Below are 42,748 nucleotides of genomic sequence, written 5' to 3' on the forward strand. Positions count from 1 at the left end.
CGTCTGGAGCCTGCGCCAGCTCAAGCTCGACGGGCTCTATGTCAGCGGCGAAACGCCCTACCGCTACCAATTGGCGATGGCGGTGCCACCGAAAAACAAAATGCTCGTGGGCATCATCGATAAAGTCCTGGCGGACATGAGCCCCAGCGAAATCAGCGCGATTCAGGAGCATTGGGTCGGTAACGTCCTCGATCATCGGACTTTCTGGTCCGACTTGCTGGTCTACGGCCTGCCGGGCCTGGTGCTGCTGATCATCATCCTGGCGGTGGTGATCCGGATCAATCGCCGGCTGAGCTCGGAAATCGCCCGGCGAATCGATCTGGAACAGGAACTGCGCAGCAGCGAATACCACTATCGCGGGCTGGTAGAAAGTCTGTCGGCCATTGCCTGGGAAGCGCGAATCAGCGATTTCACCTACAGCTACGTGTCGCCCCATGCCGAAGACTTGCTCGGTTATCCCCTGTCCCATTGGCTGATCCCGGGGTTCTGGCGCAACATCATCCACCCGGCGGACCTGATACGAGCACAGACCTTCTGTGACCACGAAGTGCTGGCCGGGCGCGATCACAGCGTCGATTACCGGGTCATCACCGCCGATGGTCGCTGCCTGTGGGTGCGCGATATCGTCAGCCTGATCGAACACGGCCATGAACCGGTGCTGCGGGGCCTGATGATCGATATCAGCGACGCCAAGCGCACAGAAGAGGCGTTGCGTCTGTCGGAACAGAAATTCGCCTCGGTATTCCAGCAATGCCCGGACATCCTGGTGATTGCGCGGCTTTCCGACGGCTGCCTGCTGGAGGTCAACGAAGCGTTCGAAGAACAGATCGGCCTCAAGGCCAGAGATGTCATCGGCCAGACCGCTACCGATCTTAATATCTGGGGCATTCCCGGCGTCGGGCCGGGTTTGCTGCAACGGTTACAGGCCGGCAGCATCCGCAATCTGGAAATGCCTTTTCGCCGCAACAATGGCCAAGTGTTCACCGGCCTGATTTCCGCAGAGCCGTTCGATCTCGATACCACCCCCGCGCTGGTGGTCGTGGTGCGGGACATTAGCCAGCTCAAGGAAACCCAGCAACAGTTGCAAACCTCCGAAGAGAAATTCGCCAAGGCCTTCCACGCCTCCCCTGACGGCTTGCTGCTGTCGCGACAGAGCGATGGCTTGCTGCTGGAGGTCAACGAGGGCTTCAGCCGTATCACGGGCTTCAACAGCGCGATGTCGGTGGATCGTTCGGCGCTGGACCTGGGCATCTGGGTCAATCTCAACGAACGCAAACAGATGCTCGACTTGCTGCACCGGGATGGCTTCGTCAGGGATTTCACCTGCCACATCCGCCGCAACGACGGGCAGATCCGCCTCTGCGAAGTGTCCAGCCGACCGCTGCCGATCGGCGATGAAGACTGCATGCTGACCATCGCCCGGGACATCACCGAGCGGCACCTGATGCAGGAAAAACTGCAACAGGCCGCCACCGTGTTCGAGAGTACCGCCGAAGGCGTGTTGATCACCGACACCCAACAGCACATCAGCGCGGTCAACCGCGCCTTTACCGAAATCACCGGTTACAGCGAGAGCGAAGCCTTGGGCCACACCCCTCGCCTGCTTGCCTCGGGCCTGCATGACAGCGCCTTTTACGCGGCCATGTGGCATCAGTTGACCGATGAGGGACACTGGCAAGGCGAGATCTCCAACCGGCGCAAAAACGGTGAGTTGTACCCGAGTTGGCTGACCATCAGCGCCGTGCGCAACCGCGATAAGTTCATCACCCACTTTGTCGCCGTGTTCGCTGACATTTCCAGCCTCAAGCACGCCCAGGCCAAGCTCGATTATCAGGCCCACCACGACCCGCTCACCGGCCTGCCGAACCGTACGTTGTTCGAAAGCCGGCTGCTGATGGCGCTCACCAACCAACAAGAAAACGGCGGCCAAGGCGCGGTGCTATTCCTCGACCTCGACCGCTTCAAGCACATCAATGACAGCCTCGGCCACCCGGTCGGCGACCTGCTGCTCAAAGGCATCGCCGTGCGCCTCAAGGAGCAACTGCGCGACATCGACACCGTCGCACGCCTGGGCGGCGACGAATTCATCATTCTGCTGCCCGGCCTGCAGCAAGCGAGCGACGCCGACCACATTGCGACCAAACTGCTGAATTGCTTCGCCGCGCCGTTCCAGGCCGGTGAACACGAGTTCTTCATCAGCGCCAGCATCGGCACCAGCCTATACCCCAAGGATGGCTGCGACGTCGCCACCCTGGTCAAAAACGCCGACGCGGCGATGTACCGCTCCAAGGCCAAGGGGCGCAACCGGGTCGAAAGCTACACCCGTGACCTCACGGCCCAGGCCAGCGAACGGGTGGCCCTGGAACACGAACTGCGGCGCGCCATCGAACGCAACGAGTTGCACCTCTACTACCAACCGAAAATCAGCCTCGACGACCATCGCCTGGTCGGCGCCGAAGCGCTGATACGCTGGCGCCACCCGACCTTCGGCGACGTACCACCGGAACACTTCATTCCCCTGGCCGAAGAAAACGGCATGATCCTGCAAATCGGCGACTGGGTGCTCGAGACCGCGTGCCGGCAAATGTTCGAGTGGAACCAGGTCTACGAAGGCCTCGGCCCGCTGTCGGTCAACCTCGCCGGCGCGCAACTGCGCCAGCCCAACTTGCTCGGACGCATCGAGCAACTGCTCAAGGACAACCGTCTCAAGCCCGGTTTTCTGCAACTGGAAATTACCGAAAACTTCATCATGAGCCAGGCCGAAGAAGCGCTGGCGGTGCTGCACCAACTCAAACGCCTGGGCGTGCAACTGGCGATCGACGACTTCGGCACCGGCTATTCATCCCTGAGCTACCTCAAGCGCCTGCCGCTGGACATCCTCAAGATCGACCAGTCCTTCGTCCGCGGCCTGCCGGATGATCCCCACGATGCCGCGATTGTCCGAGCCATCATCGCCCTGGGCCGCAGCATGCAATTCACCATCATCGCCGAGGGCGTCGAAACCCAGGCCCAACAGGAATTCCTCGCCGCCGAAGGCTGCGAACAGATCCAGGGCTACATCGTCAGCCTGCCCTTACCGCCCGAAGAATTCGCCGCGACGTTTCTTCGTATAGCCGTATCGGATTTTTCGGATAGCACAGCCGAGAAACCGTCGCTATAATCCGCGGCCTACTGAGGGCCTATAGCTCAGTTGGTTAGAGCAGAGGACTCATAATCCTTTGGTCCACGGTTCAAGTCCGTGTGGGCCCACCAAACAAAAAAGCCGCGTGAATACGCGGCTTTTTCGTGTCTGGCGTTCTGGTTTTTCAGATGTTTTTTCTTCAAAAAGCAGCGGAAATGTCCACAAAGTGTCCACATCGATTTCCAGCGAAACGACGTCATTCGTAGACACAAACTTGAAATTGACAAACCGACCTTGAACTTTAGGATGGCTCAACCTATAAATACTATAGAAAAACACATGAGCCCTCTTCTTCCTTTTCCACTGCCAAAAAAGAAAGCTCTTGAAATCATTCGTGAGCTTTCAGAGGTATCGGAACGCATCTTCTACTCCCCGCACGCCAAGGCGCGGATGATTGAACGAGGCGTGAGCATGCCGGACGTGATGGACTGTCTGGGTAAAGGGCAGATCACCGAGGGGCCGTTTCAGCAACCGGGAGGTGATTGGCGATTTACTATTTACTGGTTCAAAGCTGGGTCACCTCTCCAGGTCGTCGGGGCAATCGACATCGATGACGACGGGACATTTCTCGTCATAGTGACCACGATACAAAAGAAGGGATGAATTTTATGTACCACTACGTAGAAAGCGGCCTACCGAACGTATGGCTTAGCAATGGCTTCGTGGTGAAGGAGACCGCCTATGGCGAGTCTGTCGCCATCACGGATGTGAAGGGCCTCCATGATGTAATCGGCAAAGCCATCGCGGAGAAACCTTCAGTACTGACAGGTGCTGAGTTCAGATTTTTGAGAAAGGAGCTTGGCCTGTCCCAGGAAAGCCTCGCCGAGATTGTTGGTTTGACAAGTCAGGCTGTAGCGATCTGGGAAAAAACCGACAAGATCCCGATGGTAAACGACCGTTACTTGCGAGGCCTTTATCTTGAAGCCAAAACGGGTGAAGCGGATCTGATGGCGGCTATCAATACCATCAACAAATTGGACCACGAACTCTACAAACTGAATCTGGAGTTTGAAGGCCAATGGCACAATCAAGCATGCGCTTGAGTCTGAATGTTCTGTAAAGCCCGGCAAGAATGCCGGGCTTTTTTTCACCTTCGTTTCCCTTACTCAGGCAACGCATACGCAATCACATAATCCCCCCGATCCGAAGACTGTCGCGCCCCACCCACCGTCAGCAGGATGTATTGCTTGCCAGTTTTCGGCGAGACGTAAGTCATCGGCCCGGACTGACTGCCCACCGGCAATCGCGATTTCCAGATCTCATTGCCGTTAGCGGTATCAAACGCCCGCAGATAGAAATCCTGAGTCCCGGCAAAGAACAACAACCCCGACTGAGTCGCCAGCGAAGCGCCCAGCGTCGGCATGCCAATCGGGATCTGCAAGTGCATGCGAATTCCCAGAGGCCCGGTGTCTTGTACAGTGCCGACCGGAACCTGCCACATCAATTTATGGGTCTTGAGGTCGATGGCGGACATGGTGCCAAACGGTGGTTTCTGGCACGGAATACCGGCCGCCGAGAGGAAGCGTTCGCGCATGGCGCCGAATGGCGTGCCTTCCTGTGGCACGACGCCCATTTCGATGCCGCTGGCTCCGGCGGCGATTTTGTTGCGCGGGATCATGTAATTGGCCAGGCCCAGGCGCATGTCGTTGACGAACATGTAATTCGTGTTCGGGTCGACCGAGACGCTGCCCCAGTTCATGCCGCCCAGGGAGCCCGGGAATTGCAGTGCGCGATCAAGGCCCGGCGGGGTGTAGACGCCTTGGTGGCGCATGCCTTTGAACTGGATGCGGCACATCAACTGATCGAATGGCGTGGCGCCCCACATGTCGGATTCGGTCAGGGTCTGGTTGCCGATTGACGGCATGTCCACCGAGAACGGCTGGGTCGGCGAATAGCGTTCGCCGGGCACGTTGCCTTGTGGCACCGGGCGTTCTTCGACCCGCGCTATCGGCACGCCGGTTTCGCGGTTGAGCAGGAAGATTTCGCCCTGTTTGGTCACTTGCGCCAAGGCTGGCTGGGTGCCGCCCTTGTCGTCCGGCACATCGTAGAGCAGCGGTTGGGCGGGCAGGTCGAAGTCCCAGAGGTCGTGGTGGGTGGTCTGGAAGTGCCAGCGCACCTGACCGGTCTTCACGTCGATGGCGACGATGGATGAGTTCCACTTGTCATCGAAGGCCGTGCGTTGGCCACCGAAGAAGTCAGGTGTAGCGTTGCCGGTTGGCAGGTAGACCAGACCGAGTTTGGCGTCGTAGGACATGGCCGACCAGACGTTCGGCGTACCACGGGTATAGGTCTCGCCGGCCGGCGGGCGCTTGGTGGTGTTCGGGTTGCCCGGGTCCCACGCCCACGCCAGTTCACCGCTGCGCACGTCGTAGGCGCGGACTACGCCTGGCGGTTCGCCGGTGGAATAGTTGTCGGCCACGCGACCGCCGACGATCACCACATTACCGGCGACCAGCGGGGTCGAGGTTTGCTGGTAGTAACCGGGTTTGATTTCGCCCATGTCGGTTTTCAGGTCGACGGTGCCTTTGTCGCCGAAGTCTTCGCACGGCTTGCCGGTGTCGGCATTGATGGCGATCAGACGGGCATCGCCGGTCGGCAGAAACAGACGTTTCGCACAGGCGGTTAGCGTGTTATCCGACGACGCAGGGGTTTCGGAATAACCCAGGCCACGGCAGCGTTGCCAGTTCGGCGCGGTGCCTTGGGGATCGAATTTCCAGCGCTGGGTGCCGGTGTCGGCGTCCAGGGCGAAGACTTTGCCGTAGGCGGTGCAGGTGTAGACCGTGTCCCCGATTTGCAGCGGGGTGTTCTGGTCTTCGGCGCCGGCGCCGGTGCTTTGCGGGATGTCGCCGGTGTGGAAGGTCCAGGCCACCTGCAACTTGTCGATGTTGCCTTTGTTTATCTGGTCCAGCGCGGCGAAACGATTGCCAGCGGGGGTGTTGCCCCAGTGGGCCCAGTCTTTCTGTTCAGTGCCCGGCTTCACCGGGGTCACCGCCGGTTCAATGCTGGCCATGACCACGTGGGTCGGCACGAACATGTAGGCCAGCGTGGCGACGACGCCAACCCCCAGAATGCCTGCCAGACCGTAGGCGCCACGCCCTGCATGAGCGCCGGAAGCGCGCACCAGCGTGGGATAAATCAGCGCGACAACCAGGCCGATCACGGCAAACGTCAGCACCCGCGAAACCAGTGGCCAGTAATCGAAACCGCTGTCCCACACCGCCCAGATCGCCGTCAGGATCAGCGCCAGGCCATACAGCCACGCCCCCTGCGGTTTGCGCCGGGCAATCATCAGCCCGGACACCAGCATCGCCAGGCCCATCAGCAGGAAGTACCAACTCCCTCCCAAAGCAATCAGGTAACCACCGCCACCGGCCAGGCCGAGCCCGATCAACGCAATCAGGACACCCAGCCCCCACAGCAGCCATTTGCTGCCGGCGGCAGCCCCAGAATTATTCATGTCGGAAGTTTTCCCCATTTGTGACAAGCGCGAAATAATGTACTACCTGGTTACTTATGGCAATTTGTCGCAGGTAAAAAGTTCTGAACGGTCCTGGGGCCAGATCAAATCTCCGCCATGCAAGCCGTGCTGTAACATGCCACCCCACCGATTTGTGTTGCTGGAGACGACCTTTGCCTGACACCCGCCCACCCGTGCTCGACGAAATCGACCGCCAATTGATCGCGGCCTTACAGATCAATGCCCGTGAAAGCGTGGCCATGCTTGCTCGGCAGTTGGGCATTGCGCGCACCACGGTCACTTCGCGGTTGGCGCGGCTGGAGAAGGCCAAGGTCATCACCGGTTACGGCGTGCGTTTGGGTCAGCGGGTGGTGGATGGCGGGTTGCAGGCGTATGTCGGCATCACCGTGCAGCCGCGCTCTGGTAAGGAGGTATTGCGCCGGCTCAGTGCGATGGCGCAGGTGCAGCAGTTGTGTGCGGTGAGTGGCGAATTTGATTATGTGGCGTGGTTACGCACGGACTCGCCGGAGCAACTGGATCAGTTGCTGGACCAGATTGGCAGTGTGGATGGAGTGGAGAAGACGACCACTTCAATCATCTTGAGCAGCAAGATTGATCGGGGGCAGCCGGTTTAGATGCTATCCAATGTGGGAGCGGGCTTGCTCGCGAATGCGGTCTGTCAGTCGATATTTATAGTGGCTGATACATCGCATTCGCGAGCAAGCCCGCTCCCACACTGGGCAGTGTGTAGCGATGGATCGTCATATTGATCTTTAAACTGGCAAAACGACGACACATTGCGCCTTATTAACGTGTTCTACGCTCTCTAGAATGGCTGCCATCTTTTCCTATACTCAGACGCGCACCCCGCGTCGAGTCGCCAGCAAGGTCAGCCATGAACAAGAACAATCGCCATCCTGCAGACGGTAAAAAACCAGTCACCATTTTTGGCCCGGACTTTCCTTTCGCCTTCGACGACTGGATCGAGCACCCGGCCGGACTGGGCAGTATTCCCGAGCACAATCATGGCGCCGAAGTGGCGATCGTCGGTGGCGGAATTGCCGGTCTGGTGGCGGCCTACGAGTTGATGAAACTGGGCCTCAAACCAGTCGTTTATGAAGCCTCGAAAATGGGCGGCCGTTTGCGCTCCCAGGCGTTCAACGGTGCCGAAGGCGTCGTCGCCGAGCTCGGTGGCATGCGTTTTCCGGTGTCGTCCACCGCGTTTTATCACTACGTCGACAAGCTCGGCCTGGAAACCAAACCGTTCCCGAACCCGCTGACGCCGGCGTCGGGCAGTACGGTGATCGATCTGGAAGGCCAGACCCATTACGCACAGAGCCTGGCGGATCTTCCTGCACTGTTCCAGGAAGTGGCTGACGCCTGGGCGGACGCGCTGGAAGAAGGCTCGCGCTTCAAAGAGATCCAGCAAGCGATCCGTGACCGTGATGTGCCGCGCCTCAAAGAGTTGTGGAACACCCTGGTCCCGTTGTGGGACGACCGCACCTTCTACGATTTCGTCGCCACCTCCAAAGCCTTCGCCAAGCTGTCGTTCCACCACCGCGAAGTGTTCGGCCAAGTGGGTTTCGGTACGGGCGGCTGGGACTCGGACTTCCCCAACTCGATGCTGGAAATCTTCCGCGTGGTGATGACCAACTGCGACGACCACCAGCACCTGGTGGTCGGCGGCGTCGAACAAGTGCCGCTGGGCATCTGGCGCCATGTGCCGGAACGTTGCGTGCACTGGCCCGAAGGCACCAGCCTCAGTTCGTTGCACCGTGGCGCCCCGCGCTCCGGGGTGAAAAAAATCGCCCACGCCCCGAATGGTCGCTTTTCGGTCACCGACAACTATGGCGACGTCCGCGAATACGCTGCAGTGCTGACCACCTGCCAGAGCTGGCTGTTGACCACTCAGATCGAATGCGACGAAACCCTGTTCTCGCAAAAGATGTGGATGGCCCTCGACCGCACGCGCTACATGCAATCGTCGAAAACCTTCGTGATGGTCGACCGCCCGTTCTGGAAAGACAAGGATCCGGAAACCGGGCGCGACCTGATGAGCATGACCCTCACCGATCGCCTGACCCGCGGCACTTACCTGTTCGACAACGGCGACGACAAGCCGGGCGTGATTTGCCTGTCGTACTCGTGGATGAGCGACGCGCTGAAAATGCTGCCTCACCCGGTGGAAAAACGCGTGAAGCTGGCGCTGGACGCGTTGAAGAAGATCTACCCGAAAGTCGATATCGCCGCGCGCATCATTGGCGATCCGATCACTGTGTCCTGGGAAGCCGACCCGCATTTCCTCGGAGCCTTCAAAGGCGCCCTGCCCGGCCACTATCGCTACAACCAGCGCATGTACGCGCACTTCATGCAGGACGACATGCCAGCCGAGCAGCGCGGGATTTTCATCGCCGGCGACGACGTTTCGTGGACGCCAGCCTGGGTTGAAGGCGCGGTGCAGACTTCGCTGAATGCGGTGTGGGGCATCATGAAACACTTCGGCGGTGAAACTCACGCCGAGAACCCGGGTCCAGGAGATGTGTTCAACGAGATCGGTCCGATCGCCCTGCCCGAGTAAGAGGAATCCGAAATGCGCGTAGCCCTTTACCAATGTCCGCCGTTGCCCCTTGATGTCGCCGGCAATCTGCAACGCCTGCATCAATTGGCACTGGAGGCCAAAGGCGCCGATTTGCTGGTGCTGCCGGAAATGTTCCTGACCGGCTACAACATCGGCGTCGATGCGGTCAGCGTCCTCGCCGAGGTGCACAACGGTGAATCGGCGCAGCAGATTGCGCGCATTGCCAAGACGGCCGGGATTGCCATTCTGTATGGCTACCCCGAGCGCACCGAGGACGGCCGGATCTACAACTCGGTGCAGTTGATCGACGCCCATGGCGAGCGCTTGTGCAACTACCGCAAGACGCACCTGTTCGGCGACCTCGATCACTCGATGTTCAGCGCCGGCGGGGATGATTTCCCGCTGGTGGAGCTCAATGGCTGGAAGCTTGGTTTCCTGATCTGCTACGACATGGAATTCCCGGAAAACGCCCGACGCCTGGCCTTGGCCGGCGCCGAGCTGATTTTGGTGCCGACGGCAAACATGATTCCCTTTGATTTCGTCGCTGATGTCACCGTCCGCGCCCGAGCCTTCGAAAACCAGTGCTATGTGGCCTACGCCAACTATTGCGGCCACGAAGGCGATATCCAGTACTGCGGCCAAAGCAGCATCGCCGCGCCGGATGGCAGCCGTGTCGCCCAGGCCGGGCTGGATGAAGCGTTGATAGTCGGTGAGCTGGATCGGCAGTTGATGGTGGATTCCCGCGCCGCCAATCGCTACCTCATTGATCGCCGTCCCGAGCTTTACGGCGAGCTGAACAAGCGCTGAGTTACCGTTATCCGCTAGCATTAGCGCTTCTCTGCTCTGGAAGTGCTCATGCCTGCGTTGAATCCCCCCCGCCCTCACACTGAAACCCTGGCCAACGGCCTGCGGGTGACGCTGCGCCATGCCCCGGATTTGAAGCGCAGCGCTGCGGCGTTACGGGTCGCGGCCGGTAGTCATGACGTGCCTTTGGCCTGGCCCGGACTGGCGCACTTTCTTGAGCATTTGCTGTTTCTCGGCACCGAGCGTTTTCCTACTGGCCAAGGACTTATGGCCTACGTTCAGGGGCATGGCGGGCAGGTGAATGCGCGAACCAGTGAACGCACCACGGACTTCTTTTTTGAGTTGCCGCCTCAGGTATTTGCCGGTGGGCTGGAGCGTCTGTCAGACATGCTCGCTTACCCGCGTATGAACCTGGACGATCAGTTGCGGGAACGGGAGGTGTTGCAAGCCGAGTTTGTGGCTTGGTCCCAGGATGCGACGGCGCAACAGCAACTGGCCCTGTTTGACGGACTGTCGACGTCCCACCCGCTGCGGGCATTTCATGCGGGTAATCGGGATAGCCTGGCGGTGCCGCAACCCGAGTTTCAGCAGGCGCTGAAAGACTTCTATCAGCGGTTCTATCGGACCGGTCAGATGACGTTGAGTCTGGTGGGGCCGCAGGGTCTTGATGAGTTGAGGGCGATGGCCGAGGCATTCGGTGCCGTTATTGCTCAGGGCGAAAATGCCCTACAGCAATCGCCGACTCCTCTGATGGATTCCTCCGACAAAAGTTATCAACAGGCCAGTGAGAGTCAGTTGGACCTGCTGTTCACCTTCGAAGCGCTTCCCGACTCATCAGCCGAGGCGCTGGCGTTTCTGTGCCATTGGCTGAACGCCGCGAAACCCGGCGGTCTGCTGGCCAATCTGCAAGACAGCGGCATGGCCGACAGCTTGAAGGCCACGCCGCTGTACCAGTTCGCCGGGCAAGCCGTGCTGCATATCGAATTCAAACGGCCCACCCATGCAGCGGGAATTCAGGCACAACTGATGGATTGGCTGGGGTTCTTTGCCGCGCAGCAAGACTGGAGCGGACTGCGTAGCGAATATGCGGCCCTGCAACAGCGCCAACAGCACGTCAGCAGCGCCTTGCAATTGGCCCAGCGTGACAGTGAACAGCGCGAAGTCGGTTTATCTGAGCAAGGTATTGCTGCCCTCAAGGAAGTTCTGAAGCAAATCGGCGCTGTGGATAACTTCACCGGCCAATGGCAACTCCCAACGCCTAACCCGTTTTTGCGCGCCGACGAACCGCTCGCCAACGCCGGACTGATCCGTGGCCAAACCAGCGCCCACCGTGGTTTGCGCACCTTTGCCCAAGATCGCTCCCGCGGTCGTCGCGAACGCTCGTCGATGCAGTTCAGCCAGGCATTGCCGGGCAACACCGATGAGGGTGCAATTTATCTGCGCTGGCGTTTGGACTCAAAGCCGGATACCCGCTTGCAGTCAGCCCTGGAACACAACCTGCAACCGTTGCGCGAAGACGCCCGCCAGGCCGGTGTCGATTTTTCCTTCAGCGCCACGGGCAACGAATGGCTGCTGAAATTGACCGGCCTGCAAGCGCCGATGCCCACCGTCCTCGAACACGCGCTGACCGCTCTGACAAATCCTGATGCCGGTTTCCCACTCGTGGAGTCGACTAGTCCCACGTTGATCCCGATCCGGCAACTGCTCAAAGCCTTGCCTGAGTATGCCCTCGAACACACCGGGGTCTCAGCCGACCTGCAACAACTCCGGTCCGGCGCCCGTTGGGATGGTCTTGCCACGGGCCTGTCCGCCCAGACCCAAGCCGCCATGGGCGTTGCCTTGAGCCGTATCCCCGGCATTACGGACAATCAACTGACCCCAACGCCCGCGATCAACTCACAGCATCTGTGGCACACCGTCGACACTGGATCGAGCGAACACGCGCTACTGCTGTTCTGTCCGACAGCCACTCAGGAAATCTCTGACGAGGCCTGCTGGCGCTTGCTCGCACATTTGCTTCAGACCCCGTTCTACCAACGCCTGCGGGTCGAGTTGCAACTGGGTTACGCGGTGTTCAGCGGCCTGCGCCAGATAAACGGCCAGACCGGTCTGCTGTTGGGTGTGCAATCACCCAACGTCGCTGCCGCCGAATTGCTGAAGCACATCGAAGACTTCTTGAGCGGACTGGCCGACGGCATCGAGGAATCCACTTACCTCGCCCAACGCCAGGCCCTGGCCGATCAATTCGATAGCACCACGTTGCCCACCGCCCAAGCCGCCGAATTGCTTTGGCAGGCCAAGCTTGCTGGCCACTCGTCGGATTACCTGATGCAACTTCCTGAAGCAATTTTAAGGATCGACCGACACGCACTGCTCGCCGCCGTTCAACGCCTGATCAACGCCGAAGGCGGCTGGCGCTGTCTGGCCAGCGATGCCTGCCCGAGCGCGCCCTGGCAAGGGTCAAAATGATCATTACCGAGGCTGCAATTAGCTTTCTCAAAGTTTCACGGGCAACGGCTCTGTAATTTTGAGTAACATAGCCACCTAACTATCTGAACATCTCCGGCTGGAGGTGGACTATATGTATAGGTCTCAACTGTCCCATCCACCTGAAAGGAGCACTCCCATGTCCTGGTCCAAACCTGCTTACACCGACCTGCGTATCGGCTTTGAAGTCACCATGTACTTCGCAAGCCGCTAAGTTTGTCGCGTGGTTCAGCGCCTCGGTCTGCCGGGGCGTTTTTATTTTCAGTGTTGAAATGATGGAGCGCCCATGTTTGTCCAGATTCTAGGTTCCGCCGCCGGCGGTGGTTTCCCGCAGTGGAATTGCAACTGCGTGAACTGCGCAGGCTTTCGCGACGGCAGCCTGAATGCCAAGGCGCGGACCCAGTCGTCCATCGCGATTTCCGATGACGGCGTGAATTGGGTGCTGTGCAACGCCTCGCCGGACATCCGCGCCCAGCTCCAGGATTTCGCCCCAATGCAACCGGGCCGTGCCCTGCGGGATACAGGGATCAGCGCGATCATCCTGATGGACAGCCAGATTGACCACACCACCGGCCTGCTCAGCCTTCGCGAAGGTTGCCCGCATCAGGTCTGGTGCACGGACATGGTCCATGAAGACCTGAGCACCGGGTTTCCGCTGTTCACCATGCTGACCCACTGGAACGGCGGGCTGAACTGGAACCGCATCGAGCTTGACCAGAGCTTCAGCATCCCGGCTTGCCCGAACCTGCGCTTCACCCCGCTGCCGCTGCGCAGCGCCGCGCCGCCCTATTCGCCGCACCGCTTCGACCCGCATCCGGGCGACAACATTGGCCTGATCGTCGAAGACCTCAGCACCGGTGGCAAGCTGTTCTACGCACCGGGGCTGGGCAAGGTCGATGCGCCGCTGCTGGAAATCATGGCCGGCAGCGATTGCCTGTTGGTGGACGGCACGATGTGGGACGACGATGAAATGCAGCGCCGTGGCGTTGGCACCCGCACCGGTCGGGAAATGGGTCACCTGGCGCAGAACGGCCCCGGCGGCATGCTGGAAGTGCTGGAACAACTGCCCGAACAGCGCAAAGTGCTTATCCACATCAACAACACCAACCCGATTCTCGATGAAGATTCGCCGGAGCGGGCGGAGCTGAATCGGCGTGGGGTTGAAGTGGCGTATGACGGGATGGGTATTGTGTTGTAGCTAGCGGCCCCTTCGCGGGCAAGCCTCGCTCCTACAGGTTGATCGCTATCCCTTGTAGGAGCGAGGCTTGCCCGCGAAGGCGTCAGACCCGACACCAAAGAACCACCGGTCCTACCCGGAGAACCGAAATGACTGACACTGCAATGTCCCCCACCGAGTTCGAAGCCGCCCTGCGCGCCAAGGGCGCCTACTACCACATCTACCACCCCTATCACGTGGCGATGTACGAAGGCCGGGCGACCCGCGAGCAGATCCAGGGCTGGGTCGCCAACCGCTTCTACTATCAGGTGAACATTCCCCTGAAAGACGCCGCGATCCTCGCCAACTGCCCCGACCGCGAGATCCGTCGCGAGTGGATTCAGCGCCTGCTCGACCATGACGGCGCCCCCGGCGAAGACGGCGGCATTGAAGCCTGGTTGCGCCTGGGCCAAGCGGTGGGCCTCGACCCGGATCAGTTGCGCTCCCAGGAACTGGTGCTGCCCGGCGTGCGTTTCGCCGTGGACGCCTACGTCAACTTCGCCCGTCGCGCCAGTTGGCAGGAAGCCGCCAGCAGCTCATTGACCGAATTGTTCGCACCGCAGATCCACCAATCGCGCCTGGACAGTTGGCCGCAGCATTACCCGTGGATCGACCCGGCCGGCTATGAGTATTTCCGGACCCGTCTGGGCCAGGCCCGCCGCGATGTCGAGCATGGTCTGGCCATCACGTTGCAGCACTACACGACGCGGGAAGGCCAAGAGCGCATGCTGGAAATTCTCCAGTTCAAACTGGACATTCTTTGGAGCATGCTCGATGCCATGACCATGGCCTACGAGCTGAATCGCCCGCCGTATCACAGCGTGACCGAGCAACGGGTCTGGCATAAAGGAATCACCTTATGAGTTTTGATCGCAGCAAGACCCCGACCTGGCGTACGGGCTACCGTTTCCAGTACGAACCGGCGCAAAAAGGCCACGTGCTGCTGTACCCGGAAGGCATGATCAAACTCAATGAAAGCGCCGCGCTGATCGGCGGCTTGATCGACGGCGAGCGTGATGTGGCCGCGATCATTGCCGCACTGGACGCGCAGTTCCCTGGCGTGCCCGAGCTCGCTGAAGACATCGAGCAATTCATGGAGGTCGCCCGTGCTGAGCACTGGATCGAACTTGCCTGATTCCGTGTCGGACAAGTTACCGCCCAAACCGCAAATCGGCCTGCCGCTGTGGCTGCTGGCCGAACTGACCTACCGCTGCCCGCTGCAATGCCCGTATTGCTCCAATCCGCTGGATTTCGCCGAGCAGGGCAAGGAGCTGAGCACCGAGCAGTGGATCAAGGTGTTTCGCGAAGCGCGGGAGATGGGCGCGGCGCAGTTGGGTTTCTCCGGCGGCGAACCGCTGGTGCGCCAAGACCTCGCCGAGCTGATCGCCGAGGCGCGCAAGCTGGGTTTCTACACCAACCTGATCACCTCCGGCATCGGCCTCACCGAGCAGAAAATCAGCGACTTCAAGAAGGCTGGCCTGGACCATATCCAGATCAGTTTTCAGGCCAGCGACGAGCAGGTGAACAACCTGCTGGCGGGTTCGAAAAAAGCCTTCGCCCAGAAACTGGAAATGGCCCGCGCCGTGAAGGCCCACGGCTATCCGATGGTGCTGAACTTCGTAACCCATCGGCACAATATCGACAAGATCGACCGCATCATTGAGTTGTGCATCGCCCTTGAAGCGGACTTCGTCGAACTCGCGACTTGCCAGTTTTACGGTTGGGCACAGCTCAATCGTGTCGGCCTGCTGCCGACCAAGGAACAACTGGTCCGCGCCGAACGCATCACCAACGAATACCGCGCCAAGCTGGAAGCCGAAGGGCATCCGTGCAAGCTGATTTTCGTCACCCCGGACTACTACGAAGAACGCCCGAAAGCCTGCATGAACGGCTGGGGCAGTATTTTTCTGACAGTGACACCGGACGGAACGGCGCTGCCTTGTCACGGCGCCCGACAGATGCCGGTGCAATTTCCCAATGTGCGCGACCACAGCATGCAGCACATCTGGTACGACTCGTTCGGCTTTAACCGTTTTCGTGGTTACGACTGGATGCCCGAGCCATGCCGTTCGTGCGACGAGAAAGAAAAGGACTTCGGCGGCTGTCGCTGTCAGGCGTTCATGCTCACGGGCGATGCCAGCAATGCCGACCCGGTGTGCAGCAAGTCGCAACATCACGACGTGATTCTCAAGGCCCGCGAAGAAGCCGAGCACGCGAGCCAAACCATCGAACAACTGGCCTTTCGCAATGAACGAAACTCACGCCTCATCGCTAAAAGCAGCTGAACCCTTCAGCGCCATCAAGGCCGTTGCCGCCGGTATCGACTTTGCCGAGTTGCTGGTCGGCCGCCATGGTCTGTTCTGGAACGAGTACCGTCCCGAGGATGCCGCGTGCCGCATCTGGCACTGGCACGACGGCCAGGCCAAGTGCCTGACGCCGCCGGGGTTCAGTGCCCGCAGTCGCGTGTACGAATATGGCGGTGGAGCGTTTTGTCTGACAGACGACGGGATTGTTTTCGTCAACGAAGCGGACCAGCAACTGTACCGACAATCGCTGACGGGCGAGACGCCTGAAGTGCTGACGTCGACTGAGTGTCGTTATGGCGATCTACAGTTTGCGAATGGCCAGGTATTGGCAGTTGAAGAAAACCGTGATCAGCACCGTTTGGTGGCCATCGATCTGGCGGACGGCGCACGGCATTTGCTGGCCGAGGGCGCGGATTTTTACGCCGCCCCGACGTTGAGCCCTGACGCACAACGCCTGGCCTGGATCGAGTGGAGCCGGCCCGATCAGCCGTGGACAGCGACCCGCTTGATGGTTGCCGCACGCCTGAACGATGGCAGTTTTGCTCAACCCCGTTGCGTGGCGGGTGATCGGGCTCAGGAGTCCCTGCAACAGCCGCGCTTCGATGCCAGCGGCCGCTTGTATTGCCTGACGGATCGCGGCGGTTATTGGCAACCGTGGGTGGAATCGGCAGCAGGTTTGAACCCACTGACCAGCACCGCTGCCGATCACGGTCCGGCGCCGTGGCAACTCGGTGGCAGCACTTGGCTGCCCCTGGGAGAAGAACGTTATCTGGCGAGCTGGACCGAAGGTGGCTTCGGCCGACTGGGACTGTGCGGCGACGCGGCGCAGGATTTCACCGGGGACTACAGCCGCTTCCGAAGTCTCGCACTGGATGAACGGTTTATTTACTGCATCGCCGGCTCGCCGATCAGTTCTTCGGCGGTCATTGCCATCGACCGCAGTACGCGGCAGGTCAAGGTCCTGGCCGGCGGCATTGCGCCGCTGCCCGCCGAGCAGATCAGCCGCCCGCAAACCCTGCGCTACCCGAGTGGTTCGGGCGAGGCCCATGGTTTCTTTTACCCGGCGATGACCGGCGCAGCGAAACCGCCGCTGGTGGTGTTCATCCACGGCGGCCCGACCTCGGCCTGCTACCCGATGCTCGACCCACGTATCCAGTATTGGGCGCAACGGGGCTTTGCCGTGGCCGACCTCAACTACCGAGGCAGCAGCGGCTATGGCCGGGCTTATCGTCAGGCACTGCACTTGAGCTGGGGCAACGTGGATGTGGAAGATGCCTGCGCCGTGGTCGCCTACCTCGCCGAACGTGGGCTGATCGACGGCGACAAGGCCTTCATCCGTGGCGGCAGTGCCGGCGGCTACACCACCCTCTGCGCGCTGGCGTTTCACAAGGTCTTTCGCGCTGGGGCCAGCCTTTATGGCGTCAGCGATCCCGTTGCACTGGCCAGGGCAACCCATAAGTTCGAAGGCGACTATCTGGACTGGTTGATTGGCGATCCAGAGCAGGACGCCGAACGCTATGCGGCACGAACGCCATTGCTGTATGCGAGCAATATTTCGGTGCCGGTGATTTTCTTTCAAGGCGAGTTGGATGCCGTGGTGGTGCCGCAACAAACCCGCGATATGGTCACGGCGCTGGAGGACAACGGCATTCTGGTCGAGGCCCATTACTACGCTGACGAGCGTCATGGGTTTCGCAAGGCGGGGAACCAGGCGCATGCGCTGGAACAAGAGTGGTTGTTTTATCGGCGGGTGATGGAATTAGCCGATTGAAACCGCGGCGCGCCCTTCGCGGGCAAGCCTCGCTCCTACAGGATTGATGTCGTTAGCCCGATTTGTGGCACGACATAAAACCCGTAGGAGCGAGGCTTGCCCGCGAAAGCGATCTACCTGACGCCGCGAAACTCAGCGCTTGGCGATGATATACACCGCATGCACGATCCCCGGAATATACCCACACAACGTCAGCAGAATATTCAGCCAGAACGCCCCGCCGAAACCGACTTGCAGAAACACACCCAGGGGCGGCAACAGAATGGCGATGATGATTCGAATAAAGTCCATGGGTCAGCTCCTGATTTGAAGTTGGCTCGTACGAGCCACACAACCAATCGACCTGCGCCGTTCGTCAGGGTTCAGTGCGGTTCTTCAGGCCAACATTTCGCAGAGACAAAAAAAACGCCCCACACCAAAAGAATCAGGCATGGGGCGATGCGTTATTACCGCGAGACGGTTCGGGAGTTCGTGCAGGACGGGTCTGATCAGACGGCAATCCCTTTGCGGCACTGCAATTGCGCGGTGCGCACTCGGGAGAACGCTCGAGTCAGGCGCAACAGCATTTCATCGATGTTGGCTTTGCTGACGGTGAGGGCCGGGGTGAGGCGCAGGCAATCGGGCTGTGGCGCGTTGAGGAGCAAGCCTTCGTGGAGTGCGGCTTTGACTACGGCGTCTGCTGAATCGTCGGACAGGCTCAGTCCCCAAAGCAGGCCTTGCCCGCGCAATTCGCCGTGGCCGTAGCGATGGGACAGGCGCCGGAGGCCTTCGCGAAGGTGTTGACCGGTCTGGCGCACATGATCGAGAAATCCGTGGTCCTGCACGCTGCCCAACACGGCCAGACCAGCCGCGGTCATCAGTGCATTGCCGTGGTGGGTGCCGGTCATTTCGCCGAGGTCGAAACAGCAGGCTTTGCCCCGGGCCAGCAACGCGGCCAACGGCACGCCGCCGCCCAGGCCTTTGCCGAGCACGACGATATCGGCCCGTACACCGTAGGATTGTTCCGCGAGCAAGGTGCCGCAGCGGCCAATCCCGGTTTGCACTTCGTCGAGAATCAGCAGGATGCCCAGTTCGCGGCACAAACGCTCAACACCCTTGAGGTAATGATCGTCCGCAGGAATCACTCCGGCTTCACTCTGAATCGGCTCGAGCATGATCGCCACGGTCCGGGCATCCACCGCCGCGTGCAACGCCGGAAGGTCATTGAACGGAACGTGGCTGAAACCCGGCAACTGCGGCTCGAATCGGTTGCTCAGGTTCGCGCTGTCCGACGCCGATATCGTCCCGAGACTACGACCATGGCAACCGTTGCTGGCCACGATGATCCGCGAAGCACCGCCACGATGCAGTTGGCCCCACTTGCGGGCCAGTTTGATCGCTGCGTCACAGGCTTCGCTGCCACTGTTGAGCAGATACGCCTGGTCGCTGCCGGTGCTGGCGCAGAGGCGATCAGCGAGGTTGAGCATGCCACGGTTATGCAGGCCGAAACCGGGGTTGATCAGTGCCCGGGCCTGATCAGAAATTGCGTTAACCAGCACTGTAGGGCTGTGTCCTAGGCTGTTGGCCCCGCCACCCTGGGTGAAATCCAGATAAGCGCGGTCATCGCTGTCCCATAACCATGAGCCCTGGCCCCGCACAAAAATCTGTTGCGGCCGCTCGACACTGGGCATCAGGCACTCGCTGGAAAGGTTGTCACTACGGGTCGGCAGTGAAGCGTCCATGACCAAATCATCAAGACTGGGTGGATTGCGCCGCAAATTGAACAGATTCATCGCAAAAAACCTCGCTGGAGGTTTTTTGTCTTTCCTATGCAAACACCATCGCTGCAAACGGTATTCATCGTGCGTTCCGGCCCTGTAAGCCTTGTGAATGCGGTTAGACTAGGGCCGAGCACGGCGTTGAGCCATTTCGATTTCACAGTATTTTCGATAAGTATTACTTATGGATTTCAAGCAACTGCGTTATTTCGTCGCGGTCTACGAAGAAGGCCACGTGGGCCGGGCTGCCGAACGATTGTCCATCTCGCAACCGGCGCTGTCGCAGCAGATCCGCCACTTGGAACAGAACCTCGATGTGAGCCTGTTCGAGCGCAGCAGCAAACGCCTGTTGCCGACCCTGGCGGCGCACACGTTGTACAACCACGCGTTGCCCCTGCTCGATGGCCTGCAACGGGCGCGGGAAGCCTTGGGCAACTTCAAGGGTCAGGCATTGCGCACCCTGGCCATTGGCGTGTTGCAGACCGTGCACAGCAGCCTGGTGCCGCAGATGCTGGAACGGGTGCGCAAGGCCCAGCCGCATCTGGTGGTGCAGATTTATGAACTGACGGGCCTGGAGATCGAGCGGCGCTTGCTCAACGGTTCCCTGGACATCGGCATCAGCTACCTGCCAACGCGTCAGCCAGGGTTGCACGGCGTAATGCTGTACGAAGATGAACTGACCCTTGTCATCCCGGCGGATCATCCGCTGCGGGAATTCAAGAAAGTTTCCATGAGCCAGGCGGCAGAGTTGCCGATGCTGCTGTTGGGCGAAGAGTTTCAGCTGCGGCAGATCTGGCAGACACAATTAGCCAATCTGGGCCGGCGTCCTCAAGTGCAGGCCGAGCTGAACAACATGGCGGGGATTCTCGACAGTCTGCCCCATACCCGACTGGCCACGGTTCTCCCGGGGCGTTCGCAAAAAGCGCTTGGCAGTCATGAGTTGCTGTGGAAACCGCTGACCGAGCCGCGAGTGCCGTTAAAAGTCGGGTTGGTGTGTCGAGATGTGCAACGGCAACAGGCCTCGCTGGCCTTGTTGCAGACATTGCTGGAGGAAGTCCTGAATGGACCTGATGACCGCTTGAAAGGCTCGTCAACAATGGCCTGAGCACTTTTCTACGGACAAAGAAAACCCCGCCGAAGCGGGGCTTTGCAGACTGTTTCCCTGACATCCATTTCACTCCGCCGTCCTGGCAGAATCCTACGTGTCCGTGTTGTTGCTTTGCGCTTCCTGCGCGACGTCCATGTGAAGTAGATTAGCTCTGGATCCAATCCGCGCATATGGGAGAACAGCAGCACGTCATGTAAGAGAATGCTTACATTACGTTAAAGGGTCAGAACTGCGATGCGTCCAGCAGGAACAGCGATTCGCTACCGGCCTTCACCGACGCGCTCAGCGAGTGAATCCGTGGCAGCAGACGGGCGAAATAGAACCGCGCGGTGCCAAGTTTGCTCGCGTAGAAATCGTCCTGCGCTTCTTTGCCGAAAGCGGCCTTGGCCATCAATGCCCACATGTAGGCATAGGCAACGTATCCAAATACTTGCAGATACTCGACCGAGGCTGCGCCAATTTCATTCGGGTTGTTTTTCGCCCGGTCCAGCAACCACAAAGTCAGCTCATCAAGGGTTGTCACCGCGTCGTTCAGCGGTTTGGTGAACTCCGCCAGATCAGCACTGGCCGTGGCGGTGAAGTGACGAATCTCGTCGGCGAACAGGTTGTAGAACGCCCCGCCGCTGCCGACGATCTTGCGCCCGACCAGGTCCAGCGCCTGGATGCCGTTGGTGCCTTCGTAGATCTGGGTGATGCGCACGTCGCGCACCAGTTGTTCCTGGCCCCACTCACGGATGTAACCGTGGCCGCCGAACACTTGCTGGCCGTGAACCGTGGTTTCCAGGCCCAGGTCGGTCAGGAATGCCTTGGCCACCGGTGTCAGCAGCGCCACCAGGTCTTCCGCACGCTTGCGGGTGGTCGGGTCTTCGCTGAACTTGGCGGTGTCCAGTTGCATCGCCACGTAGGTGGAAAACGCACGGCCGCCTTCGTTCGAGGCTTTCATGGTCAACAGCATGCGCCGCACATCCGGGTGGACGATGATCGGGTCAGCGACCTTGTCTTTGTTCTGCGCGCCAGTCGGCGAACGGCTTTGCAGGCGATCCCGCGCATATTCGACAGCGTTCTGGTACGAGCGCTCGCCGGTAGCCAGGCCCTGAATACCCACGCCCAAACGCTCGTAGTTCATCATAGTGAACATCGCCGCCAGGCCTTTGTTCGGCTCGCCGACCAGGTAACCCACGGCTTCGTCGAAGTTCATCACGCAGGTCGCGGAGGCCTGGATGCCCATTTTGTGTTCGATCGAACCGCAGTTCGCCGGGTTGCGCGCGCCCAGGCTGCCATCAGCATTGACCATGAACTTCGGCACCAGGAACAGCGAGATGCCTTTCGGCCCGGCCGGTGCATCCGGCAGTTTGGCCAGAACCAGGTGAATAATGTTCTCGGTCAGGTCGTGTTCGCCGCCGGTGATGAAGATCTTGGTGCCGCTGACTTTGTAGGATCCGTCGGCCTGAGGTTCAGCCTTGGTGCGGATGATCCCCAGGTCCGTGCCGGCGTGGGGTTCGGTCAGGCACATGGAGCCGGCCCAGACGCCGGCGTACATGTTTGGCAGGTACGCGGCTTTCAGTTCGTCGCTGGCGTGGGCATTGATCGACAGGCAGGCGCCGGCGGTCAGCATCGGGTACAGACCGAACGACAGGCTGGCGGAGTTGACCATTTCTTCGACCTGGGCCGACACAGCCTTGGGCATGCCCATGCCGCCGTAGGAAGGATCACCACCGACCCCGACCCAACCGCCTTCGGCATAAGTCTGATAAGCCTGGGGGAAACCTGCCGGCGTGGTGACGGCACCGTCCGCCCAATGGCAACCTTCTTCGTCAGCCGCACGGCTCAGGGGCGCTATGCTTTTGCTGGTGACTTTGCCGGCTTCTTCGAGAATGGCTTCGACCGTTTCGGCATCGACGGTGTCCGCCAGCGCCGGCAGCTCGGCCCAGAGTTTGGCGACCTCGAAAACTTCATTGAGGACGAAGCGCATATCGCGCAGGGGCGCTTTGTAGTCAGCCATGGCAAACCTCGCAGGATCTTTACAGGTGATTCGTAGGAAGAGTGATTTCGTTGAGTTCGAGTGTAACCCAACAACTTTTACGACACATAGGGTCAGCTCATGACTGATTTGTAATGTTTAGTCATCAGAGTGCATCTGAGAAAATGCATTCGCGGGCAAGCCTCGCTCCTACAGGTCTTCGCCGTGCACCGATTACGCGAACGACACAGAACATGTAGGAGCGAGGCTTGCCCGCGAAGCTTTTAAACCGACGTCTCAGAGCGCAAACAACTCCGCCGGCAGCTTCATCAGGCAATCACTCCCCGCCTCGATCGCCGCCCGATGAGCGGCGGTGCGTGGCAGCAATCGCTTGAAATAGAACTCGCAGGTCGCCAGTTTGCCGCGCAAATAATCCGCATCACCGCTGCCCGCCTCCAACTGCGCCTGAGCCACCAGCGCCATACGCAACCACAGATAGCCGAGGATGATGTAACCGCTGTACATCAAGTAATCCACCGACGCCGCGCCGACTTCATCCGGATTTTTCATCGCGGCCATGCCGATTTTCGTCGTCACCTCGCCCCACTGCTGATTCAACTCGTTGAGCTGCGCCACGAAGCTACCCAACTGCGGATGCTCGGCGTTGGCCGCGCAGAGCTTGTGGACGATTTTGGTGAAGCCACGCAGCAGCTTGCCCTGGCTGCCGAGGACTTTGCGCCCCAGCAGATCCAGCGCCTGAATGCCATTGGTGCCCTCGTAGATCGGCGCAATCCGACAGTCGCGCACCAGCTGCTCCATGCCCCACTCGCGGATGAAGCCGTGACCGCCAAACACCTGCATGCCGTGGTTGGTCACTTCCAGGCCGGTGTCGGTCATGAAGGCTTTGCAGATCGGCGTGAGAAACGCCAACAAGTCCTCGGCCTCCTGGCGCGCCGTTGCATCCGCACTTAAATGCGCAACATCCAGCAACTGCGCGGTGAAATAGGTCAGCGCCCGGTTGCCTTCGTTGAAGGCCTTCATGGTCAGCAACATTCGCCGCACATCCGGATGCACGATGATCGGGTCAGCGACTTTTTCCGGGGCTTTAGGGCCGGTCAGCGAACGCATTTGCAAACGATCGTTGGCGTACTTGATCGCGCCTTGGAAGCTCGCTTCGCCCAGACATAACCCTTGCATGCCCGTGCCGAGGCGTGCGTGGTTCATCATGGTGAACATGCAGTTCAGGCCCTTGTTCGCTTCACCAATCAAATAGCCCTTGGCGTCGTCGAAATTGAGCACGCAGGTGGCCGAAGCCTTGATGCCCATTTTGTGTTCGATGGAGCCGCAGGAAACGCCGTTGCGCTCGCCCGCTTCGCCGTCAGCATCGGGTAGGAATTTGGGCACGATAAACAGCGAAATGCCCTTGGTCCCGGCCGGCGCGTCCGGCAGTTTTGCCAACACCAGATGAATGATGTTGTCACTCATGTCGTGTTCGCCGGCGGAGATGAAAATCTTGCTGCCGGAAATCGCGTAACTGCCATCGGCCTGGGGCACGGCGCGGGTCTTGATAATGCCCAGGTCGGTGCCGCAATGGGCTTCGGTCAGGCACATGGTGCCGGTCCATTGGCCTGCTGTGAGTTTGCTCAGGTAGGTCTGTTTTTGTTCTTCGGTGCCGTGGGCGTGGATCGCTGACATTGCGCCGTGGGTCAGGCCTGGGTACATGCCCCAGGACGTGTTGCTGGACGCGATCATCTCGCTGATGACCAGGCCCAGCGAGCTCGGTAAACCCTGGCCGCCGTATACCGGATCCGCCGCCAGACCATGCCAGCCTGCCTCAACGTATTGTGCGAAGGCTTGCTTGAAGCCTGTAGGCGTTGTCACCACGCCATTGTCGAAATGGCAGCCTTCTTCGTCACCGCTGCGATTGAGCGGTGCCAGGACGTTCTCACAGAATTTCGCGCCTTCTTCGAGGATCGCGTTGACCATGTCCGGGCTGGCATCAGTGGCGCCCAGTGCGGCGTAGTTGCTGTGAAAGTCGAAGACGTGGTCGATCAGGAAGCGCATGTCGCGCAGGGGAGCTTTGTACTCAGGCATGGTCGTTTCTCCGGCGGCAGATTCCTCAAACCTACTGCCGCGCACCACGCCTCACAATCACAGTCCAGACGCTGAATGCGCCGTCATCACTCAACCCGCAGCGGCGTCCATGCGTATCGCGCCACGACGACTTTGACCGTACGCCACCACGCAGTTGCGTCCGGCACCCTTGGCGCTGTAGAGCGCTTCGTCCGCGGACTTGAGCACTTGTTCCGGCGTGCGTTGCTCCAGACGTTCGGCGACGCCGATGCTGACCGTCACCGACACACTCGACGCGCCTGAACCGGCCCGGCGCTGGCGACCTTGCTGGTCGTCCTGAGGCCGGTCCGGATTACGCAATTGAATGTTGTAGGACGCAATCGATTCGCGGATGACTTCCAGGTGCGGCATGCACTCTTCCAGCGTCTTGCCCGCGAACACCAGGGCGAATTCCTCGCCACCGTAGCGATACGCCCTACCGCCACCGCTGATTTTCGACAGCTTGCTGGCGACCAGTCGCAACACCTGATCGCCGACATCGTGGCCGTGGGTGTCGTTGAATTTCTTGAAGTGATCGACGTCGCTCATGGCCAGCACGTAATTGCGCCCCAGGCGCTGCATGCGTTCGTTCAAGGCGCGGCGCCCGGGCAGGCCGGTGAGTTCGTCGCGGAAGGCCATTTGATAGGCTTCGTGGGCAACGGCTGCGGCAATCATCAACATCACCTGGCTGCACATGATGTTCAGGGTGAACGGCAGGATGAAGGTTTTCGGCAACATCCAGAACAACCCCAGCAAACCCACCAGTTGCGCGGCATGCAAAGGCCTCGGGTTGCGCCAGTATTGCCAGGTCAGCAGCACGAACGAAGCGATGAACACCGGATAGGACAACTGGATCAGGCTCATCCACGCGCCATGCAAGGCTGGCCAACGGATCTCCGACAGCCACATCAGCAGCGCCTGTGGGTAACTTTGCTCAATGCCCAGCGCCACGCTGCCGAACGCCAGCAACACGGCAAAGCGCGCCACCATGTCCTGGAACAGGTGGGTGCGCTCCTGCCACGCCGCGAACAGGCCGAACAGCAAGGGCAGCAGCAGGCAGCAGAGATGGAACACCACCGCCGCGTCTTCGCGGACCTTGCCGTTGTCGCGGTAATAGTCGGTCTGGGTGTCGAGCAAAAAGTAGGCGGTGTACACCGTGACCATCAGAAAAAGTTCGCGCTGGCGTCGGTAAACCGCGCAATACGCACCGCCGAGCAACAGCACCAAAGTCGGCAGCACGTTGAACAGCGAGGTGAAGAAGACGTTGAGATCCTTGATGTACGCAGCCGAAAGCCCAGCGAGCAACAGCAGCAGTGAGGGCAGGAAATGACTGAAACGTACAGCGGAAGAACGTGGCAAGGGTAAAGCTCCGACCCGGCATAGCAATTGATGGCATTGTGCCTGCAATGCACGCAATTAAGCACACGAAATGTGATGCAGGTCACGTGAACGTCTCTTTAACGGCAGAAATGCCGAGTATCTGAGTCAATTGCTGAGGTTTTTTAATGCGACACACAACCTGTGGCGAGGGAGCTTGCTCCCGTCCGGCTGCGAAGCAGTCGTTGAACCTGTCGACTGGGTTCTTCTGATGAAAGGGGGGCCGCTTCGCGACCCAGCGGGAGCAAGCTCCCTCGCCACAAAAGCTTCCTCGCCATAGATACTCGACGGTTCAGAGATCGTTATAGAACGGCTGCAATGGCCCCTCAGTCGCGGCGCGTCCTTCCGCACCAATCGGCTTGAGCGCAATCGGAGCATCGAGCGCCTGCCGGGTCGAGATCTTCGGACTGACGGGCCGTGCCGTTACGGCGTTTTCGTCACCAACATGGCCCTGGGGAATGACCAGCGACGGATGATCGAACGGCGCCTGCTCCCAGGCCACGCGCGGATCGGTCAACCCGACTTCCATGAACTTGACCAGCGCATCGACTTCCTCAGGGGTCAGGTTCAGCGAAGTCATGTCCGGATCAAGGTTCGAAGCGTTGTGCTGGTTCGCCGACGGATGTTCAAAGCCACTGGTATTACTCGCATCCTCGCCGCGCCGGTCGCCGCCACGGTTGTAAAACTCCATGACCTGCTTCAGCGTCGCCCGGCTGCCATTGTGGAAATACGGCCCGGTCAGCGCGATGTTGCGCAGCGTCGGTGTCTTGAACGCGCCATCCACGGCATCGCGGAAACCGACGTTGGGCTTGAGCGTCGCGTCGCAAGGCAATGCCGCACTCAAGGGCGCTTCGAAGGTGCAGACATCGACATCCAGCGGGTCAGGCACCTTCGCGCCTTGCAGTAGGGTGTTGTACTCCCGGGTGAAGGACAAAGGATTGCCCCACGCGTCCGAACCGCCCAAAGCCAAATCTTCCGACGTCGGCCGCACACCTGTGTTGTAGAAGCCGTTGTCATAAAGCGTGGTGAGGTTATCGGCCATCACCATGCGCTCGATGCGCTCGCGGGGATGGAACAGCAAGCGGCTGCCGGCGTTGGTCAGCTCCGCGCCGCCATGGCAACTGACGCATTTGCCCTTGCCCAGGAACAGGTTCATGCCTTCGACCTGCTGGGCATTCATGGCCGAATGATCGCCCTGCAAGTAGGCGTCCAGCGGAGCCTTATCCGAGATCAGGGTGGATTCGTACATTTGGATGGCAAGCCCGAAAAACAGCGGGAAGTTGGCCTCCATCTGGGTGTACGGCGCATCGCCCAGCAGCACCTGTTGCGTGGCATTCCACAAACGTGGCTGGAACGCAGCCTTGATCAGTTCGCGATAGGTTGGCCGGCGCGCTCCAGACACGGAGGCCAGCACCGAATCGGTCGAGGAAATCCGTTGTTGCTTGAGCATCAGCGTGTCGAGCATGCGCCGGCCAATGTCCGCAAACGTACGCCCGCCGCAGGACATTTCCACCGGACTGCCGGGAGGCCCCACGGCCTGCGAAGCTGCCGAGGCATCGTTGAGTGCAAGCCGCACCTTGGTCGCCACACCGCCGCGCTCGCCGGTGACGAAAATCCCCGCATCAGGATCACGATTGCCGAACGGCGAGAAGCCGTTGAACACGTTGTTCGCACGACCATCCCAGAAATTTCGCACGTTAAAAGCGGCGTTGATCACCGTCGGCGCGTTACGCCCGGTGCTGCGGCGGACGTTGATGCCGCCCACCTGGAAGATCCCGTCAGGCTGCTGGGTGCACTTGTCGAAGCGCGGTTGGTGCGGTTTGACGAAGTTGGCGTCGAACACGCCTTGGGAGCCGATCACGTCGTCGGTGGAATAGAGGATCGGCGAATTGCGATCCAGTGGATTGGCCAGCACATGAGTCGGGAAGTCGGTTTTCTTCAGCGTGTAGTTCGGGCCGCCCTTGCCGCCGGATTTGGTCAGGTAAGAGGCCACATCGCCCGGAATGTCGGACGCCACAAACGGCTTGTTGAAGATCGAGGCGACGTTGGCATTGGTGTGCGCCTGGCCAGGGTTGATCTGGTTGGTGATCCGGTGATCGACACCCGCGTGAAAGTGGCAGGACGCGCAAGCAGTCGAGCCATCGCTGCCGATCTCCATGTCCCAGAACAGCGCTTTGCCTAACAGGATGGCTGCTGAGCGGTTGAGCACGTAGTCGGTCATCAAATCGACCTTGCGCCCGCCTTCGGTTCCCGAGGGATCCGGTGGCGTCATGCCGCGCAGTGATTGCAGGGTGGGGACTTCCGGCAGGGGTGGATCGACTTCTGGCGCTGTAGCGGCAAGCGCACTCTGTACGGACAGCGCGAACAGGCAGGCCAAACGAACCCTTCGAACGATGTTCATGCGCTTCACCCTGACGACACTGTCGATTCAATTTGTGGTTGTCAGCGGTTTTGCAATTAATCTGCCAGTACGTTACAGGCCCATCTGCCGGGCGTTGACCCGGTCAATCCCCTTATTTCCGGGTATTAATACCGGGGAATGGGCCCCAACAATGGGGGCTCGAATTCAAGGCAAAAAAAAGCCGCCACTCCCGAAGGAGCGGCGGCTCTTTTATTGGACTGCGCTAAGGCTTAGTAACCCAGTGCGAAGTCTTCTTCTTTCATGTCCATCAGGTTGTTGGCGCCCGACAGCATGGTCACTACGTGAGTGCGTGTACGCGGCAGGATGCGCTGGAAGTAGAAGCGCGCAGTCTGCAGCTTGGCGGTGTAGAACGCCTCTTCGGTGGTGCCGGCAGCCAGTTTTTCGGCGGCCAGGCGTGCCATGTCAGCCCAGAAGTAGGCCAGGCAGGCGTAACCGGAGTACATCAGGTAGTCCACGGAGGCCGCGCCGACTTCTTCGCGATCTTTCATGGCGGCCATGCCGACCTTCATGGTCAGTTCGCCCCACTCTTTGTTCAACGCAGCCAATGGCTCGACGAACTCTTTGACGGCTTCGTTGCCTTCGTTGGTCTGGCAGAACTTGTGGACGATCTTGGTGAAGCTTTTCAGGGCCTCGCCTTGAGTCATCAGCACTTTGCGGCCCAGCAGGTCGAGAGCCTGGATACCGGTGGTGCCTTCGTACAGCATCGAAATGCGGCTGTCGCGAACGTTCTGCTCCATGCCCCACTCGGCGATGAAACCGTGACCACCGTAGATTTGCACGCCGTGGTTAGCGGATTCGAAACCGACTTCAGTCATAAAGGCTTTGGCGATTGGAGTCATGAAGGCCAGCAGTGCGTCGGCTTTCTTCTTCTCTTCTTCGTCCACGCCGTACTTGACGATGTCGACCTGTTTGGCGGTGAAGTAAACCATCGCACGGTTGCCTTCGGCGAACGCCTTCATGGTCAACAGCATGCGGCGTACGTCTGGGTGCACGATGATCGGGTCAGCGGCTTTTTCCGGCGCTTTCGGGCCAGTCAGGGAACGCATTTGCAGACGATCGCGAGCGTATTTCAGGCCGCCCTGGAAGCCGATCTCGGCGTGAGCCAGACCTTGCAGCGCGGTGCCCAGGCGAGCGGTGTTCATAAAGGTGAACATGCAGTTCAGGCCTTTGTTCGCCGGGCCGATCAGGAAACCGGTGGCCCCGTCGAAGTTCATCACGCAAGTGGCGTTACCGTGGATGCCCATTTTGTGTTCCAGGGAACCACAGGTCACGGCGTTGCGAGCGCCGATCGAACCGTCTGCGTTCGGCATGAACTTGGGAACGATAAACAGCGAGATGCCTTTGGTGCCAGCCGGTGCATCCGGCAGGCGGGCCAGTACGATGTGGACGATGTTATCGGCCATGTCGTGTTCACCGGCCGAGATGAAGATCTTGGTGCCGGAGACTTTGTAGGAACCGTCGGCCTGAGGTTCAGCCTTGGTGCGCAACATGCCCAGGTCGGTGCCGCAGTGCGGCTCGGTCAGGCACATGGTGCCGGTCCATTCGCCGGAAACCAGTTTGGTCAGGTAAGCCTCTTGCTGCTCAGGCGTACCGTGCTCGGAGATGGTGTTCATCGCGCCATGGGACAGGCCTGGGTACATGCCCCACGACCAGTTGGCTTCGCCAACCATTTCGCTGACCGCCAGACCCAGGGACTCTGGCAGGCCTTGGCCACCGTGTTCCACGTCGTGGGCCAGGCTTGGCCAGCCGCCTTCAACGAATTGCTTATAGGCTTCTTTGAAGCCAGTCGGGGTTTTAACGCCGGACTCGCTCCAGGTGCAGCCTTCGGTGTCACCCACGCGGTTCAGCGGTGCCAGCACCTGCTCACAAAACTTGGCGCCTTCTTCGAGAATGGCGTCAACCATGTCCGGAGTTGCGTCTGCGCAAGCCGGAAGGCTCTGATAGTGCGCTTCGTAGCCGAGCAGTTCGTCACGAACGAAGCGAATATCACGCAAGGGGGCCTTGTAGTCAGGCATAGCGATAAACCTCTGCTGATGTAACCGGGAATGAACGACCGTGTTGATTTGTTGTGACGGTCAAACAGTTGTTTGAAACATACGTTTACGCCTAAATCTTGTCAAGCGCCGATCTTTTGCCGTTCGTCATCATGCCCTGCGCATAACGGCCACACAGCCGCGCACCGCCGTCCAAAGAACAACAAGTGATGCAGGAAAGATTAGTTGAGGGAGAAGGACTTACGCAGAAAAACGCCGCGAAGATTCGCGGCGTTGGGGGAGCAGATTCAGCAATTGATCAAGCGTAGGTATCAATCAACGTACCGAGCATTTCATCGGAAGCCTTGGCGACTTTCGCCCCCAGCTCTACCTGAAACTTGCCCTGGGACATTTCGACCACACTGCTGGCCACGTCCGATTGCTGGCTGCGGTCCACGGAACGCAGGCGATCGACCTGAGCCTCGGAAGATTGGCTCTTCTGCGAATGATCAATGACGGTATTGGCGATCTGGCCGGCGGCCTGATCGACACGGTTCTGCCCGGTCTGAATAGTGCTCAGACCGGCATAAAAAGCGGTGCTTCCTGAGATTTCCATGGGAGAACTCGTCCTTACAAAGGATCAACAGCGGCCATTGAAGCAGACGCGCAAGCAAAACACCCGACAAAAACACTAATGGCACAGTGCCGCGTCATAGGCAAAAACATTAATCGAGCAGGTCCAGTTGCAGATGCTCGGCCACCGCCTCCGCCGTCAGCGACTTGAGTTTCGGCACCCGACCCAGGCACGGCGCGGGTATCCGCTCAGCCAGGGTGGCGAGGTTCTCCTCCAGCCGCGAGGTCTTCGGCTCGATGATGTTGGCGACCCATCCCGCCAATTGCAGGCCATCGTTGGCAATCGCTTCCGCCGTCAGCAGCGCATGGTTGATGCACCCCAGACGCACGCCCACCACCAGAATCACCGGCAGACCCAGTGCCATCGCCAAATCCGAAAGATTATCCTGATCCGCCAACGGCACGCGCCAGCCGCCAGCCCCCTCGATCAGGGTGAAATCCGCTTTCATATCCAGAATCTCGCGCATCGGCGTCAACAAGGATTGCACCGTCAGCGCAATACCCGCCTCCCGAGCGGCCAGATGCGGCGCAATCGCCGGTTCGAACGCCACTGGATTGACCTGTGCATACGTCAGCGGCAGCGAACACTCCGCCAACAACGCCAGTGCATCGGCGTTGCGCAGGCCTTTGGGCGTGACCTCGCAACCGGAGGCCACCGGTTTACCCGCCGCCGTGCTCAGGCCCGCCGACCGTGCGGCATGCAGCAAACCGGCGGCGACGGTGGTCTTGCCGACGTCAGTGTCGGTGCCGGTGATGAAATAGGCTGCGCTCATAAGGGTTTCTCCAACACGGCATAAACCACTTGATAAGTCGCCGGCAGTCCTTGTGCCTGACGAAACTGCTCATACGCCTCGATCAAGCCGAGGATCCTTGCCCGGCCAGTCAAACCACCCGGCCGACCGGGGTTCAAGTTATGCGCACCCAACGCCTTGAGTTCATGGGTCAGGCTGCGCACGTCCGGGTAATGCAACACATGGGGACGGTTCTCCAGGCTGACGACCTGCAAGCCACTGGCCGCGCACAGCTGTTGATAAGCCGCGAACTCGCGGAAGCGATTGACGTGCACCATGCCATCCACTTCACGCCAGCTATCGCGCAATTCGTACAGCGTGCCGACACACAGACTAGCAAACGCGAAAATTCCGCCGGGTTTCAATGCCCGATTCGCCTCGCTGAGCACCGAGGCAAAGTCCGAACACCACTGCACCGCCAGGCTGGAGAAGATCAGGTCACAGGTCGAATCCTGCAACGGCAAGCGTTCGGCATCGCCAGCAATGAAGTACGTGGCGCCGCCCAAGGGCCGGGCGTGATTGAGCATGCCCTCGGCGATGTCCAGTGCCACGCCGTGACTCACCGCAAAACGCTCGCCCAGCGCACGGCTGAAATGCCCGGTGCCACAGCCCAGGTCCAGCCATCGCCCCGGCACAAAACCATCGGGCAACCGGCGCAACAACTCGCGACCAACATCCCGTTGCAATTCAGCCACGCTGTCGTAGCTCGCCGCCGCACGGGAAAAAGAGGCGGCTACCTGGCGCTTGTCGGGCAAGCCACCGGGCAGTTTGGGAAGGGATAAATCAGTCATCACCGGACTCATGCAAAAAAGCCTGAATCGCCCCCGCCACACCGTGGGGGTCTTCCAGAAGGAACCCGTGGCTGGCCTGTTCGATCAGGCCGATTTCGACATCCGGCAGCAACGCCAACAAGTCCCCCGCCGCTTCGGCCGGGACCAGTCCGTCGAGGCCGGCGAACAGATGCAGTTGTGGGCCACGAAACGCCTGTAGCGCTTGCCGGGTATCCAGTTGCGCGAGCACTTCCAGGCCCGCCATCAAGACCGGCGTCGAGGTGTGCGGCGCGCCGCCGAGCATCAACCGCGACAGGCCTCGCGGGTCTTCGGCTCCCTGGGCGCAAAGCAGCGAAAAGCGTTTCAGGGTCATGCGCGGATCGGCGCTGCAACCTGCGAGGAAAGCATCGAAGGTCTCGCCGGGCATCGCGCTCGGCCATTGCTCATGGGCGACAAACGAAGGGTTGCTCGCCAGGGTCAGCAAACCGCAGCAGCGATCACCGCGCCGCGCCGCCAATTCCGAGGCGAGCATGCCACCCAGCGACCAGCCACCGAGCCAGGCATCCTGGGGCACGGTCGAATCCAGCTCATCGAGCCATTCTTCCAGGTCGCCCGATTCCAGTTCCGGCAACGGCTCGATTTCGACCCGCAGGTGCTCGTCCAGTCCTCGCAACGCCGCCGCCAACGGTTCCAGCGGCGAAATCCCGAGGCCCCAGCCGGGCAGCAGAATCAGACGATCACGCATGGCTTGGCTCCGGTCCCAGTTGTGCAAAACAGTCGGCCAGTCCATTTAACAATAGCTGCACCTGCGCCTCGCTGTGGGCAGCGGTCAGTGTCACCCGCAGGCGTGCGCTGCCGGCCGGCACGGTGGGCGGGCGGATCGCGGTCACCATCAGGCCGCGCTCGCGCAGCATTTGCGACAGCCGAACTGCGCGGCCGGCATCGCCAATCATGATCGGTTGGATCGGAGTGAAGCTGTCCATGAGTTGCAGGCCGATCTGCTCGGCGCCTCGACGAAATTGACGGATCAGCACGTTGAGGTGCTCGCGCCGCCAATGCTCGCTGCGCAACAATTCGAGACTTTTCAACGTGGCGCAGGCCAGGGCCGGCGGTTGGCTGGTGGTGTAGATGTAGGGACGGGCGAACTGGATCAGGCTCTCGATCAACTCTTCGCTGCCCGCTACAAACGCACCGGCGGTGCCGAACGCCTTGCCGAGGGTGCCGACCAATACCGGCACGTCCTCCTGGCTCAAGCCGAAGTGCTCGACAATCCCGCCACCGTTGGCACCCAGCGGACCAAAACCGTGGGCGTCGTCGACCATCAGCCACGCGCCTTTGGCCTTGGCTTCCCGGGCCAGCGCCGGCAGGTCGGCGATATCGCCGTCCATGCTGAACACGCCGTCGGTGACCACCAGCGTATTGCCGGTGGCTTTCTCCAGACGCTTGGCCAGACTCTCGGCGTCGTTATGCAGATAGCGATTGAAACGCGCCCCGGACAACAGACCCGCATCGAGCAACGACGCGTGATTGAGCCGGTCTTCCAGCACCGTATCGCCCTGCCCGACCAGCGCGGTGACGGCGCCAAGATTGGCCATGTAACCGGTGGTGAACAGCAGCGCACGGGGGCGACCAGTGAGATCGGCCAGCGCTTCTTCCAACTTGTGATGGGGTGTGCTGTGACCGATAACCAAATGCGAAGCCCCGCCGCCAACGCCCCAACGGGACGCACCGGCGCGCCAGGCTTCGATCACTTGCGGGTGATTGGCCAGGCCCAGGTAATCGTTGTTACAAAACGCCAGCAATGGCTGGCCATCGACCACCACTTCCGGGCCTTGAGGGCTTTCGAGCAGCGGGCGTTGGCGGTAGAGATTTTCGGCACGGCGGGCAGCAAGGCGTGCGGCGAGATCGAAAGACATGCAGGCCTCGAAGATCAATATGGGTATGCACCCAGTCCCAATGTGGGAGCGGGCTTGCTCGCGAAGGCGTCAGCACAGTCGACATCCATGTTGAATGTCATACCGCTTTCGCGAGCAAGCCCGCTCCCACATTGGATTTGTGTCGGGTCAAACAGCAGCGTTATAGAACTGCTCGCTGCTCTTCTGCTCAACCAACGCCTGTTCGATAGCGGCCTGATGCACTTCATCGGCATGCTCTTCCCGCGCTTCCGGCAGGATCCCCAGACGCCCGAACAGTTGCATATCCTTGTCAGCCTGCGGGTTAGCAGTGGTCAACAGCTTGTCGCCGTAGAAAATCGAGTTGGCACCGGCGAAGAACGCCAGGGCCTGCATCTGCTCGTTCATCGCTTCGCGGCCGGCGGACAGGCGCACGTGGGATTGCGGCATCAGGATGCGGGCGACGGCGAGCATGCGGATAAAGTCGAACGGGTCGATGTCGTCGGCGTTTTCCAGCGGCGTACCGGCGACTTTCACCAGCATGTTGATCGGCACCGACTCCGGATGCTCCGGCAGGTTGGCCAACTGGATCAGCAGGTTGGCGCGGTCGTCGAGGGACTCGCCCATGCCGAGGATGCCGCCGGAACAGATCTTCATCCCCGATTCCCGCACGTAGGCCAGGGTTTGCAGGCGCTCGCCGTAGGTGCGGGTGGTGATGATGCTGCCGTAGAACTCCGGCGAGGTGTCGAGGTTGTGGTTGTAGTAGTCGAGGCCGGCGTCGGCCAGCGCAACGGTCTGGTCCTGGTCGAGACGACCGAGGGTCATGCAGGTTTCCAGGCCCAGGGCTTTCACGCCTTTGACCATTTCCAGCACGTAGGGCATGTCTTTGGCTGACGGATGTTTCCACGCCGCGCCCATGCAGAAACGGGTCGAACCGATGGCCTTGGCGCGAGCGGCCTCTTCGAGGACCTTCTGCACTTCCATCAGTTTTTCTTTTTCCAGGCCGGTGTTGTAGTGACCGGACTGCGGACAATATTTGCAATCTTCCGGGCAGGCGCCGGTTTTGATCGACAGCAGCGTCGAGACCTGGACCCGGTTGGCGTCGAAATGCGCACGGTGCACGGTCTGCGCCTGGAACAACAGGTCGTTGAATGGCTGAACGAAGAGTGCTTTGACTTCAGCCAAAGACCAGTCATGACGCAGGGTTGCAGAGGTGCTGGCGCTCATGGGCGTTTCCTTGATTTATGCTTGGCAAGCGACCGGGGAATGGAATACCCACAGGCGCGACACGGATGTTCGGCATATTTAAGGAAGAGCGATGCGCTGTCAACCACGATACGAGAGACCGGTTTACATCTGGTTAAATAATGAACAAATCTGTTTGCTCTGCTCAGAGCCCGCCGACCACGCCACACCCATCTGCATGGCGTGCGAAACCGAGCTGCCCTGGCTCGGCGATCACTGCCAGACCTGCGCCCTGCCCCTGCCCGCATCGGGACTGACGTGCGGCCAATGCCTGCAACAACCGCCGGCCTTCGAGCGAGTGGCGGCGCCTTGGACCTACAGCTTTCCGCTGGACACGTTGATCACTCGCTTCAAGCACAATGCGAAGTGGCCATTTGGCCGCCTGCTCGGCGAACTTCTCGCGCAATTCCTGCAACATCGCTTCGATGAAGATCTGGAGCGACCCGACGCATTGATCCCGGTGCCACTGGCAACCAAACGCCTGCGCCAACGGGGTTTCAATCAGGCAGCGATGCTGGCGCGCTGGCTCAGCGAAAGCCTGGACATTCCTTGCGACGAAACGCTGCTGCTGAGGATTCAGGACACCAGCGCCCAACAGGAGTTGAAGGCCGAAGCGCGCAAACGAAATCTGCGTAATGCCTTCGCCCTCGCGCCCGGCGCGTCCGTCGCAGGCCGGCATCTGGCGCTGATCGATGACGTACTGACCACCGGCGCCACCGCGCAAGCCCTGGCGCGGTTGTTGATGGACGCCGGTGCGGCACGAGTTGATGTCTATTGCCTGGCCCGCACCCCCAAACCCGGCGACATGGCTTAACTGAAAAACACAAAAACCCTGTGGGAGCGGGCTTGCTCGCGAAAGCGTCGGCACATCCAACAATGATGGTGACTGAAACTCCGCCTTCGCGAGCAAGCCCGCTCCCACAGGGAATGAGTTCAACTGGATGGTTTGCGACCGACTTGACTCCCGCAGCCCAAGCCGCCAACGTCCCCCCATTGCCACAACCCAAAGCCCCCTGCCATGTCCCTGCCAACATTGTTGTCCCAGCACATTGTCCGTCGCCCGCAGCGCATCGCCCTGCTGCAACACATCGCCGAACAAGGCTCGATCACCCGCGCAGCGAAAGCGGCGGGCCTGAGTTACAAAGCGGCGTGGGACGCCATCGACGAGTTGAACAACCTGGCGCAAAAACCATTGGTGGAACGCAGTGTCGGCGGCAAGGGCGGTGGTGGCGCCAAGTTGTCCGAAGAGGGTCAACGGGTCCTGCGCCTGTATCAAAAGCTGCAAGTGTTGCAGGCCCAGGTGCTGGAAGCCGCCGAAGACGCCAGTGACCTCAATCTGCTCGGCCGGCTGATGCTGCGCACCAGTGCGCGCAATCAATTGCACGGCAAAGTCGTGGCGATCGAATCCCAGGGCCGCAACGACTGCATTCGCCTTGAATTGGCCGAAGGTTTGAACATCGACGCACAGATCACCCACGACAGCACCCTGCGCCTGGAACTGGAAACCGGCACCGAAGTCGTCGCGTTGATCAAGGCCGGATGGCTCGAATTGCTGGCCATCGAGCAGACTGCAACACCTGGCAACAATTGCCTGAAAGGCATTATCGAGCAGATTCTCGATGCCAAGGACGGCCCCAGCGAAGTGCGCATCGGCCTGCCCAACGGCCAGACACTCTGCGCCCTAGCGGAGCCGCTGCATTTAAGGACCTCGGGCCTGGGCATCGACCGACCGGTGCTGGTGCAGTTCGCGCCGTCCAACGTCCTGCTGGGTACGCCGCTCTGAAACAAAACCTTCATTAACGCTCCTTAAGGTGACTGCAAAAACCCGCAGGGAGCCTGATGTGAGCCTATTAGAAGAAAACCAACCCACCGACCTGGAAAAAATGGTCGGCCTCAGCCGTCGTGGTTTCATCAGCGCTGGCGCCCTTTGCGGTGCGGCGATGTTCCTCGGTGGCAACCTGCTGAGCCGCAGCGTGCTGGCCGCCAGTGTCAGCGCCGGCTCGAGCAAACTGCTGGGTTTTGACAGCATTGCCGCCGCCACCACCGACGCCATCACCCTGCCGCCGGGTTACAAGTCTTCGGTGTTGATCAGTTGGGGCCAGCCCTTGCAGAAAAACGGCCCGGCCTTCGACCCCAGCGGCAACGGCAGCGCCGAGCATCAGGAACTCCAGTTCGGCGACAACAACGACGGCATGAGCCTGTTCGAGTTTCCCGGTGAAAAAGACCGGGCGCTGATGGCGATCAACAACGAATACACCAACTACCGTTACCTCTACCCCCACGGCGGCATGCCGCAATCGGCGGAAGAGGTGCGCAAGGCCCTGGCCTGCGAAGGTGTGTCGGTGATCGAAGTGGAGCGCAAGAATGGCCAATGGCAATTCGTCCAGGGCTCGCGTTACAACCGACGCATCCACGGTAACTCGCCGTTGCGCTTGAGCGGCCCGGCGGCCGGTCACGCGCTGCTCCAAACCAGCGCCGACCCGCACGGCAAGAAAGTCCTCGGCACCTTCCAGAATTGCGCCAACGGCAAGACGCCGTGGGGCACTTATCTGACGTGCGAAGAGAACTTCACCGATTGCTTCGGCAGCAGCAACGCCGAGCAAAAATTCGATGCCGCACAGAAACGCTACGGCGCCGTGGCCGCCAGTAAAGAAATCAACTGGCATCAACACGACCCGCGATTCGATCTGGCGAAGAATCCCAACGAACTCAATCGTCACGGTTGGGTGGTGGAAATCGACCCGTTCGACCCGCAATCGACCCCGGTCAAACGCACGGCTTTGGGTCGCTTCAAACATGAAAACGCCGCCCTGGCCGAAACCCATGACGGCCACGCCGTGGTCTACATGGGCGACGATGAGCGCGGCGAGTTCATCTACAAATTCGTCAGCCGCGACAAGATCAACCACAAAAACCCGAAAGCCAATCGCGACCTGCTGGACCACGGCACCTTGTACGTGGCGCGCTTCGACGCCGGTGACGGCAACGCCGATCACCCGAAAGGCCAGGGCCAGTGGATTGAACTGACCCACGGCAAAAATGGCATCGACGCCAGCAGCGGTTTTGCCGACCAGGCCGAAGTGCTGATTCATGCGCGCCTGGCCGCCAGCGTGGTCAACGCCACGCGCATGGACCGCCCGGAATGGATCGTCGTCAGTCCCAAGGACGGCCAGGTTTATTGCACCCTGACCAACAACGCCAAACGCGGCGAAGACGGGCAACCGGTGGGCGGGCCGAACCCGCGGGAGAAAAACGTTTACGGACAGATCCTGCGCTGGCGCACCGACCGCGACGATCACGGCTCGAAAACTTTTGCCTGGGATTTGTTTGTGGTCGCTGGTAATCCGGGCGTGCATGCCGGCACGCCGAAGGGCGGCTCGTCGAACATCACCCCGCAGAACATGTTCAACAGCCCGGACGGGTTGGGCTTCGACAAGGCTGGGCGCTTGTGGATCCTCACCGATGGCGATTCGAGCAATGCCGGTGATTTTGCGGGCATGGGCAATAACCAGATGCTCTGCGCTGATCCGGTGACCGGGGAAATCCGCCGGTTCATGGTCGGGCCGATTGGCTGTGAGGTAACGGGGATCAGCTTCTCGCCGGATCAGAAGACGTTGTTTGTCGGGATTCAGCATCCGGGGGAGAACGGTGGTTCGACATTCCCTGAGCATTTGCCCAATGGCAAGCCGCGGTCTTCGGTGATGGCAATTTCTCGGGAAGATGGCGGGGTCGTCGGCGCCTGATAGGCCCCCTTCGCGAGCAAGCCCGCTCCCACAGTGGATCTTCAGTGTGAATGCAATCTGCGACACACCTGAGATCCAATGTGGGAGCGGGCTTGCTCGCGAAGGCGCCCGCCCGGACCACACTCATCTCAACCCCAACCACTATAGAAGCCCCGTCTGCGCTACCATGCTTGGCCGGACGCGGCAGCCTGCTGCGCGCAGGAGTCAGCATGGCCCACCCGTTTGCAACCCTCACCCCAGACCTCGTGCTCGATGCTGTCGAAAGCATCGGCTTTCTCAGCGATGCGCGCATCCTGGCGCTCAACAGCTACGAAAACCGCGTCTATCAAGTCGGCATCGAAGACTCCGAGCCGCTGATCGCCAAGTTCTACCGCCCGCAGCGCTGGACCAACGAAGCGATCCTCGAAGAACACCAGTTCACCTTCGAACTCGCCGAATGCGATGTGCCGGTGGTCGCGCCGATGATTCACAACGGCGCCAGCCTGCATGAACACGCCGGGTTCCGCTTCACCCTGTTCCCTCGCCGTGGCGGTCGCGCGCCGGAGCCGGGCAATCTGGATCAACTGTATCGCCTGGGCCAATTGCTCGGGCGCCTGCACGCCGTCGGCGCGACCAAGCCATTCGAGCACCGTGAAGCACTGGGCGTGAAGAACTTCGGCCACGATTCGCTGAACACGTTGCTCGAAGGCAATTTCGTCCCCAAGAGCCTGCTGCCGGCCTACGAGTCCGTCGCCCGCGACCTGCTCAAGCGTGTGGAAGAGGTCTACAAGGCCACGCCGCACCAGAACATCCGCATGCACGGCGATTGCCACCCCGGCAACATGATGTGCCGCGACGAAATGTTCCACATCGTTGACCTCGACGACTGCCGCATGGGCCCGGCGGTGCAAGACATCTGGATGATGCTCGCCGGAGACCGTCAGGAATGTCTCGGGCAGTTGTCGGAATTGATGGACGGCTACAACGAGTTTCACGACTTCGACCCACGGGAATTGGCGCTGATCGAACCTTTGCGGGCATTGCGCCTGATGCACTACAGCGCGTGGCTGGCCCGGCGCTGGGATGACCCGGCGTTCCCCCACAGTTTCCCGTGGTTCGGCAGCGAGCGGTATTGGGGCGATCAGGTGTTGGCGTTGCGTGAGCAACTGTCGGCACTCAACGAAGAACCCCTGAAACTCTTCTGACAAACACGAATCCCCTGTGGGAGCGGGCTTGCTCGCGAAAGCGGTTGTTCATTCAACATCGAAGTCGACTGATCCGACGACTTCGCGAGCAAGCCCGCTCCCACATTATTGGTCCGCGACCATTCTGATAAATCTCCTTACAATCCCCCTCTTCGTTAGCTGCCTAAGCAAGGATTCTGCATGCAAGCCGCCAACCCGCGTCGCGGGTACATCCTGGGCCTGAGTGCCTACATCATCTGGGGCCTGTTCCCGATCTACTTCAAGGCCATCGCATCGGTGCCGGCCGTAGAAATCATCATCCACCGGGTACTCTGGTCCGCGCTGTTCGGCGGTTTGCTGCTGATGGTCTGGAAGCATCCGGGCTGGTGGCAAGAGTTGCGGGACAACCCGAAACGCCTGGCGATCCTGGCCCTGAGCGGCACGCTGATCGCGGCCAACTGGCTGACTTACGTGTGGTCGGTGAACAACGGGCGCATGCTCGAAGCCAGCCTCGGTTACTACATCAACCCGCTGGTGAACGTGCTGCTGGGAATGTTGATCCTCGGCGAACGGCTGCGGCGCATGCAGTGGCTGGCGGTGGGCCTGGCAGCGGTGGGTGTGGCGCAACAGGTGTGGCAGGTCGGCAGTTTGCCGTGGGTGTCGCTGGTGCTGGCATTGACCTTCGGCTTCTACGGTTTGATCCGCAAGCAAGCGCCGGTCAAGGCCTTGCCGGGGCTGGTGGTGGAAACCTGGATGCTGGTGCCGATTGCCGTGGCCTGGTTGCTGTTCAATCCGTCGGCGGGTAGCGCACAACCGGAATTCTGGACCACCTCCCAAGCCTGGTGGCTGGTGGCGGCCGGCCCGGTGACCTTGATTCCGCTGGTGTGTTTCAACGCCGCCGCACGGCATTTGCCCTACACCACCCTCGGATTTCTCCAATATCTGGCGCCGACGCTGGTGTTGTTGCAAGCAGTCCTGCTGTATGACGAACATCTATCGCCCAGCACCTTGGTGGCGTTTATCTTTATCTGGGCCGGTTTGGCGGTTTACAGCGTCGATGCGGTGATCAGCATGCGTCGGCGCAGCTGATCAGAAAACGTACAATCCTCCACAGGCCACGTCATTCGTGGCCTGCATCAATCCTTCCCAAGGTTATCCACAGCGTGATCCCCGGCGTTTGTGCGCAACTTGTTGAAACTGCTGGTTTTTTGATCAGATCCTGAAGAGCCCCGGCCAGCGTGGCCTGGCGGGGTGTCTCTACAGGTTATCCACAGGCAGGTGCACGTATAACTTGGATAACCCTGTCTCAGGGTTCGCTGCGCAACACCAGTTCAACCATCAAGTCATCGGCCAGGGTTTCCAGGCGCGATTGCAGCACGTCCAGGGACAGGGTCAGCGGCACGGCGAGAATGGCTTCGGCGTGGAACAGTGGCTCACTGCTCATCGGCGCCGGGCGCACTTCGGTGACCAATCGTTCCAGGTTCACCCCCTGTTCACTCAACAAACGCGTGATGTCGCGCACAATTCCCGGCCGGTCATTGCCCACCAGTTCCATGGCGATCGGCTTCCAGGTGCAGGATTGTTCGATGCCGCTTTCAGCGATCAATACGCGAATGCCATGGGCGGACAACGCCTGTAGGGCATCGACCAATTCGTCGTAGGCTTCCGCCGGCACACCCACCCGAAGAATCCCGGCGAATTGCCCGGCCATCCGCGACATGCGGCTTTCCAGCCAGTTGCCGCCGTGCTCGGCGATGCATTGGGCAATGCGCTCGACCTGCCCTGCCTTGTCCGGTGCGAAAACGGTGAGTACGAGGTGGTCCATGGCGCAGTCCTCTTTTGTTATAGAAAAAGAAGTATAGGCAAGGGCAGGTTCTGCGCTGAATCGTCTGACGCCTTCGCGGGCAAGCCTCGCTCCTACAAGGATCGCGCAAAACCTGTAGGAGCGAGGCTGTTGTGGCTCAATGTTTTTGGACCATGATGTAGGAGCATCTACCTAAGG

The 42,748-nt window shown here is 60.3% G+C and carries 34 protein-coding genes and 1 tRNA gene (1 of these 35 running past the window's edge); 20 read left to right on the forward strand and 15 right to left on the reverse strand.

Going from position 1 to position 42,748, the window contains the following annotated elements:
- From BK665_RS32490 to BK665_RS32505, 4 genes are all read left to right on the forward strand, one after another.
- Positions 1-3,160 carry the 3' portion of a bifunctional diguanylate cyclase/phosphodiesterase gene (locus tag BK665_RS32490; RefSeq protein WP_123410551.1) on the forward strand. The gene continues 587 nt to the left of window position 1, outside the view, so only the last 3,160 of its 3,747 coding nucleotides appear in the window; its start codon lies off the left edge, out of view; its stop codon occupies positions 3,158-3,160.
- 15 nt (positions 3,161-3,175) lie between these two features.
- Positions 3,176-3,252 (forward strand) — tRNA-Ile (locus BK665_RS32495).
- A 208-nt stretch (positions 3,253-3,460) separates the two neighbouring features.
- Positions 3,461-3,784, forward strand: a complete 324-nt coding sequence (locus BK665_RS34570) for a DUF4258 domain-containing protein (RefSeq protein ID WP_185076719.1) — start codon at positions 3,461-3,463, stop codon at positions 3,782-3,784.
- 5 nt (positions 3,785-3,789) lie between these two features.
- Positions 3,790-4,224 carry a helix-turn-helix domain-containing protein gene (locus BK665_RS32505; protein ID WP_123410581.1) on the forward strand — a complete coding sequence of 145 codons (435 nt, stop codon included), beginning with the start codon at positions 3,790-3,792 and terminating at the stop codon, positions 4,222-4,224.
- A gap of 59 nt (positions 4,225-4,283) precedes the next feature.
- On the opposite strand, the gene BK665_RS32510 is transcribed toward BK665_RS32505, so the two are convergent.
- The gene (locus BK665_RS32510) at positions 4,284-6,638 is read right to left on the reverse strand and encodes a glucose/quinate/shikimate family membrane-bound PQQ-dependent dehydrogenase (RefSeq protein ID WP_123410553.1); all 2,355 of its coding nucleotides are present in this window, start codon (positions 6,636-6,638) and stop codon (positions 4,284-4,286) included.
- Between the two features lie 173 nt (positions 6,639-6,811).
- Here BK665_RS32510 and BK665_RS32515 point away from each other — a divergent pair, with 173 nt between their 5' ends.
- The 10 genes from BK665_RS32515 to BK665_RS32560 all read left to right on the forward strand — a co-directional run bounded on the left by BK665_RS32515 (position 6,812) and on the right by BK665_RS32560 (position 17,800).
- A complete protein-coding gene (locus BK665_RS32515) occupies positions 6,812-7,273 on the forward strand; it encodes an Lrp/AsnC family transcriptional regulator (RefSeq protein WP_007980298.1) in 462 nt (153 codons plus the stop codon).
- Between the two features lie 260 nt (positions 7,274-7,533).
- Positions 7,534-9,216 carry a flavin monoamine oxidase family protein gene (locus BK665_RS32520; RefSeq protein ID WP_123410554.1) on the forward strand — a complete coding sequence of 561 codons (1,683 nt, stop codon included), beginning with the start codon at positions 7,534-7,536 and terminating at the stop codon, positions 9,214-9,216.
- 12 nt (positions 9,217-9,228) lie between these two features.
- Positions 9,229-10,023: a carbon-nitrogen hydrolase family protein gene (locus BK665_RS32525; RefSeq protein WP_123410555.1), complete on the forward strand. Its 795-nt coding sequence runs from the start codon at positions 9,229-9,231 to the stop codon at positions 10,021-10,023.
- Between the two features lie 48 nt (positions 10,024-10,071).
- Entirely contained in the window at positions 10,072-12,489 is a 2,418-nt protein-coding gene (gene pqqF / locus BK665_RS32530; RefSeq protein WP_123410556.1) for a pyrroloquinoline quinone biosynthesis protein PqqF, read from the forward strand.
- A gap of 157 nt (positions 12,490-12,646) precedes the next feature.
- Positions 12,647-12,721, forward strand: a complete 75-nt coding sequence (gene pqqA / locus BK665_RS32535) for a pyrroloquinoline quinone precursor peptide PqqA (RefSeq protein ID WP_009045898.1) — start codon at positions 12,647-12,649, stop codon at positions 12,719-12,721.
- Positions 12,722-12,793: 72 nt separating this feature from the next.
- A complete protein-coding gene (pqqB, locus tag BK665_RS32540) occupies positions 12,794-13,705 on the forward strand; it encodes a pyrroloquinoline quinone biosynthesis protein PqqB (RefSeq protein WP_123410557.1) in 912 nt (303 codons plus the stop codon).
- A 128-nt stretch (positions 13,706-13,833) separates the two neighbouring features.
- A complete protein-coding gene (gene pqqC / locus BK665_RS32545) occupies positions 13,834-14,586 on the forward strand; it encodes a pyrroloquinoline-quinone synthase PqqC (RefSeq protein WP_123410558.1) in 753 nt (250 codons plus the stop codon).
- Entirely contained in the window at positions 14,583-14,858 is a 276-nt protein-coding gene (gene pqqD / locus BK665_RS32550; protein ID WP_123410559.1) for a pyrroloquinoline quinone biosynthesis peptide chaperone PqqD, read from the forward strand. Before pqqC ends, pqqD begins: the two co-directional genes overlap by 4 nt.
- 4 nt (positions 14,859-14,862) lie before the next feature.
- The gene (pqqE, locus tag BK665_RS32555; protein ID WP_185076721.1) at positions 14,863-16,008 is read left to right on the forward strand and encodes a pyrroloquinoline quinone biosynthesis protein PqqE; all 1,146 of its coding nucleotides are present in this window, start codon (positions 14,863-14,865) and stop codon (positions 16,006-16,008) included.
- Entirely contained in the window at positions 15,971-17,800 is a 1,830-nt protein-coding gene (locus BK665_RS32560; RefSeq protein ID WP_123410561.1) for a S9 family peptidase, read from the forward strand. The genes pqqE and BK665_RS32560 overlap by 38 nt, the downstream gene beginning before the upstream one ends.
- A gap of 132 nt (positions 17,801-17,932) precedes the next feature.
- Here BK665_RS32560 and BK665_RS32565 read toward each other — a convergent pair whose 3' ends face one another.
- Positions 17,933-18,091, reverse strand: a complete 159-nt coding sequence (locus BK665_RS32565) for a YqaE/Pmp3 family membrane protein (RefSeq protein ID WP_003228885.1) — start codon at positions 18,089-18,091, stop codon at positions 17,933-17,935.
- Positions 18,092-18,288: 197 nt separating this feature from the next.
- The gene (locus BK665_RS32570; protein ID WP_123410562.1) at positions 18,289-19,572 is read right to left on the reverse strand and encodes an aspartate aminotransferase family protein; all 1,284 of its coding nucleotides are present in this window, start codon (positions 19,570-19,572) and stop codon (positions 18,289-18,291) included.
- A 169-nt stretch (positions 19,573-19,741) separates the two neighbouring features.
- On the opposite strand from BK665_RS32570, the gene BK665_RS32575 reads away from it, so the two are divergent.
- Positions 19,742-20,662 (forward strand): LysR family transcriptional regulator, encoded by a 921-nt coding sequence (locus BK665_RS32575; protein WP_123410563.1) that lies wholly within the window; start codon positions 19,742-19,744, stop codon positions 20,660-20,662.
- A 226-nt stretch (positions 20,663-20,888) separates the two neighbouring features.
- Here BK665_RS32575 and BK665_RS32580 read toward each other — a convergent pair whose 3' ends face one another.
- From BK665_RS32580 to bioB, 11 genes are all read right to left on the reverse strand, one after another.
- Positions 20,889-22,667: an acyl-CoA dehydrogenase C-terminal domain-containing protein gene (locus BK665_RS32580; RefSeq protein ID WP_123410564.1), complete on the reverse strand. Its 1,779-nt coding sequence runs from the start codon at positions 22,665-22,667 to the stop codon at positions 20,889-20,891.
- A gap of 255 nt (positions 22,668-22,922) precedes the next feature.
- Positions 22,923-24,719 (reverse strand): acyl-CoA dehydrogenase C-terminal domain-containing protein, encoded by a 1,797-nt coding sequence (locus tag BK665_RS32585; protein WP_123410565.1) that lies wholly within the window; start codon positions 24,717-24,719, stop codon positions 22,923-22,925.
- 90 nt (positions 24,720-24,809) lie between these two features.
- Positions 24,810-26,096, reverse strand: coding sequence for a GGDEF domain-containing protein (locus tag BK665_RS32590; RefSeq protein ID WP_123410566.1), 1,287 nt, complete (start codon positions 26,094-26,096; stop codon positions 24,810-24,812).
- Positions 26,097-26,406: 310 nt separating this feature from the next.
- Positions 26,407-28,515 carry a cytochrome-c peroxidase gene (locus tag BK665_RS32595; protein ID WP_123410567.1) on the reverse strand — a complete coding sequence of 703 codons (2,109 nt, stop codon included), beginning with the start codon at positions 28,513-28,515 and terminating at the stop codon, positions 26,407-26,409.
- 230 nt (positions 28,516-28,745) lie between these two features.
- On the reverse strand, positions 28,746-30,551 hold the full coding sequence (locus BK665_RS32600; RefSeq protein ID WP_123410568.1) for a phenylacyl-CoA dehydrogenase: 1,806 nt from the start codon (positions 30,549-30,551) through the stop codon (positions 28,746-28,748).
- Positions 30,552-30,828: 277 nt separating this feature from the next.
- Positions 30,829-31,125, reverse strand: a complete 297-nt coding sequence (locus BK665_RS32605) for a pyrroloquinoline quinone biosynthesis protein PqqE (protein WP_123410569.1) — start codon at positions 31,123-31,125, stop codon at positions 30,829-30,831.
- Between the two features lie 109 nt (positions 31,126-31,234).
- Complete coding sequence (gene bioD, locus BK665_RS32610; protein ID WP_123410570.1) at positions 31,235-31,915, reverse strand: dethiobiotin synthase; 681 nt, start codon at positions 31,913-31,915, stop codon at positions 31,235-31,237.
- Positions 31,912-32,724 (reverse strand): malonyl-ACP O-methyltransferase BioC, encoded by an 813-nt coding sequence (gene bioC, locus BK665_RS32615; RefSeq protein WP_123410571.1) that lies wholly within the window; start codon positions 32,722-32,724, stop codon positions 31,912-31,914. Before bioC ends, bioD begins: the two co-directional genes overlap by 4 nt.
- Positions 32,717-33,448, reverse strand: a complete 732-nt coding sequence (locus BK665_RS32620; RefSeq protein ID WP_123410572.1) for an alpha/beta fold hydrolase — start codon at positions 33,446-33,448, stop codon at positions 32,717-32,719. Before BK665_RS32620 ends, bioC begins: the two co-directional genes overlap by 8 nt.
- The gene (gene bioF / locus BK665_RS32625; RefSeq protein WP_123410573.1) at positions 33,441-34,619 is read right to left on the reverse strand and encodes an 8-amino-7-oxononanoate synthase; all 1,179 of its coding nucleotides are present in this window, start codon (positions 34,617-34,619) and stop codon (positions 33,441-33,443) included. The genes BK665_RS32620 and bioF overlap by 8 nt, the downstream gene beginning before the upstream one ends.
- 147 nt (positions 34,620-34,766) lie before the next feature.
- Positions 34,767-35,822 carry a biotin synthase BioB gene (gene bioB / locus BK665_RS32630; RefSeq protein WP_123410574.1) on the reverse strand — a complete coding sequence of 352 codons (1,056 nt, stop codon included), beginning with the start codon at positions 35,820-35,822 and terminating at the stop codon, positions 34,767-34,769.
- A gap of 91 nt (positions 35,823-35,913) precedes the next feature.
- Between bioB and BK665_RS32635 the strand changes: the two genes are divergently transcribed.
- The 5 genes from BK665_RS32635 (at position 35,914) to rarD (ending at position 41,835) form a co-directional block, all read left to right on the forward strand.
- Positions 35,914-36,654 carry a ComF family protein gene (locus tag BK665_RS32635; protein WP_123410575.1) on the forward strand — a complete coding sequence of 247 codons (741 nt, stop codon included), beginning with the start codon at positions 35,914-35,916 and terminating at the stop codon, positions 36,652-36,654.
- Positions 36,655-36,858: 204 nt separating this feature from the next.
- Positions 36,859-37,623, forward strand: coding sequence for a TOBE domain-containing protein (locus BK665_RS32645; protein WP_123410576.1), 765 nt, complete (start codon positions 36,859-36,861; stop codon positions 37,621-37,623).
- A 58-nt stretch (positions 37,624-37,681) separates the two neighbouring features.
- Positions 37,682-39,583: a PhoX family protein gene (locus BK665_RS32650; RefSeq protein ID WP_123410577.1), complete on the forward strand. Its 1,902-nt coding sequence runs from the start codon at positions 37,682-37,684 to the stop codon at positions 39,581-39,583.
- A gap of 209 nt (positions 39,584-39,792) precedes the next feature.
- Positions 39,793-40,767 carry an SrkA family protein kinase gene (locus tag BK665_RS32655; protein WP_054616850.1) on the forward strand — a complete coding sequence of 325 codons (975 nt, stop codon included), beginning with the start codon at positions 39,793-39,795 and terminating at the stop codon, positions 40,765-40,767.
- A 180-nt stretch (positions 40,768-40,947) separates the two neighbouring features.
- The gene (rarD, locus tag BK665_RS32665; protein WP_123410578.1) at positions 40,948-41,835 is read left to right on the forward strand and encodes an EamA family transporter RarD; all 888 of its coding nucleotides are present in this window, start codon (positions 40,948-40,950) and stop codon (positions 41,833-41,835) included.
- Positions 41,836-42,052: 217 nt separating this feature from the next.
- On the opposite strand, the gene BK665_RS32670 is transcribed toward rarD, so the two are convergent.
- Positions 42,053-42,571 (reverse strand): glycine cleavage system transcriptional repressor, encoded by a 519-nt coding sequence (locus tag BK665_RS32670; protein WP_123410579.1) that lies wholly within the window; start codon positions 42,569-42,571, stop codon positions 42,053-42,055.
- Positions 42,572-42,748: the final 177 nt, after the last annotated feature.

Origin of the sequence: Pseudomonas frederiksbergensis, assembly GCF_003732665.1 — a bacterium.
Lineage (GTDB): Bacteria > Pseudomonadota > Gammaproteobacteria > Pseudomonadales > Pseudomonadaceae > Aquipseudomonas > Aquipseudomonas frederiksbergensis_G.

Excerpts from the sequence above, each read along its gene's own strand:
- BK665_RS34570 (WP_185076719.1), top strand. The coding sequence starts at position 3,461 with ATGAGCCCTCTTCTTCCTTTTCCACTGCCAAAAAAGAAAGCTCTTGAA.
- BK665_RS32505 (WP_123410581.1), top strand. The coding sequence starts at position 3,790 with ATGTACCACTACGTAGAAAGCGGCCTACCGAACGTATGGCTTAGCAAT.
- BK665_RS32510 (WP_123410553.1), bottom strand. The coding sequence starts at position 6,638 with ATGAATAATTCTGGGGCTGCCGCCGGCAGCAAATGGCTGCTGTGGGGG.
- BK665_RS32520 (WP_123410554.1), top strand. The coding sequence starts at position 7,534 with ATGAACAAGAACAATCGCCATCCTGCAGACGGTAAAAAACCAGTCACC.
- BK665_RS32525 (WP_123410555.1), top strand. The coding sequence starts at position 9,229 with ATGCGCGTAGCCCTTTACCAATGTCCGCCGTTGCCCCTTGATGTCGCC.
- pqqF (WP_123410556.1), top strand. The coding sequence starts at position 10,072 with ATGCCTGCGTTGAATCCCCCCCGCCCTCACACTGAAACCCTGGCCAAC.
- pqqB (WP_123410557.1), top strand. The coding sequence starts at position 12,794 with ATGTTTGTCCAGATTCTAGGTTCCGCCGCCGGCGGTGGTTTCCCGCAG.
- pqqC (WP_123410558.1), top strand. The coding sequence starts at position 13,834 with ATGACTGACACTGCAATGTCCCCCACCGAGTTCGAAGCCGCCCTGCGC.
- pqqD (WP_123410559.1), top strand. The coding sequence starts at position 14,583 with ATGAGTTTTGATCGCAGCAAGACCCCGACCTGGCGTACGGGCTACCGT.
- BK665_RS32560 (WP_123410561.1), top strand. The coding sequence starts at position 15,971 with ATGAACGAAACTCACGCCTCATCGCTAAAAGCAGCTGAACCCTTCAGC.
- BK665_RS32565 (WP_003228885.1), bottom strand. The coding sequence starts at position 18,091 with ATGGACTTTATTCGAATCATCATCGCCATTCTGTTGCCGCCCCTGGGT.
- BK665_RS32570 (WP_123410562.1), bottom strand. The coding sequence starts at position 19,572 with ATGAATCTGTTCAATTTGCGGCGCAATCCACCCAGTCTTGATGATTTG.
- BK665_RS32575 (WP_123410563.1), top strand. The coding sequence starts at position 19,742 with ATGGATTTCAAGCAACTGCGTTATTTCGTCGCGGTCTACGAAGAAGGC.
- BK665_RS32580 (WP_123410564.1), bottom strand. The coding sequence starts at position 22,667 with ATGGCTGACTACAAAGCGCCCCTGCGCGATATGCGCTTCGTCCTCAAT.
- BK665_RS32585 (WP_123410565.1), bottom strand. The coding sequence starts at position 24,719 with ATGCCTGAGTACAAAGCTCCCCTGCGCGACATGCGCTTCCTGATCGAC.
- BK665_RS32595 (WP_123410567.1), bottom strand. The coding sequence starts at position 28,515 with ATGAACATCGTTCGAAGGGTTCGTTTGGCCTGCCTGTTCGCGCTGTCC.
- BK665_RS32600 (WP_123410568.1), bottom strand. The coding sequence starts at position 30,551 with ATGCCTGACTACAAGGCCCCCTTGCGTGATATTCGCTTCGTTCGTGAC.
- BK665_RS32605 (WP_123410569.1), bottom strand. The coding sequence starts at position 31,125 with ATGGAAATCTCAGGAAGCACCGCTTTTTATGCCGGTCTGAGCACTATT.
- bioD (WP_123410570.1), bottom strand. The coding sequence starts at position 31,915 with ATGAGCGCAGCCTATTTCATCACCGGCACCGACACTGACGTCGGCAAG.
- bioC (WP_123410571.1), bottom strand. The coding sequence starts at position 32,724 with ATGACTGATTTATCCCTTCCCAAACTGCCCGGTGGCTTGCCCGACAAG.
- BK665_RS32620 (WP_123410572.1), bottom strand. The coding sequence starts at position 33,448 with ATGCGTGATCGTCTGATTCTGCTGCCCGGCTGGGGCCTCGGGATTTCG.
- bioF (WP_123410573.1), bottom strand. The coding sequence starts at position 34,619 with ATGTCTTTCGATCTCGCCGCACGCCTTGCTGCCCGCCGTGCCGAAAAT.
- bioB (WP_123410574.1), bottom strand. The coding sequence starts at position 35,822 with ATGAGCGCCAGCACCTCTGCAACCCTGCGTCATGACTGGTCTTTGGCT.
- BK665_RS32635 (WP_123410575.1), top strand. The coding sequence starts at position 35,914 with ATGCGCTGTCAACCACGATACGAGAGACCGGTTTACATCTGGTTAAAT.
- BK665_RS32645 (WP_123410576.1), top strand. The coding sequence starts at position 36,859 with ATGTCCCTGCCAACATTGTTGTCCCAGCACATTGTCCGTCGCCCGCAG.
- BK665_RS32655 (WP_054616850.1), top strand. The coding sequence starts at position 39,793 with ATGGCCCACCCGTTTGCAACCCTCACCCCAGACCTCGTGCTCGATGCT.
- rarD (WP_123410578.1), top strand. The coding sequence starts at position 40,948 with ATGCAAGCCGCCAACCCGCGTCGCGGGTACATCCTGGGCCTGAGTGCC.
- BK665_RS32670 (WP_123410579.1), bottom strand. The coding sequence starts at position 42,571 with ATGGACCACCTCGTACTCACCGTTTTCGCACCGGACAAGGCAGGGCAG.